Below are 57,671 nucleotides of genomic sequence, written 5' to 3' on the forward strand. Positions count from 1 at the left end.
TACAACTCAGAACGATACCAGTGGACATTAAAAAAGATGACCCCCGATGAATTCAGAGGTCATCTGCTTGCTAGCTAAGCTCTAGGCGGTTTATTTCAAACTGTCCACAAACTGGGTCACAGTTCACCCCTCAGGGGCTCTTTTTATTTAATCTTTTTTCTTGACCTTTACATTAATGTGAAGCTTTATAATAAAGCTAACGTTCCTAATCGATGAGGTGATCGTTTTGAAGATCGGAAAGGTAAGAAAAATAACTGGCGTTAGTGCCCGTTCGATTCGTTATTATGAGGAGAAAGGATTGATCAAAACATCTCGTCAAGAAAATAATTATAGAGAATATGACGAAAAGGCGATCGAATCCATTAACGCAATTCAACTTTATTTAGGTTTAGGGCTGACAACTGACCGGCTAAACCCCCTTATAGTGGACACAGCACCTCTTATTCACTGTTATTCTTAGAATTTCTTCCAATTCCTTCGTTTTTCGCCTGAATGAGCATCTTTTATCCCAGCAAATTTATACTCCAGAACTCCTCGTCAAAATTCAGGCTCGGTGAGCTTTCGATATCGTTCCAAATTTCCTTTCTCAAGGGCGTCACGCTGCTTGATCAGACGTTGAATCTCTTCCCGCAATCGTTCGATGGTAGCTTCCATCTCGGCAATCCCTTCTTGCAGTTGCACACGATGCTCATTCATGGATGTTCGCCTCCTTTTCTCATCCCGTGATACTTAGACCTTAATCTGCTTTGCTTTCACCGTTCCTTGCTTCACCGCTTCCATATATTCATAGGGAGACAAGTCATAGATGCTGCCATGGATACGGATACGATTGTAATCTTGGATAAACTGACTGACCCCTTCGTAAGCCTGTGGATAAGACTCAAACTCGTTTTGCTGGTAGCATTCCTGCTCTATGATCGAATGGTAAGATTCGATGTGAGCGTTTTTATTCGGTGTTTTGGGCGGAATTCGCTCGTGAACCATGGCAAACTCGGTACAGGCCTCCTCAAATAGATGGCTAATAAACTGCGGACCATTATCTGTACGTATCGTCGGCTTTTCTGCCTTGTCAAAGAGCTGGCGCCTCATCAGCGCTTCCTGCGTGATCTGGACGAGATGCTTGGCCTCACACGTTAGACCGATGTGATACGTGACGACCGCACGGTCAAACACATCCAAGATGCTCATCAGGAAGAAGAAACGTTGCTCGCCGTGAATCCAACCGTACTTAATATCCGTTTCCCACAGTTGGTTCGATCCCGTTATGATACGGTTATTGGCAAGGCGCCTCGGGTGCTTGATCTTGAGTTTCCGCTGTGGACGAAGCACGTCCATTTCCTTGCATAGGCGGTAAACTTTCTTTTTTTTAATCTTCAGTTTATGGCGGCGACGTAGCAGGATGGTTAGCTTGCGGTAGCCGTAATTCGAGCCTTCCCCTGCCAAGAACTCCATGATCCATTCGCATATCTGCTCATCACTGATGGGCTTACCACCCTGTGTATAAGATAAACCAGGGGCGGGGCGACCGGCCCTGTGGATGTTTTCCTTTCCTTGTTGCGATCTATTCACATGTGCATAATACGTGGAGCGCTCTACGTTCAACACACGCAGTACGGAGCTGATGGCATGCCCTTGGCCCATATACTTCTGGGCAATCTCTATTTTATCCGCAAGTGTGGGTTCGTTTTTTTTAGTAGGTCTTTGAGAATATCCCTCTCCAGGGCTTGTTCTGCAAAGAGCTTCTTGAGCTTCTCATTTTCTTTCACAAGCTCTGCATAATCCGCTGCGGTAGGCACAAATTTCGCTTGCTTGATACTCGCCCCATTCAGTTGATCGAGATCCTTACGGTTCAGCTCTTTTGCCCATCGAAGCACCATCTTCGGATCGAGTTCATGTTGTCTGGCCACAGCCGTCATATTGCCAATTTCCTTTCCCTTGGCAACCACCATTTTCTTGAAGTTCAGATCATACTGCTTCCTCTTCATTTCGCGTTCCCCTCCGCCTTAATATGATTATATCGGAGTAAGGGGTGTACTGTCCAAGTTCATTTAGGGGCTAAATAGATAGAACGGTAAATTAAAGGAGGGCTACCCCATGACTATATTTTCGATTGTACTTCAAAGTTTATTGTTCCTGTTGCTGGCTGATATCCCTCGATCGAAGGCCGCACAAGTTGAAGCTGGTGGACGGTTCGTCGTTCAAGTACAACGCCCTGGTGCTCGCCTCGGCAGCGAGACCAGGCCGGCCTTGCCGGTGCCGAAAATACGCACTCGTAGTGGCTTTTTGTGGTGTTGCCGCTTGCTTGCATCCGTTTTTTCCATAATCGAGTCTAGAAATCCATTGAGCTTTGATTGCGATTACCCTAGCATTACAGGCAAAAGAGAAACAAGGGGGGAGGAGTGTGGTACAGCCCGCGCTATTTTCATTTTTAAAGCGTTGGAATCTGAAGTGTAAGCTGATCATTTTCTATCTGATGTTCCTGATCCCCATGCTGCTGCTGAATTTATTCGCTTACGTGTCTTCGACGCGCATGATCCAGAATCAAGTGACGGATTCCCTTGCCGTACTGACCGGTCAGATAAACACCATGATCGAACAGAAGCTGACTGACATCGAGAAAATCTCGTCTACTGTCTATTCGCCTGCGTTGCTCGACGTGGTCAGGAGGGGACGATATATCGGCGACGATTCGGTCTATGTCAAGGATAACCGGGAGATGAACCGTTTCTTCTCCTATATCGTGAATGACATCGACGAGCTGGACGGCGTCTATGTGTTTACTGAGAACGGCAATATGTTCTACAAATCGGTGATCGATCAAATGAAAGCGGTTTACGATCTCGAACGGGACGACTGGTACGGGGAAACAGTGGCCCGCGTGGGCCGACCTGTTATTTTCGGCGCGCACATGCCCTGGACGCTGCAGCTGTCCTCCAATAGATACGTGTATTCTGTGGCCAAGTCGATACGAGGCATCGACGGTAGCCGAATCTGTACGCTTCTGCTAGACCTGAAGCTCAACTCCATCGGCGAGCTCGTCGCGTCCTACAAGAAGCAGTACGACAGCCGGATACTGGTGCTGGACAAAACGAATCATGTGCTCTTCGGAGACGACCTGTACGATGTTGGGACAGAGCTTCAGGAGCCCGCCATTTTGACGCCCGTTCGCGGAGGAATGACGCAGGCGGGCATCCGTGTGGGTGGCAAACGCCAGTTTCTCGTGTACGATACGTCCGTCATCAGTGGCTGGAAAGTCATCGGGCTTACCGAGCAAAGTACCATCGACAGGGAAATTTCCGGCCTGCGATCGTTGAATGTCGCGGTGACGGCCATCTCGAGCATTGTATCGCTCGGATTTCTGCTCGCCATCTATCTCACGAACTACAAACCGATTCTCCGGCTCCGGCGGTCGATGAAAAAGGTCGAAATCGGCGACTTCTCCGCACGGGCGGAAATCACGACGATGGACGAAATCGGCAGCCTGGGCAAGAGCTTCAACAATATGCTGGAGAAAATCAATGAGTTAATTGAAAGCGAATACAAGGCAAGGCTGCGGAAGCGGGAGGCCGAATTCAGGGCACTGCAGGCGCAGATCAATCCGCATTTTCTGTACAACACGCTCCAAATGGTCAGCAGCATGTCGGTCGTTCACGGGCTTCCGGAGGTCGATCAGGTTGCAAAGTCGCTGGCAGGTATGTTCCGCTATTCGATCGACAACGCCACGGAAATGGTGCCGATCGAGAAGGAGGTCGAACATATCCGAAATTACCTGTTCATCCAGCGTCTGAGGCTCAACGAAAGCTTCGACGCCGAGCTCGACATCGACGCTGAGGCCGCACGGTGCTCGATCCTGAAGCTGACTCTTCAGCCACTGGTCGAGAACATCTTCGTTCACGGCTTCCGGGACATGCACAAGAAGGGGATAGTCCGAATTTCCGTGAAACGCCGCAGGTCGAGAATCATTGTAAAGATCATCGACAATGGAAGCGGAATGAGGATGGGCGCGTTACGAAAGCTGAAGCAGAAGCTTTATGAGGAACGCAACGACGAAGCAGACGTCCGAAACGCCAATATAGGTATCATCAACGTGCACGGCAGACTGAGGCATCATTTCGGCCACGGTTATCAGATGTACTTCAAAAGCATGGACGGGATCGGTACGAAAATCATGCTGGTCTTCCCGGCGATTCCCTATGAAGGAGCGTGAAGCTCGATGTACAAGGTGCTGCTTGTCGACGACGAGGTGTGGATCAAAAGGAGCCTGAGGAAGGAGATCGATTGGCCATCGTTTGAAATCAGTGATGTCGCGGAGGCGTCCGACGGCGAAGAGGCTTTCCGGCTCGCGACGGAGTATGAACCGGATGTCATCATCACCGACGTGAAGATGCCTCGGATGGACGGCATCGAGCTAACCCGTATAGTGTCCCGGTCCATGCCGGAAGTAAAGATTATCATTCTGAGCGGTTACGCGGATTTCGAGCTGGTTCGGCAAGCGCTAAACGAGCGCGTGATCGACTATATTCTGAAGCCGATCAACCGGCAGGATCTTGTGACCGCAATTCGCCGCAGCGTTGATGAGATCGGCAACGACCGGAAACGCAGGGAACAGGATTTCCGGCTCAAGGCGCTGCTAGACCGCAGTCTGCCCTTATGGACGGAGAAATGCATCTACGACCTTCTGCACAAGGAGCTGGACGAAGACAAAGGCGCGGAGCTAGCCCGGATGACCGGGCTGTTCCTGACAGAGGAGCCGCATGTGGTTCTGCTAATTAAGGGGAGCGAGACCCTGTCGGTGGAGGCGATCCGCACCGCCTACGCTCGCGCCCGCGGCGAGAGCCGGATGCCCTACCTGATTCTTCCACATTTTCAGACCGAGCGCGAATACCTGCTGATCGCTCCGTGCCAGGCCGGCAGCGCGGCTGCGCACGCGGAGTTCGCCTGCCACATTACCGCCATAAGGCAATTCCTCGCCGACGCGGGTGAACAGGTGCATATCGGGGTTGGCTCCATCCGGGGTGGCTGGCGTGAACTCGGCGCGTCGTACCGCGAGGCGGTCTATGCATGCCGTCAGGCGGCGCTAGAGCCGAACGGTGGGGTCGTGCTTTATCCCAAACGCTACGGCCGCAAAGAAACAAATGAAGTGATCGAACAGATTAAATCTTACCTCGAGGCCGCCTACCGCGAGCCGCTGACGCTGGAAGGAGTCGCCCAGCGGTTCTATCTCAATCCCAGTTACTTGAGCCGCTTGTTCAAGCAAGTCACCGGCGAAAATTTCATCGGCTATATCACCCGCATCCGGATGGAAGAGGCCTATCAGCTGCTTATGCATACCGATATGCCCGTCCATCAGGTTGGCGAATACGTTGGATATGAAAATACGAATTATTTCAGCAAATCGTTCAAAAAGTTGAAAGGGTTCGCCCCTGCGGAGTGTAAAAAGCTCTTCAGGTAGAATGATCAAACCGGTAAATATAGTACCTCCCCAAAGTAAAAATTGTTCATTCCTTCATCCGCTTACGTGCGGCATGATGGGAGTACCGAACGGAAGGCGCCCCGATTCGGATCAAAATGAAAGCGTTCTATCTTATAAGAGAACTTCTAAGTTGACGATTGCTAATGCCAATCATGCGGGGGGAATCGGAGATGACAAAGCTTTTGAGAGGAATCAGTCAGTCGCTGGTGCTGGCCGTGCTGGTTGTATTGCTGGCGGCATGCGGCGGGAACGGCGGAAACGACGAAGGCTACGCCAATGGTGGAACCGATACGACTGCGAATGTCGGAAGCGAGAAGGCCGGCGATGAGAAGTTCACGCTGACGCTGTGGACCATTTCGGACAACGCCGATCCGATGACGAACCGGGCGCTGGCAAAGGCCATCGAAATGTTCAAGCAGCAGTATCCGAAGGGTGAAATCAAGGTGGAGGGCAAGGGCCGTCCCGAGCAGCTCTACGACCAGCTCAACATCGCCGTAAGTGCTGGCAACGCGCCGGACTTGTTCTGGTCGAATGTAGGACAGAACGTCTCGTTTTACATCAAGAACGGGAAAGTGGAAAGTCTCGACAGCTATGCAAAACAGTTCGGCTGGTATGACGCTTACCCGCGATCGGCTATCAATTACCAGAAGAAATTCCTCGGTGATTTCTACGCGTTGCCCGGCAACTACAACGCGATGGGTATCTGGTACAAAAAGGATCTGTTCGAGAAATACAACATCGCGATTCCGCAGACATACGAAGACCTAATCAAGGCGGCCGACACGCTGAAGCAAAACAACGTGATCCCTATGGTTATGGCGGGCAAGTGGCCGGCGATCGTGACCAGGCTGTTCGACGGCATTCTCGAAATGGAGACGGGCGCGGAGCTGCACGACAACCTGTTGCTGGGCACCGCACGGTTCAACGATCCTGCTGTAGTGGAGGCGTTCCGCAAGCTGAAGGAAGATTGGGTTGACAAAAAATACTTTCAGCCGGGTTATCTGTCCAACGAAGAGGCGCAAACAAACAATCTCTGGTATTCCTCAAAAGCGGCCATGTTGTACTCGGGCTCCTGGGAGTTCGGCAACCTGCGGAACAACAAACAGGATCCCGAAAATTATGGGTTTTTCCCGTTCCCGACAGGCGTATCGCCCTACCGGATCGTAGCGTACGGCGACGGCTACTATATGTCGTCCGATTCGAAACATAAGGATGAGGCGGCCGCGTTCCTGAACGCGATGAGCTCGCTCGACGCGCAGCAGGCGACTCTGGAGACGAATCCCGAAAGCTCCTCCGCACGTATCGGCGCGATAGATCTTAATAAAGTGAACGAGACGAAGAAGCAATTCGTGGATCTGCTGCAAAACTCGGGCTCGTACGTGCCGACGAACGAAATGGGAACCGAGCCCCGGCTGACGGACGTGCTGTTCGACGTGCAGACTCGTGTGCTGACCGGAGAACTGCAACCGGAAGAAGCCGCCGACATTCTCGACAAGAAGGCGGAGGAATTCGGCTGGTACAAGTAAGACCGCACAAGTACCCGAATAAAGGAAAGCTTCGGCGCAGGCCGCCGGATGGGAGGGCAGGCATGAAAAACATGGTTTCCGATGTGCGCGCACCAGGGCGCACCGTGCTGACGGTTCGCTCGACACGACGACTGGACGGTTTTACGCCTTATCTGTTTCTGTTACCGGCGCTGATTGTCTACAGCGTGATCGTCGTCTATCCAATCCTGAACTCGTTGTGGCTCACTATGTTCCAGTGGGATGGGGTAAGTCCAGACAAGAAGTTCGTCGGGTTCAGCAACTTCATTTACATCTTTACGGAAGATCCCGTGTTCTACATTGCTCTCAAAAACAACCTGAAGTGGAGCGTAGCTTCGCTTCTGCTTCCGGTATCGCTCGGACTCGGCTTTGCACTTCTGTTCAGCAAGGCGATCAAAGGCTTCTCGTTCTTCCGGGGGGCTGTCTATTTCCCGGCCACGCTGTCGCTGGTCATCATCGGAACCATCTGGACGTGGATGTACGACCCGAACTTCGGCCTTATCAACAACGCGCTGCAGCTGGTGTCAGGCGGGCACGCCTCATTTGACTGGTTCGCGAAGCCGAACAACACCATCTTCTTTGTCGTACTGGCCGCGTCCTGGTCATACAGCGGCATTTGCATGCTGATGTTCATGTCCGGTCTGCAGGCCATCTCGCGGGAAATTTACGAATCGGCCCTGATCGATGGCGCGACTCGGTTCCGCAAGCTGGTCCATATCACGCTGCCGCTGCTCAAAAATACGCTGAACGTCGTCCTCGTCACGACGCTGGTCAACTCGTTTCAGGTGTTCGATATTATCTTCACCATGACGAACGGCGGTCCCGGACGGGCTACAAATGTACTTGCCAGCTGGTCGTACGCCCAAGTATTCACGTATCACGACATGGGCCGCGGCACCGCGATCGCATGGGTGCTGTCGATTATCGTGCTGAGCATTTCGATCCTGTCCAATCGGATTTCATCAAAGAACGATTATTAGAAGGAGGAGGGGGACCATGAAACTGACTAAAGCCAGGAACGGCATGCTCGCCTTCTTCGTCGCGCTGTTTGTCTTGCTGTGGCTGACGCCGTTCGTCTATGTGCTGTTCACGGCGCTCAAGTCGCCGGACGAGTATTTCAGCACGAATCCGTTGGCCTTCCCGAAAGTGATCGCCTGGGAGAACTTCCACAAAGCCTACGTGGTGCTGGATTCGTATTTCGTCAACAATGTGAAGCTGGTCGTGATCTGTCTGCCGCTCATTCTGCTGTTCGCCTCGATGGCAGCCTATTCACTTGCGAGACTGGCATTCCGGGGAAGGGAATTTTGGGCGATTTTTTTTCTGGTCGGCATGATGGTGCCGATCAGTATCACGATCGTGCCGATCTACATCATGTTCAAGAGCTTGGGGCTGATTAACACGCACACGGCTCTCGTCCTGGCGCTTGTGGCGTTCGGGCTGCCGTTTACGATTTTCCTGATGCGGGGCTTTTTCCTCGGCATTCCGAAGGAAATCGAGGAGTCCGCCCGCATTGACGGCTGCCGGCACTGGGGAATCTACGCCCGCATCATCATTCCCATATCCAGGCCAATTCTGATCACGGCGGCGATTTTCAACTTCATGGGCGTATGGAACGACTTTTTCTTCTCGTACACATTCATTCAGGACAACGACAAGCTGACCCTGAACGTCGGGCTTCTCGCATTCACCAAGCAATTCGTTACGGAGTATAACTCGCTTACCGCCGGTATGATCCTGATCATTCTACCTTCATTCGTGCTGTTCGTCATCTTCCAGCGCTATATCATGGCTCGGACGAACGACGGGGCGGTCAAGGGCTAAGCGATGCTGTAAAACAGACAGGCAGGAGGGAGGAGTCACGAATGCGGTTTACGCCTTCGCAGATCGGAGTGCAGCTCTATACGCTGAGGGACCATTTTCGTACGAGGGAAGACGTCATGCATACGCTGAAAGCGGTTCGCGACATCGGCTACGAGGCGGTGCAGTTCTTCGAAATGCCGATTGCAGTCGAGGAGATGAGGGACATTCTGAAGGGGCTGGGCCTCCGCGTGTGCGGGGTCGACGTCAACGTCAAGCGGCTCAAAAGCGAACTTGGGCGGGTACTCGAGGAGATGAAGCTGCTGGAATGCCCGTACATCACCTACTCGTACGGAGGTGATTGGAGAAGGCCTTACGCACACGGCTTGGAAGGCTACATTGCAGATATATCCGCCGTGGGGGAGCAGCTGAAGGAAACGGACTGCCGGTTCGTCTACCATAATCACAGCTTCGAATTCATTTCGTATAAAGGCCGGAACGCGCTGGAATATTTCTATGAGCAAACGGAGCAGGCCGGCATTCTGGCGGAAATCGACACGTTCTGGGTACAGCACGGCGGAGGCGACCCGGCGGCCTGGATTCGAAAATACAAGGGGCGCGTGCCAATCATCCATCTGAAGGACCTGGCCATCGAGCAGTCGGAAGGCAAGGTCAACCAACTGTTTGCGGAAGTGGGGAATGGCAACATGAACTGGGAAGCGATTCTTAGCGCTGCGGACGAGTCGGATGTGGAGTGGCTCGTGGTTGAGCAGGATACGTGTAAACAAGATCCCTTCCTGAGCGTCAAGGAAAGTTACAACCATATCAAAGCCGTTATCACTCGGTAACAGATCAAAGGAGGAACAAACATGAACATGGTCAACATCGGCTTTCTCGGACTGGGACGGGTATTGGAGTATCATCTGCCCGCTATCGAAAGGGTGTCGGACCGATTCCGGATCGCATCTGTGTTCGACATGAGTGAGAGGCGCCGGGCGGAAATTGCCGAGCAGCTTGGCGCCAAGGCAGCAGGCAGCTATGAGGAAATGCTGAATGATCCGGACCTTCATTTGCTCGTCGTGGCCACGCCGCCCCGCTTCCATGCAGAGCACGCGATACAGGCGCTGGAAAGTGGTAAGCACGTGATTGTGGAAAAGCCGATGGCGCTTTCCGCGGCCGATGCCGCCCGAATGGTGGAAGCGGCGGAGCGGAAGGGCCGCAAGCTTGTCGTAAACCACAATCACCGGTTCAGCGGACACCAACAATACCCGTTCATCAAGCGCACGCTGGATGAAGGCACGCTTGGACGGCCGTATCAGTACCACATCCAGCTGATGTCGCCGTGGGGCGGCTACGAAGGCTCGCCGGACTACATCCCCAATTGGGAGTGCAAGAAGGAACACGGCGGCGGTACGCTGTTCTCCTGGGGACCTCATCTGGTCGACATGCTGCTGCAAGCCCATCCGGCAAAGCCGGTCAGCGTATATGCAAGACTGAACAGCGGAGGCTGGGAGTTCGACGGCGACAGCAACGCGGCGCTCGCTATCACGTTCGAGGACGGAGCGTCGGCCCAGATCGACATTTCGTATGTGTCGCCGCACCCATTTAATCTGTTTTATGTGCAGTGTGAAGGCGGATCGATTAAATACGAGCAGGATACAAACCGTGTCACCGTACGCAGAGGCGCCATCCGGAAAGGCTTCGAGGAAGAGATCGTTGCACCGGAGCAGTTGCCGCCGGATCTCGTGTACGAGAACCTGTATCGGGCGATCCATCAGAGTGAGGTCCTGCTGATCGAGCCGCGCGACATCGAGCTCGTCATTGCAATTCTGGAAGGGGCCGTCCTATCGTCCGAAACCGGAAAAGCGGTTGCGGTGGCGGACGTGCTGCAGGCGAGCCGAACGGGGATTGCTTGAGTATGCGAGCCTACATCCTGATGATCGGCACGTTTGATACGAAGGAAGCGGAATTTTCCTATCTTCGGGACCGGCTTCTCGATCGCGGCTATGGCGTCATCTCGATGAATGTCGGCGTGATGGGATCTCCAGACACCTGGGCGCCGGACATTGAAGCCGAGCAGGTTGCGGAAGCGGGCGGCGTCTTGCTTCAGGAGCTGCGGCACAACGGTGATCGCGGCCAGGCGATGGAGACGATGGCCAAGGGAGCGGCGGTGCTGGCGCGCGAGCTGTTTGAAGAGGGAAGGTTCGGGGCGGCGATCGGACTGGGAGGCGGGGGAGGCACGTCTATCGTGACGGCTGCGATGAGGGGGCTTCCGCTGGGGGTGCCGAAGGTATGCGTTTCGACGGTGGCCTCTGGCAACGTATCGTCGTATGTCGGCACTAGCGATATCGTAATGGTTCCTTCGATCGTTGACATCGCCGGTCTCAACCGGGTGTCCCGCGCCGTTCTTGCCAGAGCTGCCGGGGCGGTCGGCGGCATGCTGGAAGCGGTGGCGAAGTCGGTCGAGGGAGGCGAACAGCCCGTCGTCGCTGCCACGATGTTCGGCAATACGACGCCCTGTGTCCAGGCATGCGCAGCTTTGCTTGAGGCACGCGGCTATGAAACCATCGTCTTTCACGCGACGGGGACGGGCGGCCGAACGATGGAGGCGCTGATTGCCCAGGGCTACTTCGACGGCGTCCTGGATCTGACGACAACGGAGCTCGCCGACGAGCTCTGCGGAGGCATCATGAGCGCCGGACCCGAACGGCTGACGGCGGCGGCGCGTAACGGCGTTCCTCAGGTGGTGTCGCCCGGCTGCATCGACATGGCGAACTTTGGACCAGAGGCGACTGTTCCGGAACGCTGTCGGACCCGAACCTTGTACCGGTGGAACCGGGACAATACGCTCATGCGCACCAATGCCGAAGAGAACCGCGTAATCGGCAAGCAGATCGCGGAGCACTTGAACGGTGCCACCGGGCCAGCGGCCGTGCTGCTCCCCCTGCGAGGGCTGTCCCTTCTGGGCAGAGAAGACGGGCCCTTCCGGGATGCCGGCGTCGATGCCGAGCTATTCGAAACGATCAAGGCGCACCTGAAGACAGGGATCGAGCTGAAGGAACTAGATACCGATATTAACGATCCGGCCTTCGCGGCGGAGGCGGTCGAAACGCTGCTGATGCTGATGAAAGAGCGGGAACATACTTTACACGACGAAGGAGAGATCATGAATGCCGGCAATTCCCCGCAGTGAGATTATGGAAAGATTACGGTCACATATCCGTAATGGCCGTCCCATCGTAGGTACTGGAGCCGGAACGGGCATCAGCGCCAAGTTCGAGGAAGAGGGCGGCAGCGACCTCATCATTATTTACAACTCCGGCCGGTTCCGCATGGCGGGACGTGGCTCGATGTGCGGTTTGATGCCTTACGGCGACGCGAACGCGATCGTGATGGAGATGGCAGGCGAGATTTTGCCTATCGTCAAACACACGCCCGTGCTGGCTGGCGTATGTGGTACCGATCCGTTCCGTTCGATGCCTCTATTCCTGAAGCAAGTAAAAGATGCTGGTTTTTCGGGTGTCCAAAATTTCCCGACTGTCGGACTCTATGACGGCAAGTTCCGGGCGAACCTGGAGGAGACCGGCATCTCGTATGAACTGGAAGTCGAGATGATTCGGCTTGCGCGGGAGATGGAACTTCTGACGACGCCGTACTGCTTCAACCGGGACGAAGCACGTAGAATGACGCAGGCCGGCGCGGACGTTATCGTGGCGCATGTCGGTACAACGACGAGCGGATCAATCGGGGCCAAGACGACGATGTCACTCGAGGAAGCGGCCGCAATCGTCCAGGATATTTGCGACGGCGCGCGCGAGGTGAATCCGGAGGTCATCGTGATCTGCCATGGCGGCCCGATCGCGGAGCCCGCGGATGCGGCGTTCATCTTGCAGCACACCGACGGCGTGCATGGCTTCTACGGCGCTTCGAGTGCCGAGCGGCTGCCGGTCGAGCGAGCCATCATGGAGCATATCCGCAAGTTCACGACGATTTCGATAAAAACTCATGTTTAGGAGGAGATGATCGTGACCGGTAAGGCAATGGAGCAAACGGCGAGAAGCCAGGCGTTTGTCCTTCTGGGACAGGCTCATATTCAACTTTCGGAATCGGAGAAAGCGTCGCTTGACGTCATCGACTTCGGGCTCGGAGATATCGGACGGTACGGCGTCCAATTGATCGAATATGTCAATAATGACCGGTATTGCGCCCGGCAGCTCGTCTTTCTGCCTTATCAGACGATACCCGAACACATGCATCCTCCCGTGGGAGAAGATCCTGGCAAAGTGGAGACGTTCCGGGTCGTTTGGGGATCGGTCCTGGCATATACGGAGCAAGGCGAGCAGTCCGGGCAGCGATCTGCCCGTCTGGCGGAGGAGGATGAGGCTTACTTCCACGCGCGGCATGAAATTCCGCTGGAGGCGGGCGAGCAGTGTACGATCGAAGGCAATCAGTTTCACTGGTTCCAAGCCGGCGAACGGGGCGCGGTCGTAATCGAGTTCTCCAGCCCGGCGCGGGACCGCTTCGACCGGTTCCGGGATCCTCGCGTCGTTCGGGAAATCGGGGCAGCCGGCTCCGGGATGGAGCAGCCCTAGCGAAAATAGCTTTTCTTCAACTCCTTTGGGGTGACGCCCTTCAGCTTCTTAAAGCACTTCAGAAAATAGAAATAATCCTGGAAGCCGGATTTCTCCGCGGCGCTTGCAATGCTTTCCCCGAGCATGAGGAGATTGAAAGCGTGATCCACCCGCATCTCGACTGTTTTCTGCTTGATCGTGGTCTGAAACTGGTTTTTGAAAATCAGGTTGAGTTGCCGGTAGCTTAAGCCGAACTGGCGTTCGAACGCTGTGGCGTTAAGATCGCCGGCCAGACGGGCGAGGATGAATTTCAGCATGTCGTCGCATAGCCGGCTGTTGCGGCTGTTCATGAGAAGACGCTTTTGCATATGGAAGCTGAGTTGGTAGAGCAGTGCCTCCAGCTGGACGTGCAGGAACCGCTCGCCGGCCAGCTCCGATTGGTAAATCTCGTGCAGGTAATGAAAGCTGCGGTGCACATTCGCGTCAACCGGCGATTCGCCGAAGATCGGCAGCACGAGATCGTCGGCGTTGAACCGGCCGGGCGGCTCCGTCGGTGCTCCGTCCATGCCGAAGTGGATGAAAGTGACGTCGTGCATGTCCTCGTTGATCCCTTCGTGGTAGATGTGGGGAGGGAGAAGAAAATAGCCGCCCGTAGCCAGGCGGCCAGCGTCGGCGCCGACCTGAATCGTGCGTTCGCCGCTGTGGACGATGCCGAGCACCCAGTAGGGCAGCAACCGGTTCGGATGCTTGTAGTGGGCCGTGATCCGGCCGATCGTATCGATTGACGTACTGCCCCAAAGCCTGTACCACGGTCCTGTGGAAACGGTCATGCGTGGATCACCCCTATCCCCAATAACAGAATGTTTTCTGCCTTTACTATAATCTTTTTCGTCAATGACGAAAACCTCTACAAAAACTACAATGAATTCGATTTGGAGGTAAACCATGAGTAAGAAAATCAAGGTGGCAGTCGTCGGCATGAGGTTCGGTGCGGAGTTCGTTCCGATCTATCTTCATCATCCCTGGGTCGAGAGGGTGGCGATCTGCGACAGCAACCCGGATACGCTAAACGAGGTCGGGAACAAATTCGGGGTAGACCGCCGATTTACGAGCATGGACGATCTGCTGGCGTCCGGTGACTATGACGCCGTGCATCTCGTGACGCCCGTCACTTATCATGCGGAGCATTCGATAGCTGTTCTGAACGCAGGGATGCACTGCGCCTGCACGATTCCGATGGGCCTTTCAATGGAAGAATTATACAGGGTGCTAGAAGCGAAGTGGCGGTCGGGGAAAAATTACATGATGATGGAAACGGCTTGCTACACTCGGGAGTTTCTATACGCGAAGGAGATGTATGAGAGCGGCGAGATGGGGAAAATCCAGTTTATGCGCTGCGCCCATTATCAGGACATGGACGGCTGGCCGGAGTACTGGAAGGGGTTCCCACCGCTGATGCATCCGACACATGCGCTCGGACCCGTGCTCGACCTTATCAGCAAGCGGCCGCTCAAGGTGTACGCGCTTGGCTCAGGTTCCATGCGGGAAGAGCTTGTCCGGAAATATAACAATCCTTTCCCGATCGAAACGGCGATTTACCAGCTAGAGGATTCCGACGTGGCAGTCGAGCTGACAAGGACAATGTTCCATACCGCGAAGGCTTATTCCGAGTCGTTCAACGTCTACGGAGAAAAAGCGTCGTTCGAATGGCAGCAGATCGAGGAGGAGCTCCCGATCGTCATGCGGATTGGCGAGCTGACAGAGCACCGCGGACGCCCGATCAGCATCGAGCGCGTCGAAGTACCGGACCGAGCCGAACTTCTTCCGAAAGAGATTCAGCGGTTTACGAAACGAGGCGTGTACGACGAGAACAATCCGCACCTATCTTTCCTTCAAGGCGGGGGGCATGGCGGTTCACACCCGCATCTGGTTCACGAGTTCGTCTCGAGTATTGTGGAAGGACGCGCGCCGCATATCGATGAAGTTAAAGCCGCAACCTGGACCGCAGCAGGCATCTGTGCGCATGAATCGGCATTGCAAGGCGGCCGGGAAATTGCGATACCCAATTTCAAAGAATAACAGTCTTAATGAGACTGCATTAACCCAATCGGAGGGATGATCGATGCGTCCAAAAAGAACGCTTGCATGGCTGTTGACCGCAATGCTTATCGCGGGCCTGATTGCGTGCAGCAATGGGGGAACCATAGACGGCGGCGGTAACACGGGTGCGTCGGACAAGACGGCGCAGACCAACACCGAAAAGGGACCGGTCAAGCTGCGCTACATGGTGTGGGGAAGTCCGAACGAGAAGAAGGCGGTGGAGAATTACTCCAAAAAGTATATGGAGCAGAATCCGAACGTCTCTATCGAAGTCATACACGTTCCGAACGACAACTATGCCACGAAGGTGGCGACGATGGTGGCCGGTAACGATGCGCCTGACCTGGCCTACATGTCGGAAGCGCAGGCGTATGAATTGGCTGCGCAGGGCAAGCTCGTGGATATCTTCGAGCGGCTGGATGTCGATCCGGATTTCAAGCTGGAGAACTATGCACCGAACGTATTCTATCAATACGAACCCGGCAGATCGCTGGGACGGCGGATCGGCATCGGCACGATGGGCATGTATTACAATACCGAGATTTTCGAGAAAGCGGGCATCGATCCATTGCCGCGGGACCCGGCCAAAACGATGACATGGGATCAGTTCGTGAACCTGGCGAAGAGGCTCACGATCGACGAGAGCGGCAAGAATGCACTCGATCCGGCCTTCAATCCGAACAAAATCAAACAGTACGGTTTCATGATGGAAACCGGGTGGGCGAATTATTTGCCTATGGTCATGTCGAACGGCGGCAGCTTCGTGAACGAAGACGGCACAAAGTTCGGACTGTCCGATCCCGCCGCCTATGAAGCGATCCAACAGCTGGCCGACCTGATCAACGTTCATCATGTGGCCCCGAGCCCGGTGCAATTGAAGAGTCTGCCGAACCTGGCGACGTCGCTCCAGACAGGCAAGGCAGCCATGATCTTCGGCGGCAACTGGCTGACGCTGGACCTGAGCGCAGCCAAGGCGAAGTTCGGGTACGGGCTGTTTCCGAAGATGAAAGAGAACGCGTCGATCATCCTCGCGTCGCCGGTCGTCATCTTCAAATCGACCAAAAATCTCGACGAAGCCTGGAAGTTTTATAAATATGCAGCCGACCCCAGCGCGGCGATCGGCATTTACGCGGACGGCCTTTCGATCCCGGTGCTGAAGGACTGGCTGACCGACGAAGAGAAGCTGAAGCAATGGGCTGTCAACGACAAGCACCCGGACGGCTATGTTGACGTCATGATCAAACCGCTGTTTGCCGAAACGACGAAGCCTGGACCGCCGGATTTGCTCAAAAATTACGGAAAAATCGACACGATCGTGACGCCAGCGCTCGATAATGTATGGCTCGGGAAAACATCCGCAAAAGAGGCTATGGAATCGATCAAGCCGCAGGTGGAAGCCGAGCTGCAAGGCGTGTACGAATGGATGCATTAATCCGTTAAATACCAAAAGCGGCCCTGGGAAACGTGCCTGTGCCTGTTGCCCGGGGCGTTCAACTTGCAAAGGATGGTGAAGGCCATGGCGCAAGCGGAGCTTCGCTCGTCGCTCGTCAAAAGCTCGCTACGGAGGAAAAGGAGCGAGAAATACTGGGGAATCTTGTTTGCCATGCCGGCGATACTGGGCTTTCTACTGTTCACGTTCGCCCCGATGGCCGGCAGCCTCGTGCTTACGTTTACCGACCTCAAGCTGATCAATCCGCCAAAATTCATCGGCTTAGACAACTATGTGAAGGTGTTCGGGGGCAGCGACCAGTTGTTTTACAAATCGCTCGGCACGACCTTCAAGTATGTGCTGATGAGCGTGCCGCTCAACATCGCGTTCTCGTTCAGCGTCGCACTGCTCATGAACAAGGAGATCAAGGGCCGTGCTGTTTTTCGCACGATATTCTACCTGCCCACCATCGTACCGGTGTTCGCCTCGTCCATGATTTGGATCTGGATTCTCGACCCGGACCTCGGGCTGCTCAATAGTATACTGCGGTCCGTCGGTCTGCCTACGGGAATGTGGATCTACTCGCCGGACACGGTTATTCCGTCGCTCGTACTCATGGGCTTGTGGACGACCGGCAATACCATGGTCATTTTTCTTGCGGGCTTGCAGGGCATTCCGCGCCACCTCTACGAGGCGCTGGAAGTTGACGGCGGCAACAGCCTACACAAACTGTTGTACGTGACGATTCCGATGATGACGCCCACGATATTTTTCAACCTGATTATGGCGTTCATCGGCGGGTTTCAGGTATTCGCCGAAGCGTTCATCATGACCCAGGGCGGACCGAACAACGCCAGCATGTTCATCGTATATTACCTATACCGTGAAGCGTTCCAGCTGTCCAATATGGCTTATGCGAACACGGTTGCCTGGGTGCTGTTCGTGATTATCGTGGCGATCACGTTTGTCGTGTTCCGCACGTCGCGGAGTTGGGTTTACTATGAGGGGGAGGGTGCCAAATGAGCAGGAGGACCGGAATTGCTGCCAAAATATTGATCTATCTGTTTCTGGCCTTCGGCTGTGTCGTTTGTCTCTTGCCATTCTATTGGATGCTGAGAAGCTCGCTCATGTCGCTGGATCAGATTTTCGTTTCGCCACCGATCTGGATTCCGCCTACGCTGCATTTCGCTAACTATGTAGACGCGCTAACGATGTTTCCGTTCGATGTATATTTCGTCAATACGCTGACGGTCGTCCTGCTCAGCGTCCTAGGCGTCGTGCTGACCAGTAGCCTGTGCGCCTACAGCTTCGCACGCCTGTCATGGCCGGGCCGCGACCGCTGGTTTGCGCTGATTCTAACAAGTCTGATGCTACCGGGCGCGGCGACGCTCATCCCGACTTTCCTGGGCTGGAGGGAAGTGGGGGCTATCAATACGTTGGTCCCGCTGATCATCCCGTCCTGGTTCGGAGGAGGTGCGTTCAATATTTTTCTGCTGCGGCAGTTCATGAAGACGATTCCGCAGGAGCTGGACGAGGCGGCGCTGATCGACGGTGCGGGCGTTTTCCGGATCTACACTACGATTCTGATACCGCTGATCAAGCCGGCGCTGATCGTGGTCGCGCTGTTCGCCTTCCTGTATCAATGGAATGATTTTCTTAATCCGATCATTTACTTGAACTCGGAGAAGCTGTACACACTTGCAATCGGACTGCAGCAGTTCAAGGGACAGTTCAACGCTCAGTGGAATTATATGATGGCCGCTTCGACTGTCGTCATCCTGCCTACGATCGCGGTTTTCCTCGTCGGTCAGAAATACTTTATCGAAGGCATCGCACTCACGGGGCTCAAGGGGTAACGGGCGGATGAAGGTGCTGGTGGCGATGGATTCTTTTAAAGGCAGCGTCTCTTCATGCGAAGCGGGAGAAGCGGTCGCGGCGGGCATTCGGAGCGTCTATCCGGACGCACAACTCGACGTGCTTTTGCTGGCAGACGGCGGCGAAGGCACGATGGACGCAATGCTGGCGGCATGCGGCGGGCAGCGAAGGACGGTAAGCGTGACAGGACCGCTTCGGGAGAAGCTTATAGTGTCGTATATTGTCCTCCCGGACGGACGCACCGCGATCATCGAAACGGCGGCGGTCTGTGGACTGCCGCTCGTGCCCGAGGATCGGCGCAGCCCGATGGAGACGACGACTTTCGGAATCGGCGAATTAGTGGCGGACGCGATCCGTGCGGGATGCCGGGAGGTTATCGTCGGGCTGGGAGGCAGCGCGACGAACGATGCCGGAATTGGAATGCTCAGCGCGCTTGGTTGGTCGTTCCGCAGTTCGGACGGCCGACGACTTTTGCATGGAGGCGCCGGGCTGCTGGAGGTGAGTTCGATCGAGCCCCCTGCTCCCGGTACCCTTGCAGCGCTTCGGGAGTGCACGTTCTATGGGGCTTGCGACGTGAGAAACCCGTTGTATGGCCCTGAAGGAGCCGCGTTTGTCTATTCCCCGCAAAAAGGAGCGCAACCTGCGGAGGTGAAAATGCTGGATTCGGGACTGAGACGGTTTGCGAAGCTTGTGGAGACGACGCTTGGCGCGGATATCGCTTCGTTTCCCGGAGCCGGGGCGGCGGGTGGACTGGGCGGGGCGATCGCCGGTTTCCTCGGCGGACGGATGCACTCCGGCGTTGGGCTGCTTCTGGAAAAATCCGGCGTGGAGCGCCGCCTTAAAGGAGCCGATATCGTCGTTACCGGCGAAGGGCGACTCGACAGGCAGACCTCGATGGGCAAAGCCCCGCTCGGCCTGGCGGAGTTGGCCGGAAAGTGGGGCATACCCGTCATCGCGCTGGCCGGTTCGGTCGATCGTGAAGCCACAGTCCTTAACGAGCTCGGCGTGTCTGCTTTTTTCTCCATCGCGAACGGACCCTTATCGCTGGCGGAGGCGATGGAGCCGGAGCGCGCTCTGCAGAACATGTCTCTTACAGTGGAGCAGCTGTTCCGGCTGCTACGAGCGAGCGGAATTTTAGAGCGAGTAAAACCTACATCCTTATAGAGAGTATTGAAAGCGTCAAGCTGGGCTTTCAGAGTTAACGTGTGGGGCGGGGGCGGCCATCCGTCGGGTGTGAAGTCGGTGAAGGAGCAGTATCCCGTCGGTATTGATCGCGTTGACATTCCAGAAATACATCGTTGATGGCCTGACGATCGGCAATCTTTTCGTCCAATCAGCTTGGATAATACTTAGTAGTGTGATCCGTAATTTATGAAGGAGAGATCATAAGTACACCCGAACCCCATTGGTTTCTGGGAAATCAGGCATCCGCTCATCGAGGCGCGGTATGGAATATACGTTCAATTGCAGCCTCGGTGAGCTTTGCGACCGTGAGGCTGGTTTCCATGCTGCAGGGATACCTTGGGCACGGAACGACCGACGCTAAAAATATCCGTGCTTCCGGCTAATTTATTCCGCTTATGCCGGTTCGAAATGCCTTTTATACTTGGCTTAGCAGCCGAGCCTATCACGTTGCACTTGAAGGCGCTGTCATAAATAAGGGGAGGAGGAATAAACATGAAAATCGGCTATCAGACGAATACATGGGGAGGCGTTGTCGGCCATCCGGCCGGGGTGACATCGGTCAAAGACCTCTATTATATGGCCAATGGCTCCACGGAGCAGGCTATCCGCGACATTGCGGCCGCCGGCTATCAGGGGATCGAGCTGTTCGACGGCAATCTTATTCAGTATGAGAACCGGATGGACGAATTCCGCTGGCTGCTAAGTGACAGCGGCTTGGCCTTTATCGGTGTGTACACGGGTGCCAACTTCATCTATGAGGACATCCTGCCGGACGAAATGGCCAAGATCGAGAAAACGGCCGAGCTTGCCGCCGCAGCTGGCGCGGAGCATCTGGTGCTCGGCGGGGGAGCCGTCCGTGCAGCCGGTATACGGGACGAGGACTTTTCCGCGCTGGCCAAAGGGCTCGACATGGCTGCTGCGATTGCACGGAGACACGGCCTGCGGGCCAGCTATCACCCGCACCTGGGCACCATGGTTGAGCGAACCGACCAGCTGGATCGGCTCATGTCGCTTACGGACATCCTGTTATGCCCGGATACGGCGCATATCGAGGCGGGAGGCGGCGATCCGCTGGAGGTAATCCGGAAATACGGCAGCCGGATAACATATATTCACTTCAAGGATTATCATTCGGGCGCATTCGTTCCGCTCGGTGAAGGCGGACAGCAGTTCGGCGACATGCTGAGGCTTCTGCGGGAGCAGGGCTACGACGGCTGGATTACAGTCGAGCTGGACAGCCACGACGATCCGGCAAAGGCGGCAGGCATAAGCAGGGCATACCTGAGAGGCACGCTGCGTTTGCGATAAAAAGTTATTACAAACAAATTTGGGGGCTATAAGCCATGAAAAGATCGGCCCTGCTTTCCATAATGCTAGTCTGCGTGCTACTGCTCACAGCCTGCAGCAACGGAGGATCGAACAAGAATACGAATAAGGCCGGCGACGCGACGGACGCGGCATGATCAAGGGGCTCGGCCCCAGCTACCATACGACCAGGGCGTAGCGGAGGCCATCCTGGCCGCCTATGCACTGCTCGGCAAGGAGACATCTCCATATGTTGCGGTTCCGGCGCTGCCCGTCAATCAGGAATACATCCTGGGTTCGTGGAAGACCGTGTGCCATGCGGATGCGCCCAAAAACGATTCAGGATTCGGCTAGGAAATAAGGCGTATAAGCAAACGCGGAAGTTTCGCCCCGAACGAGCAGGTACAGACAGAAAAGGAGAGAATGCAAATGCGTACATTAAATGTTGGAATGATCGGCGGCGGTTTTATGGGCAAGGCCCACTCGCTCGCCTATGCGGGGATGCCGATGTTCTTCTGGCCGGCGCCAGCGATTCCAATCCGCAAGATGGTCGTCGATATCCGGGACGACCTGGCGCAGGAAGCGGCAGCCCGTTATGGCTTCGAGTCTTACGCCTCCGACTGGAGAAAGGTTGTCGAGGATCCATCCATCGACATTATCGACATTGTGACGCCGAACAATACGCATGCCGAAATCGCGATCGCGGCGGCTAAGGCTGGAAAGCACATTATTTCCGAAAAGCCGCTTGCCCGCACGACAGAGGAAGCCAAGCAGATGCTGGATGCCGTAACCGCAGCCGGCGTAAAGCACATGGTCGCTTTCAACTACCGCCGGACGCCCGCCGTCGCGCTGGCGAAGAAATATATCGAGGAAGGCGCCATCGGCCGCGTACTGAACTTCCGCGGGACCTACCTGCAGGACTGGTCAGCTGATCCGAATTCACCGCTGTCCTGGCGGTTCCGGAAGGACATCGCGGGATCGGGCACGCTGGGCGACATCGGCACCCACGTCATCGATTTTGCTCGCTATCTGGTGGGCGAAATTACGGAGGTCATGGGCACGGCCCAGACTTGGATCAAGGAGCGTCCGGCATCTTCCGGGCCGGTCGATAAGCTGGGTACGGTGAAAGCTTCGGGCGAGGTCAAGAAGGACGCAGTCGACGTCGACGACGAGATCAGCACGCTGCTCCGGTTCGAGGACGGGGCGGTCGGTAGCATTGAGGCGACGCGTAACGCGTGGGGACGCAACAACTTTCTGACGTTCGAAATTCACGGCGAAAAAGGCTCCATCACGTTCAACTATGAGCGCCGCGACGAGCTGCAGGTCTGCTTCGCCGACGATTCGGACGACCACCGCGGATTCCGGACGATCTATACGGGTCCGGCGCATCCGAACGGCCCGGCGCTTTGGCCGATTCCGGCGCTCGGCATCGGATACGGCGAGACGAAAATCATCGAAGCGCACGACTTCATCTCCGCCATTGTCAATGATACCGACGTATCGCCGAGCTTCCATGACGGCTACCGCATTCATGTGATTTCCGACGCCATCATGGCTTCGGCGGAGAGCGGCACGTGGGTCAAGACCGTCAAATAACCTCCCGGAACACCGGAAAACTTATGACAGAGACAGTCCCGAACGGATCTACGTTCGGGACTGCCTATTTGTCGTTTCATCGCGCAGTGGGACTTAGCCATCCGGCCGTCCGGATGGAATCCGGAACCGGAACCGCGTTCCCTCGCCGGGCTCGCTCTCGACGACCTTCGCTTCGCTGCCGTAGACGAGGAACAGCCGGAGGAAGGTGTTGCGTACGCCGGTATGCGACCGGAATAGGGATCCTTCGACTCGCCTTGTTCCGCGATCAGCTGCCGGATGCGGCGAAGCACGTCCGGCGGCATGCCGGTGCCCGTATCCTGGATGTCGACCTCCAGGTGATTCTCCTGCAGGGACACCTTTACGGTGAGCTTGATTTGGTCCACCGTCATGTTGGGGCTCCGGACGTATTTGGTCGCGTTCTCGATATACGGTTGAATACTGAGCTTCATGACAGGCACGTCCATGGCTGCCGGATCGATATCCAACCGGGCGCTCACGTCCCGACCGTTCCGGTAGTAATGGATGGTCAGGAATTTCCGGATGTAATCCAGATCCTCGCGGAGCGGGGCCCAGCCGTCATCGTTACGGATAGTAAAGCGCAACATGCGCGAGACCGACCGCACCATGTCGCCGACCGCTTCGCCGATGTACGGGAAGCGTAGGAGTCGATCGTTTCGAACGTATTGAACAGGAACTACGGGTTGATCTGGGCCTGCAGTTGCAACAGCTCGCGCTCCTTTTCACGCAGGTTAGCCTAGTACACCTCGCGATCCATCCGCTATCGCTTCTCCAGCGTTTGGTTAAAGCTGCGGATCGGTTCGGCGCGGGCAATTTTTTCTGAAATCTACTTTGGTTATAAAATAAGATCTATTCCCGTACTTTCCTCAAGTATCTATTGTGAGCTTTTATTATTTGAGTTTATAATGAGTCGAGTGACAAGGATCGAGCTATTTTGCTTCCCAAAGGTCGTAAGCGCTTACTAGAATGGGATCTTTTCTTTTTTTGTGCATCGGTGCAAACGTTTTCTCATATGGTGCCATCAACTAGCGTCATTCTGTACAGAACGATTAAAGTTATGATTTTATCGTGCTTCAAGATTCGATGGGGAAAAATGATATGAGGATGATGAATCAAGTGAAAATTGCATCAAAGTTCTTTGCGTTCAAAACCTTAAAACAGCGACTGGTTTTCATAATAGTGATCGAGAGTATTGTCGTTTTACTGATATTAGTGCTGATCTCTTATCAGACAATCCACTCCATACAGAAGAATAAATTAAAGACGTCAATGGTAGTCGACCTGCAGCAGATTACTGAAAAAACGACGGAAAAGTATATGAATATGACCCAGATCTCCCAGCAGATGGCGCCTGAGGGTAACGTTGGCTCTTTATTGGATAATTATTTTCAGGCCAATTCAAATTTTGATAAATATCAGACTGGAGAACAGATTCTAGATAGTTTGGTTAAGATCACTTTCGCGAATACTGATCTCATTTGCAGAGCATATTTTGATCCGGTAATAGGCAAATATTATTTTTATAATTTTTTGCCGACGAACGCACCCCAACGATTTCATGTGCTAAAACAAAACGGGAACTTTTACTTTCACTCCTTGCATCTATCGAATGTCAAAGGCTTGGGGGATTATCAGGTTTTATCGATGCTTCGTAAAATCAATATCGGGGACGGAAGGGAGCTTGTCATTTACATCGAGTCCAGATTCGAGGCCAAAGAGCAAATCGAAAACCTTTCCAAATCTCAAGGTATGAATTATGTTCTGCTGCAACTGGATGCCGACAATAGAATCCAGTACTCAAGTGATGACACGTTTGGTAGCGGGGAACAGTTTCAGATGACTGATGAGGAAACGGTGGGCAGCGGCCTATTTGGAAAATCCGGAGAGTATGTAGGCGTTCGACTCCCGTCGGATATGGGATATGCCAACGTGTTGTTATTGCCCAGTGCCGACTATAATCGTGAACTGTTCGCGTGGATACGAGACGTCACAAGTATTTTGTTGTTAGCGTTATTATTGTTTGGCGCATCTTACTTCGTCTTGTCCCGCTTAATTTATACACCGCTTACCGTATTTATGAGCGAGATGAGAAAAATGGGCAGAGGTGACTTGAATACGGTTTCGGTTCACAGCGGTGTCATCGAATTTGATCGGCTGTTTCGACAATTTAATACGATGAAACAACAAATTCACAATCTTATGCTGGATGCCGAGCAAGTGTCTCAAGAAAAACATAAGCTCGAAATCGAGAAAATATATCATGAAATCAATCCGCATTTTTTGATGAATGCTCTTCATTCCATACACTGGCTTGCCAAAATGGATGGACAAACTAAAATCCAAACCTTTATAACGGAGCTTAATTATATTCTGGCTTATAGTCTCGGCAAAATCGATAAGCAAGCAACGGTAAGGACAGAATTGAAAATGCTGCACTCTTATCTTCATTTACAAAAAATGCGCTATGATTTTCAGACGGATCTGAAGGTGGAAGAAGGAGACTATCTGGAAACACCCACAGCACGGATGATTCTACAGCCGATTGCGGAAAACGCGATTCATCATGGTCTCGGGGATAAGGGATGCCTTAGCATTAGCGTGTCTCACTCGGATGAGCGCAATGCTGTAATCATTGTGTTGGAAGATAACGGAAAGGGGCTCACTACTGAAGAACTGGACAGCATTAAACAAACGATGCTAAAAACCTCGGATGGTGACAGAAAAATGTCGGGCATTGGTCTGCGGTATGTGCATTACATGCTGGAATCATTCTATGGAAAAGAAGCCATCATTAATATTGAAAGCGAGCTCACCCAGGGAACGAAGGTCACCTTGCTGTTACCGATAGATCGTGAGAAATCGATAGCGCCGCCCCGGCAAGAATGAGACAGCGAAGGAGGAGAAAAAGCTGGTATGTATCGTGTGTTGATTGTAGATGATGACCGCCTGGCTCGGCAGGGTATCATTTCAATGATGGAGTGGGAAAAGTATGGGATGCATGTTGTTGGTGAGGCACAGAATGGTGAAAAAGCGCTGGAATTTTTAGAAAAGTCTTTTTTAGAAAAATCACCGGTTGACGTATTATTTGTAGATCTAGAAATGCCCGTCATGAACGGTATTGCTTTGATGGAGAAAAGCAGAGCGCTTTATCCCGAGGTACTTTTTGTCGTGCTTACCTTTCACGAAGACTTTCATTATGTACAGAGTGCGTTGCGAATGGGAGCCATCGATTATATTTCAAAATTGCAGATGGAAAGCGCTGACTGTAATGAACTGCTTAGAGATATCAGTAAAAAAGTCGAAGGAACTGTGAAGAGAAAAATTAAGATGCCTGAAGCTGACAGTAATCCTCAGGATTTTAATGAACATGAATGGGAGCATCTCGTTGATAAATGGAAGCAGATGTATTGGTTGTATGATGACATGACTTTTGAACATCTATGTAATCGTACGAAAGCCCTTCATATCCCTATGTGGAGAGCTGCGCAGGTGCTGCTTCCTTTAACGAGTGTGGCTGAAGAAAATATCGGTGTTGTCGAAAAAGTATTACAGGAATATAAAGATCTCGATGACTTCTTTGAATGGATCACTTCTTTCAGGGAGGGGCTGTACAAAACAGCTTCACAAGAGGCCAAATACGGTAACATACAGGTTTGTGTTATGAAAGCGGTCATTTATGCAAAGGAACATTTGGGGACGAAGATGCATGTAGAGGACGTTGCCCAAACCGTTAACCTAAGCAGGAGTTATTTTTCCGTCAATTTTAAAAAATACACCGGAATGGCATTTAATGAGTTTGTCCGCCAGGAGCGGGTTCGGACTGCTCAAATGTTATTAGTCGAGACCGAAAGTCTGGTTTCGGATATTGCACAGAAAATTGGCTATGAGGATGTTAACTATTTTATCCGGGTATTCAGCGATTTTACGGGAATGACACCCGGTGAATACAGAAAACGAAACGGAATAAAATAGGCCGCGGGAGGTTGTTGCGAGACTAACTCAAAAGTTAGCACCGTAGCAGCCTTTTTTGTGTCTAGAGACGAAAATTAAACATGATGTGTATTGTTCTGTAAATGTAAAATGATAGTGCTATAAGCAAAAAAGTACTCGGGTGCATGTGATAAAACACCGCTTTTTCGTGGATATCTCTCTATACTTGCAAAATTTTATCGATGCTATAGTTAGTTGGTAAGCGAAATCAAAGGATTTATGAATGCGCTTTATCACCAACTTCTTTCAAAATGACATTTGAAGTACGGGAAGGGGAAAATCGGTAGCATGTACAGCAAAAAGAATTTGAAGCATTACTGGATCATGATGGCGCCCGGTTATATTTGGCTGATTTTATTCAGTATCGTCCCGATGTTTGGCATCGTGATGGCTTTCCAGGATTATAACCCGACGTTAGGGATAATGAAATCTCCATGGATCGGAATGGAAAATTTCAGCTACATGTTCAGCATGGATGATATCCACCAGGTATTTATCAATACGATTATCATTGCGGTAGGCAAATTAATCGGAAACATTATTTTTCCTTTGATATTTGCGTTGTTACTTCATGAACTTACGATAAAAAAACTGGTTAGACCGATTCAGACTATCGTATATCTTCCTTACTTTTTATCCTGGGTTATTCTCGGGAGTATCGTGCTCAACATTTTTGGCACAACGGGTCCTGTAAACAATTTTCTTGGGATATTCGGCATTGACCCGATTGTATTCTTCGGGCGTCCGGATTTGTTCAGACCGTTGGTCATTGGATCGGATATATGGAAAGGCTTCGGATATAATGCGGTCATTTATCTTGCAGCCCTCACGGCCATTGATCCGTCTCTGCATGAAGCAGCAGCCATTGATGGCGCAGGCCGGTTTAAAAGGCTAATACATATTACGCTTCCCGGCATTAGAACCACAATTATACTGTTGATCATCCTTTCTCTAGGAAATGTGCTGAATGCCGGATTTGACCAAATATATAACTTGTACAATCCATTGGTTTATTCCACCGGGGATATTATTGATACATGGGTATACAGGGCAGGTCTGATCGACTTGCAATTCAGCCTTGCTACTGCGGTTGGACTCCTGAAATCGGTTGTCAGTTTTGTTCTAATCGTATTCAGTTACGTATTAGCGAATAAATTTACGGGATATAAGATCTTTTAACAATTTATAACGGATTGGACGTGGCATTTTGATTGAACACAAATCTTTAGGGGCCAGAATGTTCAATGGTCTAAATGCAGGCTTTCTGACTTTAATTACATTATTGTGTCTGACGCCTCTGTGGTACATCCTGATGATTTCGCTTAGTGAAAAGTCGGCAGTTAATGCGGGTGCGGTTACGTTCTGGCCGGTGGGATTTAATTTGCTGTCTTATCAAAAAATTGTTTCTGAAGCGGCTTTTTTCATGTCCTTTTGGGTATCTGTGAAAAGAGTTGTGCTTGGCACAATCGTGACTCTCGGGGCAGTCTTGATGATGGCATTTCCTTTGTCAAGAACATCGAGGCAATTACCTCACCGGAATGTTTATATGTGGGTGCTCATATTTTGTATGCTTTTCAACGGCGGAACCATACCTTGGTACCTTACCATCCGCAGTTATGGTTTAATCGATTCAATTTGGGGATTAGTGCTCGCTGGCGGCTTACCGATATTCAGTGTCATTCTGGTCATCAACTTTTTCAGAAATGTACCATCCGCATTGGAGGAAGCTGCTTATGTGGACGGGGCTGGCCCCTGGCGTACATTTCTGCAAATTTATGTTCCGGTTTCGGCGCCAGTCATTGCAACCATTACGTTGTTCACAGTCGTAGGATACTGGAACGAATTCTTTCAAGGCTTGGTTTTGAGCACGAAGCAGTCGAATTATCCGTTACAGACTTACATTCAGCAGTTGGTGGTGAGTCTCAATTTATCTAATATGGATACGGAACAGATTAAACTGTCCTCACAACTGAATAACAAATCCTTAAACGCAGCGAAAATATTTATCGCGATGGTTCCAGTTCTGATCATTTATCCATTCTTGCAAAAGTTTTTTATCACCGGCATTACGCTCGGTTCGGTGAAAGAATGACATGCACTGATTTTAATTGTACCTCTGTGCAATTGAATTATAGTGATTGGACTATTACACAATAAGGGGGAACTGCAATGAAAGTGACAAGAATGCTAGTTTTGGGTTTGCTATTGACAATCGTTATGACAAGTATGGCAGCATGTAGCGGCACATCCACAGAAGACCAAGGAAACGATGTAACAGTAACATCACCTTCTTCCTCATCTCCGGACCCGTTTGGAAAGTATAGTGAACCGGTGACCATTCACCTAGTTCGTACGCTTGATCCGAATTCAAAGTTTGATGACGGTAAGTCGATCGAAAATAATGAATTTATTGATGAAATCAAAAAGAAGTTCAATATTGATGTGAAGTACGATTGGGTCAGCTCACCGTCCGATTGGGACCAGAAAATCAGTTTGGCCATTTCTTCGAATAATCTTCCGGATGCTGCGATCGTAAATTTGACACAGTTCAAAACGATGCAGAAATACGATCAGCTTGCGGATTTGACAGATGTATTTAATACCTCAGGCAGTGATATGCTGAAAAATTTCTACAATAGCGGTGGGGATACGTTGAAACAATTAGTTGAATCTGACGGGAAAATGATGGCTATTCCGGCTCCTTCACCTAAAGCATCAGGTATGAATGAAATGTGGATACGTCAGGACTGGCTGGACAAGCTGGGGCTTCAAGCGCCTAAAAATCTTGATGAGTTGAAAGCGGTTGCTAAAGCCTTTATCGAACAAGATCCTGACGGTAATGGAAAGAAGGATACTATTGGCATCGTCGGTCCGTCCAAGTCCGGTGTCCTCAGCGGCACAGACGGAAACCTGTATGGACTGGATCCGATTTTTGCTGCCCACAAATCGTTCCCGTCGTATTGGCTGAAGGATGGCAGCGGAAACGTAGTTTACGGTTCGACACAACCGGAGACCAAGCAAGCTCTGCAAACGCTGGCCGAAATGTATAAGGAAGGTTTGATCGATAAGGAACTCCTGGTACGGGATGACAGCCTGCCACTGATTCTTGACGGAAAAGCCGGTATTTTCTTTGGACCTTGGTGGACAGGATACACGATCGCCGATGCGTATAAAAAGAACCCTCCCCAGGATTGGCAGGCTTATGCTTATCCACAGGCGGATGACGGTAATTTCTATGCCCATATGTCGGCTCCAGCCAGTCAATTTTTGGTTGTAAATAAAAATTTCAAATACCCGGAAGCAGCTCTAAAAATTATTAATCTCCTGATTCGGGATGAACCGAAATGGGTGGAAAACGGTCTGGGTAAAAATCCAGGCACAGGAGGCGCATATCCGCTGTTTACCGTATTTGACAATCTGAATGAAATTGAAGTATCCCATGATATGCTCAGCAAGTATGTAAAAGGCGAAATAGACATGAATGCTGTCGATTTCAGTTCGCATAAGCTTTTGAAGGATGACATGAACGCAATCAAGAAGCTGAAAAAAGAGCCGTTGGATGATTACTCGATTAACAACTGGGATCTGGATGGCGGAGGCGATCTTATCGCATCCAATCTTCCGCGACTCGTCTCTATTATGGTTGGCGGTCGACCACTGGCTACAGATACAAATATTAAGGAAGTGTACAGCCTTTACTATGGTCAGACAAACACCATGACTTCGAGATGGGCGAATCTGCAGAAACTCGAGAAAGAAACCTTTGCCAAAATCGTAATGGGTAGTGCTCCAATCGACTCTTTTGATGAGTTTGTAGACAAGTGGAATAAACAGGGTGGGGAAAAGATTTTAAGTGAAGTGGCAGAGTTGAGCCAATAGAGTCTCGAATCGCTTAGACACGGGAGATGTGTTTCCGTGTCTTTTTCATTTCTGAGCAGGATTATATGGGTCAATAGCCAGGATGAAATTGTGAAATAACGTATATGTCATTTTGTAGGGGGATGGGGATATCTGTGTGGTGACCCACTGCAACAACATTGACAAAACAAAAATGCACTTTTATCGCTGGTAGCGATGAGGTCAGGGGTTCGATCCCCCTAGGCTCCATATTAGAAAAACCCTTTGAGCGTATTGTGAACAATATGGCCAATATCAACGATGCCATTTTACCTCAGCATGATTGGGGATATTGAAGGAGCTAAAGAAGTAATGCTCAGATGGCTCAATTTCAAGGGTAGACGCATATATCAACGAAAATCGATTTATCGTAAAGTGGTTACTTTATCTTTCTTCGCTGCTGTCCTTCCGATTATGGCTGTCTGTCGGGGGACACACAGCTCAATAAAAAAACATTGAAATCCAAATGTCGGGTGACAAAAACATAGTATCATTAGAAACCGCTGATTATGCGGCTTTATATATTTATGTTATCAAGATCTTGTCAAAACACAATGACAAGAACTTGATAACATTCCCGACAGATGACAAGAACATTGTTACATTCCGATATGATCTAATCGATGACTGCAAATAAAAGAAGCTAACAGGCAGGATAGTTTGATAACTGTATGGGCAAAATGGGCAAAAAAGCCAAAAATAAAAGAGGATATTTCTCATTTGGTGGAGATGTATTATTTTGATGTGGGCCAAAGGGGGTAATCAACTTTTCAATATTGGATGGTGTTAATGCACCCAGCGATGAGTCACAAACTAACTGACAGTGAAGTTTCGTCAATACAAGTAATTCGTTTAAAGGGCACAGATAATTCAAGGATTGTCAGAATGACAGATGGATATGACGATAGGATTATTCGAAGGCTTATTAATTGGATTAATACTTCAAGTTCAAGCGAACAGGTAACCGAGTTAGAAGCTGATGTCGGGGGACAAGAACTAGTCCCATTGAAAGTCGCTAACTTAGCGGCTTTTTTGATTTATCGGTACAAGTTCTTGTCCCGAGTGGTCGACAATCAACAACCACAGCCAGATGTGGAAGAAGTAACTGAATGTAATTTTTTCAATTTAGAGGATTTGCCTAGGCCGATTAGTGATTTTACTATTTCACGTATAAAGGATGCTTTTAATACAAGTAGTTTTGGCAGTTGGCTTTTCGATTCAGGATATCAAATCCATGATCTCTAGAAACGGAATGTCGAAGGAGGAGCATGTGAGCCTGGTACAAAATAAAATTGCGCAAATTGAAGCGGCTCAGCAAAAATTAAATGAATCCAAGCAGAGCCTGCATGACATCCTTAACTCAGGCATTTCTTGTGAAAGAGGATTTGGAAAATATTAATGAATATTAGCAATGTCTTGCTAAATGGGAAATGTTATTTAAATAATTCAACTAACAGCGGGTCAAATGATCGACTGCTTTTTTCTTTCTTTAAGATTCAGACCGGGGCATCATTTTCTGTGGCGAAGTTGATTACTTATTTTGCCCTGCAGCAAGGAATCCATCTCATCCTCCTTGTACGCTCCAAGCATTCTGGTGAACATTTGGAAAGGGAACTGCCTGGTGAAAATGCGATCGCAAATGACGTTGATAGTTGGCCCCAGCGCTAAAATGATTGTCTGAAAATAGGGTTTGTAATCTGGATTACAGAAGAGGAAATTGTGGTGGTTTATGATGAATGTAACACTCCACTATAGGTTATGTTACACGAGGAACGAGTATCGTGGAGAGTGGAGCGGTTGTCGTTCGCAACATTGAAAGGAGGGGCAAAATGTTACATTATGAGGCGATGGAAAACATAATATCATTTTTGCCACAAATAAAGATATTTGAATCGCTTCCGGCAGAAATTATCCGTGAAATCGAACAATTGGTAACAAGATCCAATACGTATAAGCTTTCAAAAAACTCTATTCTTCAGACGCCCGATAATGAAAGGAATGGCTTGTTTTTCGTAATCGCCGGTAAACTTCGCGTATACAAAACCAATTCGGCCGGCAAACAACATACGGTCTGCATTCTAAGCGAAGGCGGCATGTTTGGGGAAGTTGAAACGTTTTCATTGGGCACAAGAGGGACTTATGTGGAGACGATGGAAGACTCGATTGTTTTTTCGATCCCGACCGAACAATTCGAACCGCTTTTAAGCAAGTATTCTGAATTGTCTTTACGATTTTTATCGGAACTAAGCAAACGCCTGCGAGATACGGATGAATTGGTGGAAAAATTGGTTTTTAGGGATCTGCGTGGTAAAGTGCTTTACTTTCTCAACCGACTATCTAAAAAGTTCGGTATAGAAGAAAATGGATACCAAAAAATCGATATTCCCCTAACTCATCAAGAATTGGCCAATATGATCGGTGCCACAAGAGAAGCAGTATCGCTTACCTTACAGGAACTATCCAATGAAGGTATTCTCGTGACCAGCCGTAGAACGGTCATGATTCATATCGAAAAAGCGATGAAAGAACTAGCTTGATTTCATGACCTGTATGAATTTTCCTTCGACTGTATACTTTTCAGCGTAATCTATATTACTGTCTAATTATACATCTAGCGCTATGATAAATGTCGTAACGGAATCGCTGCAAAATATGAAACTTACAGGAGGAGTCAACATGTCCAATCAACAAGTTCAACTGAATATACGATTCAAAGCTAAACCAGGGAAAAAAGAAGATTTCCGCAAGGAGCTATATTCCCTTATTGAGGAGATGTCATCCGAGAAGGCATTCATTAGCGCCATTGTTTCGGACGATCTGGATCAGCCGGATGACTTGATCATTTATGAAACATGGCAAGGCACGAGAGATAGCTGGCTTGCAGAAGAATTTACTAAACCATACCGCAAGAATTACGAAGGAACACTGGGCGATTTAATTGTGGATAGAAGCGTCAGCTGGTTGCAACCGAAGGGCGAATGGGGAAGTCATATAACGAATGCGCGATGACGTTAAATCTTTAACGCTTTAAGGTCCAGGTGGATACATTAATTTCAATAGGAGGCATATAGAAATGGGGAAATTTGAAGGAAAAGTAGCACTTGTCACTGGAGGAACAAGCGGGATCGGGCTTACCACGGCGCAACGATTCGTTTCGGAAGGGGCCTACGTATTCATTACCGGCCGCAGACAAAGCGAGCTGGACGCGGCAGTAAAATTGATCGGTGACCGGGTTACCGGCGTTCAAGGTGACATTTCTAATTTGAAGGACTTGGACAGACTGTTTGATACGGTAAAACAGGAGAAAGGACATCTGGATATTCTATTCGCAAACGCTGGACTTGGCAGCATCCTGCCCTTGGGTCAAATTACGGAAGAGCAGTACGACAAGACCTTCAACGTGAACGTCAAGGGTACTTTGTTCACCATCCAAAAGGCTTTGCCGCTGTTTCCAAATATGACGGGAACCATCATCATAACCGGTTCGACGGCGGGTACGATTGGCGACCCAGGGTTTAGTGTCTACGGAGGTAGCAAGGCGGCTCTCCGTCAGATGGCGAGGAGCTGGATAATGGATTTGAAAGGCACTGGGATACGACTTAATGTACTGAGCCCAGGCGGGGTCCACACGCCAGCTTATGATGATCTGTTTGGCGAGTCGCTAAATCAAGTCCTTGAATCGGCGAAGAATGTCGTTCCGCTAAGCCGCTTGGGCAAGACGGAGGAGATTGCCGACGCGGTGATGTTTCTGGCCTCGGAGGAAAGCAGCTATGTGAACGGCATTGAATTGTTCGTAGATGGCGGTATTGCTCAAGTCTGACTGTACATTAGAAGGGGATGAGTTGTCATCTGAGCAATTGATAAGCCCATGTATTAACTCAGGCAGAGCTATTAATCTCTGGTTGTCGGGGGACAAGAACATATTCCCAATGAAAGTCGCTAAAATAGCGGCTTTTTTGTTTTATCGCGGTACAAGTTCTTGTCCCGAGTCGAGGACAAGAACTTGTACCGATTGCCGTACTACTTGACACAAACCTCCCCTTATTAACAGCGTTACAGAATATGATATCATTTATTTGATCCAATTTACATTCACTGGGTTAAGTTTGTATCATTCCGCCGATTATAATGGGAGTTTTGTGTCACAGTCTCTCAGTACCGCCATTTACAGGGGGAGATTTGTGTCACTAACGCTTAATACGAGGGGGAATACATAGATAGTCGTAAACGGAAGTTATCGCACACAACCCTTTTGAATTATTGCCATGACTACATCATTTTTTTTGATTGGTTAGTATCGGAAAATTATGCTGCTGATAGCCGTAAAAGTATAGGTTTAGAAACTCTGGAGAAATTGACGGTCAGGGAGATTGAGAATTTTCTATCTTTTCTCGAATATCAGTTGAACAACTCCAGTCATACGATAAACCGCAAATTATCGGCTCTCAAATCATTGTTTGATTATCTACAAAACAAAGCAGAAACTCCTGACTTGAAGCCATATATATTGCGCAATGTTATGGCAAAAATGGAATTCAACACTGTTAAAGAGACTCAAGAAACCATTGCGAATCGGATTGAAGGTAAAATACTCAGAGAAGATGACTTTGAGACTTTTCGTCAATTTGTTGCCCATGACTATGGTGTAATTAACAAAGATAACAAACGACTTAAACACTTTCATGAATTTAATCGTGAACGTGACACAGCCATCGTTTCTTTAATACTGGGATCAGGATTACGATTGTCAGAAGTCGCTGGCATAAATATAGAAGACCTAGACATCGTTAAAGGTCAAGTTCGAGTATTGCGAAAAGGTAACAAAGAACAGTATGTATATTTTAGCAAGCAAGCTTTGTGGGATTTAGAAAATTTCCTTGAAATCCGGGAAGAACGATATAAAGCAGAGAAAAACGACAATTATTTGTTTATGGCAGCACCAGTTGGTCGTAAAGGAAAAAACCGACGATTAACAGCTAGGTCTATAGAGAAGTTGATTGAAAAGTACGCCACAGCCTTTGGGAAACCGTCTTTATCAGTTCATTCATTGAGACATTCGTTTGCAACAAGATATCACATGGAGAATAATGATGTACCAAGATTAAAGAATCAATTAGGGCATTCATCAATACAAACCACAATGATTTATACACACTTAACTGATGAAGAAATGCGTATTGCAGTAAATAATATGGATAAATAAGACACAAAGCATAAAGAGAATGTGTACTATCAGACTAGAAATGGAAGAGCTTTTGACACAAATTTCCCCTCGTATTAAGCGTTAGTGACACAAATCTCCCCCTGTAAATGGCGGTACTGTGAGACTGTGACACAAAACTCCCCTTATAATCGGCGGAATGATACAAACCTAACCCAGTGAATGTAATTTGGATCAAATAGGGGTACAGTCAGGAAAATGCGGATTTACAACGCTAAGCCCATTTCCCCGACTATTCCCCCAGTTTTAACAACGTTAAGAAAGTTTCAAGGGTCTTAAAGAATCTAACGAGACCATTTTCTCCGAATTAAAATGGTATTCTCCAAGTAAATTAATATGTTCCCAACCTAGAGGTGACATATGGTGCAATAATTCTTCATTAAAACTACCTGACCGTTTTTGATATTCAACTGCCTTTGTTAGATGTAAAGTATTCCAGATACTGATGGCATTAATGATTATATTTAAGGCACTGGCCCTTTGCAATTGATGCTGTATGGTTCGTTCCCTAAGCTCTCCTTGTTTTCCGAAGAAAATAGCTCTTGCCAGTCCATTCATCGCTTCTCCTTTATTCAATCCTTTTTGTATTTTTCTTCTTAATGATTCATCCGAAATATAATTCAAAATAAAGATCGTTTTTTCTATTCGGCCCATCTCACGTAAAGCGGTAGCCAAGCTGTTTTGTCTTGAATAAGAACCTAGTTTCCCCATAATAAGGGATGCTGAAACTGTTCCTTCATTTATAGAATGAGCTAATCGCAAAACATCCTCATAATTTTCTTTAATGACCTTTGTATTTATTTGTCCACGTAAAATGGCTTCTAATTTTGGAGATTCACTTGCTTTATCTATTGTAAATAATTTCGAGTCTGATAAATCCCTTATTCTTGGAGCAAATTTAAATCCTAATAAATGAGTCAATCCGAATATTTGGTCTGTGTAACCAGCATTAATTGTACTAGTATTAGAAGTAGTAATTAACGTATCTCATGTTATCAACTACTTCTTTTTTATTTCCTTATAGATTCATTATATGTACTATGAATTTTATGGATATATAGTATCTAACGAAATGATTTTAGACATGGGGGGAAATTTTGAAAGTACAAGAAGTTCTCATTCATGAGAAGAAAAGATATCTGTTAATTGACAATGGAGGGCATCCAGTTACTTCAGTTGCAAAGTATATAAAGTATTTAGATAACATTGGAAAAGCTGAAAACACACTAAAGTCATACTGTTACCATCTAAAGCTTTACTTTCAATTCCTAGAGGAGTGTAGATTAGAATATCAAGAAGTAAACCTTGATATTTTAGCTCAATTCATCGGTTGGCTGAGAATCCCTGATCAATCTACAAAAGTCATTTATTTTGAAGCAACCTTAGCGAAACGATCAGAAAAAACGGTCAATACCATCATAACGTGTGTCATAGGGTTCTATGACTATTTGACTCGTAATGAGGATTACGGGGGGAATTTAAATGATCAATTAATAAAGCAAGCCCCAGGGCGTTTTAAGACTTTCAAACCTTTCCTTCATCACATTACAAAAGGGAATTCTTATGATAAAAACATTTTAAAGATTAAGGAACCAAAGCGTTTAATCAAAACTTTGAGTAAAAATCAAATCCAAGTGATCCATGATGCGTGCAGCAATATACGGGATGAATTATTATTCCGTATATTATATGAAGGAGGATTACGGATTGGAGAGGCCCTTTCTTTGTGGGTAGAGGATTTTGATATAGGTAAAAACGCTGTTACGGTGAGGAAATCCAAAACATCAGATGGAGAAAAACGAAAAGTTTATGTGTCTATTGAGACTATGAATCTCTTTCAAGATTATCTAATAGACTATCATTCTTACGAAATTGATAGCAATTATGTTTTTATCACCTTAACTGGACCAAATCGTGGTAAACCAATGACTGATGGTTCTGTACGTTCTTTAATTAAACGGATGAAGAAAAAAACAGGAATAGATTTTACCCCTCATATGCTCCGGCATACATATGCCACAGAGTTACACGCAGCAGGAGTTGATATTGCCATCATACAGAGGTTATTAGGGCATGCACACGTTCAAACAACCATACAGACTTATATCCATGCATCCGATGAAACCATACGTGAAAGCTGGGAACAAGCTCATTCAAATAAAAAAATGGGAAGAAGAGATAAATAATGATACAGAACACATTCAAAATAAAACCCCTTCCCCATCATTTGGAACAGATAAATGAACCATTACTTGGATATTGGGCAAATGATGTGTGGGATGTACAAGAATGTCCCTTTTTGGATAAACATTATGATTGGAATAGAAAATTGATTTTTGATAAGGTACACAATCTTAGATTAAAAAATGAATTAAAATATTATTTTTATAAGGGGTTACAGGAGACAAGGATCTCGATTATCTATGCTTTTATGCATTATTATCCATGTCTTAAAGTTTTTACAGAATTCATCTCTCGATATTATGCTGATTTAGATTCTATTATTGATATTCCGAAAGAAAAGTTTCTAATAGAGTATCGAACATTTCTTGTAGAGAAAGGAAAATCAGTTGAGATTGTACACCGGAAAAAGTCATCACCGTGGATGTCACCAACAGTTCAACCATCATTGTATATTAGACTATTTCTTCAAGTTTATGATTTTTATTATTACTTTTATGACGAACGAGAAGAAACAGATAAGGATTGTTGGGATGTACGAAATTTGAAGATTAATTATAACAATACAATCAGTAGATATTCATTAGACTTTTCGAAAATTCCGCAACCTTATAGACAATTATTTAAAAAATATATAAAGACTTGCCTAGTTGTTCAGCAATCCATTAGCTTTTCTACAGCAATATGTTATTTAAATAGACTTTTGTTTTTCTTCACCTTTTTGAAGGAGAAATATCCTGAGTGGAAAGAATTAAATCAGCTATCTAGAATGGATATTGAGGAGTATATTGAATACTTGCGACATTCTACTATTAAAAAAGGAAAATATTTAATTAATCCAGATCACAATTATGTAAATCGTTTTTTAATAGACCTTAAAACGTTTATCTCATACATACAAAAATTCGAATGGGAAGAAGCTCCGATAAAGTCAGTTATTTCACTATTGTCAATTGAGGATATTCCTAAAAAGAAAAGAGCAAAGGCTGATGAAATTAAATATATTCCGGATGAAGTATGGGAACAGTTAGTTTGCCATATTAACCAACTTTCCTCAGATCATATACCTATAATTCTTCTAATGGAAGCTACAGGTTTTCGAATTAGTGACGTTTTATCACTTATAATTGACTGCTTAGTAAAACAAGAAGATGGCTGGTGGATTATCGGAGATCAAAGAAAAGTAAGTTATAAAAATCATAAAGTTCCTATTTCAGAAGAAATTGCTAATGTTGTCTTGGTGCAGCAAGAAATTACAAAAAAGAGATCCTCTTTAGACACGAACCCTAAGAAATATTTGTTTCCAGTACTTAAAGGGAAAAGGATGGGTAATCCCATATCGCAGGATTCCATAAAGCTGAACCTTAATAAACTAGCTAACAGATGTAATATTAAGGACAAGGATGGAGAAATTTATTGGTTTAAAAATCATGCATTTCGACACCGTTACGGTGTTAATTTGATTAATAACGGAATGAATATCCTTCATGTTCAAAAATTGATGGCACATGCCAGTCCTGAAATGACATTAGTCTATGCCCAAATTCATGACCAGACACTCCGTGATGAATGGGAAAAGGCTCGAGATAATGGCGCAGTAAGATTAGATACACGTGGAGAAGTTATTGTCGCTGATTTAGCTCAACAGGCTAAAGAAAATGGAGTTGAACTGGAGTGGATACGTCACAACATGGACTCCATTCGTTTAGATCATGGGTTTTGTGTAAAAAGCCCAAAACTTCATTGTGATTTTCTTGAACAGACATTGGAACCACCATGTATTAAAAACAACTGCCGAAGTTTTCACGTTGACAAGACTTTTCTCGACTATTATCAAGAACAGATATCTAAAATGGAAGCTGATATTGAAGTATACAAAAAATCCGGAAGGTTACGTTCCATTGAGTTAATTGAACCCAAATTAAAAAGATATAAAGAATTAGCAAATGGTTTACTACATACTGGTGGAATCTTTGGTTTAGATAAAACTAGACGTGAGTATGTTGGAGATGAACGTGAGAAGGTGATGCAAAATGTCTAATGAAACCCCAAATACTGAAGGTATTATAAAATATGCGAAGTTGAAAACGGAAAAGTCCATTCAAAAAGTTGAAGAAGCGATCAAAAAGATGATAAAAAAACAAATGAAAATCAATTTTAACTCTATATCTGCAGAATCAGGGGTTTCAAAGGCATTTCTATACAGAAATACAAAACTCCGAGATCGAATCGAAACACTTCGCAAACAACAAGAGGGTCTCCCCTCAATAAAGCAAGTTAAAAGGAATATGAGTGACGCATCAAAAGATGTAATTATCGCTTCCTTACGGAAGCGAGTCAAGCATTTAGAAAAGGAAAATAAAGAAATTAAAGAACAATTGAAAATTCAATATGGGAAAATGTATGAGGATATTTAAGTTCCCACTCTTTTTCCTTTCCCTGTTGATTTTTTTCTTGTAATATGACGAAGCCATAAAAATGTTGAATGTCTTTTTTGTACAATGACATCGGATTCATGAATATTTATGTTAAAATATCGAAGAGATTTTGAAAGATTGTACTTAAAATATAGGGTCATTTAGTGGAAAAAGAAATTTCAATAGAAATAAAAAATTGCAAGGTAAAATAGTTAAAAAAGGCTGAGTATATATGAAGATTTCTTTAATTGTTGCGATGGATAAGAATAGAGTAATTGGTAAAGAGAATGACATTCCTTGGAGAATTCCGAATGATTGGAAGTATGTTAAAGATACTACAAATGGACATTCAATTATATTAGGTAGAAAGAACATTGAGTCTATCGGAATAGCTTTACCTGGCAGAAGGAATATTATTCTGACACGAGATAAAGGTTTTAATTTTGATGGATGTGAAATTGCCCATTCAATTATAGATGTTTTTGAGTTATGTAAAGATGAAGAAGAGATTTTTATTTTCGGTGGAGAACAGATTTATAGTTTGTTCTTACCTTATGTTGAAAAAATGTATATAACAAGAATTCATCATGAATTCGAGGGAGACACATTTTTTCCTGAAGTTAATTTTGATGAATGGAAAGAAGAATCTGTTGAAAAAGGAATTATGAATGAAAAAAACCCATATAACTACTATTTTCATGTTTATAAAAGAATAAATTTATTAAGCTAACAGTTTCAGAGATTTTAAGTAAAACTTTTAAAAAATGATTAAAATATTAAGCAACAATAATTTTTGGTTAGAGAGAGGTTTGGAAAATGAAAAAAATTGACATTTTAAATGGTGGATATGTGATCTTACAAGACTACATGGGTTCCGACTTATCTGTTACAAATTCAGCTCGTGTTTCTTATAACAAGAAAAAGGACGTTCTTGACGATAAAGATAAGGGACTCATTGACTTTCTCGCTCGTGAAGGTCACACAAGTCCATTCAGACACACTTCACTTCAATTTGAAGTTTACGTCCCTCTTTACGTCGCAAGACAACATTGGAAGCATATCATTGGTTCTGGATTTCAGGACCCATTCGTTGCTTGGAATGAATCTTCTCGTCGTTATATTACTGAAGAACCAGAGTTTTACATACCTAATGCTAATGAGTGGAGATCGAAACCAGCAAATTCAAAACAAGGCTCTGGCGAGAATTTAAGTGAATTATCTGGAGGAGTTTTTACAAAGAAGCTTGAAGAGCATATTGCTGAAGGTGAACGCCTTTATGAAGAAGCCATGGAAGCTGGTGTGGCTCCAGAACAAGCTCGATTATTTCTTCCTGCTTACTCTATGTTTGTGAGATATTATTGGACTGGTTCTCTTCAAGGTGTAGCCCATTTCTTGAATTTAAGACTCCCAGAGGATGCCCAATACGAAATTAGAGTTCTTGCTGAAGCTGTGCAGGAATTAGCACATGAGAAGTTTCCATTGTCCCTTGACGCTCTCCTCAAATATAACTAAATAGTAAGGATGGTTCTTGTTAATTCCATTTATTTAAGTGCTTTAATGGAAGATGATGGCTAACGACTTTGAGTCGTTAGTCATTTTTAATCATTCTTTAAATACATGTCTATAATGAAAGAACACAATTAAATTCTAACTTTTTTATAAAAAGGTATTGATAACCAGCAGTGTCTGTATAATGCTCTTCTATGTTTAGATCCGTCTCATGGTGCAACAAACCATCCAAAACATGAATCGCATCCCTTGAATTAGTATGAATAATCTTTGTGTAGTAAGAAGAGAATTGATCACTAGTAAAACGGTAGATGGTGGCTCCTTTTCCGGTTCCATAATGTGGATTTGCATCTGCATGTAGTGATGAAACACCTAGCTGCATTCTCATACCGTCTGACGAGGATGTTGTACCGTCTCCCCAATAAGAAGACAATTGTAGCTTGTGATGAAAATTTACTAATACAGCTTGGGCTTTATTCATTGCGTCTTCATACATGCGCCATTGAGACACATTGGCTAGTTGCTTATATGTAAGCCCGGGTGTTGCTTCAGCCATTTTGCTCAAGCCAATATTCATTCCCATTCCTAAAAGAGCAGCCATAATAATGATTGTTTCTTCTTTATCTGGTTTTCGTTTGTTAGAAGCATGTGTAAATTGCTCATGAAATCCTGTTATATGGGCAACATCCATCAGTAAATCGGTTAATTTTATTCTTGGTAGCATCTGATACAGGCTTGCACTAAATTTCTTTGCTTCTTCTGGAACATCTTTTTCTAATCGTGCAAGTGACAGCTTTCCTTTTTCAAGAGAAACTCCATCTAACTTGTTGGAATTAGCAGCTAACCACTGTAACCTCCCATTAAGGCTGCTAGTTCTCTCTGTAATATAATCCTTGAATGATAAACTAACCGATAATCTTGTATTCTCCTTCGTTTGATTCCATGTATCTTCGGAAAACAAATATTCCTCAAAATCTCTATATTGTCTACTGCCCACAATAGAAACATCACCAGCCCGAATATGCTCCCGAAGTTCTGTTAAAACAGCCATTTCATAGTAATGCCGATTGATTGTTGTACCATCATCCTCGTATAAATGCTTTTTCCACCGTTTTGAAATAAAATCCAAAGGTGAGTTATCAGGTACTTTTCGCTTCCCAGATTCGTTCATTCCTCGTATAATCTCTACAGCTTGTAAAAGTGGCTCATTCGCCTTTGTGGAATGAAATTCCAATACCCTTAATAGGGTTGGCGTATATTTTCTAAGAGAATAAAATCGTTTTTGCAGTAAGTCTAAATAGTCATAGTCGGCAGGACGTGCAAGCTCCTGAGCTTCTTCCACTGAAGAAACAAAAGAATTCCATTCAATAACCGATTCTAAAACCTCAAAAACGTCTAGTTTTTCCCGTTTTGCTTTGATTAAAGCTTGTCCGATGTTCGTATAGTGTATAACCTTCTCATTCAGCTTTTTCCCGTTTTGTTTCTGAATTTCTTCTTGAGCCTTACGGCCTTTTGATAACAGACTGAGTATTTGTCTGTCGTGAATTTCAAAGGCTTTATCCGTTAAATCCTGAGTAAGGTGTAATAAATAGACGGTTAAAATCGAGTATCGTTTATTTTCTTGAAAGTCACGGAACGCATAAGGCTCATATCTTGAACCTAAGCGAGATAGCTGTAACAAGCGATTGCGATGCAAATGATTAATTTGTACCGTTTCTAATTCTATACCTCGTATGTATTCGAGTCGTTCTATTACTTTTAGAAATGTTTCGGATGAAGGATGACCCGGTGGTTCCTTTAACCAACCCAATATCGTTTTATTGGATTCGGATGGATGCTGCGAAGTAATGATCTCTTCAAGCTTTTCTTTTTGGTTATTTGTTAGAGTTTGACTAACCGTATTAAATAGCTTCTTTTCAGCCATTGCCCTTGCCTCCCACACCAATCTCTCAAGTGTAGTGATAGCAGGCAGAATGATTTTCTTTTTTCTTAGAAAATCTATACATTCATGTAGTAGATGCATGGCATCGCCATTTTCCAAAGCTAATTGATGAAGATGCTTAAATGCTATTCGATATTCTTTTAGTGTAAAAGTTACAAAGTCGTATTCACTTCGAATTTCTTTCAAATGATCCCAAAGTGTATTTTCTCTTTGAGGATAAAGACTAATCGAAGATGAAGTGGCACCGATTTGTTTCGATATATAATGTATGACTGAATCCGGGATGTTTTTGATATGAGTGTATGGCCAACTGGGATACCGAAGAACAGCTAATTGGGGTAGTACCAGCGAAGCTGATACCACCCGCAAAGTAGGTGGATATATATGTAAAAAATCAATTCAGAGCTTAAAAATATCATTCAATTCGTTCCAGTTGTCCCCGATCCAGATCATCTCATCAATAAAGCGTCCCATTGTCTTTTCACTGCTATACATCGCATGTACCCACTTGAACTCCTTATACCAAGTAAGTTTAATGGATCGAACGAGTTGCTCATTAGATAAGCTCATATGTACCCTGTAGCCTTCTACATAAGCCTCTACAGCATCCAATCGCATTTGGGCATCTTTAAGAGCACACGATAGCAACGCTCGTGAGATATCAAAATCAGGATAAACAAACTGTACTCGATCAAAGTCGACAATATCAGCAACTCCATCCTTGTAAAACAAAAGATTGTCAACATGCATATCCCAATGGGCCCATCCCTTAGCGCATTCATTGAATATATCCATGTCTAGTCCGCTAAGTATTTCCATCTGCTTTTGAATGGCTAGTACGTATTTTTCGTGATTTGCTTCCTCTGTCTCATGCAAATTCAGCTCTAGTCTGGCAATCATTTTATGTTTGCTCGGCAACTCCCAATGCAGAGCTATGCGTCGAGGCATATGGATACTCATCCATTTGTGCATTCTTCCAGTAGCTTCCCCAAGACTGTACATTTGTTGGAGATTAGCAGTCCCTGCCTGGATAAGCTCCCCCTTACTAACACCAGTAATCATATAGTCTTCTTCGGATTGTAAACGATGAATATACCGATTATTGTACGAATATACAGGCTGACAAGGTATGCCATCGCGATACATCAAATCTTGATACCGCAATGCTTCGTGAACGTCTTCAAGTCCTCTTCGGTACCTAACTTTACAATATTTCTTCACAAAATAGGATTCGCTGTCGGTCTTCATGATCCACTTCATATTTCCGTATCCCAAGTTGTTTGCTTCTACAGATTGAATATGCCATCCAAACTTGCCTCTGAGGTCATTAATGATCTCTTCCTCAATAAGATTTATTGCTCTAGCTGCTTCCATAATGATCACCTCTCAATAGTGGAGTATACGAACCAAATTGGTTAAGCGCCTTAATAAGATGCAGAACTAACGTTCCTATAAATTGTAGTATCTTATCGATCGACTGTAAAGCACTTCCAATAACTGAAGGAGCACAAAAAACATGCTGTAGCGAAAGGTTCAAATAATTCACAAACATTAAAGTTCCGTATTTTCTTTTGTAAGTGGAACATAGAGCTTTTTGAGATTCATATTGTTTAAAATATATAGCTCAGATATACTGATTTCAACTACATTGTTCCGATACTGACCAAATTAGGAACTTTTATTTATTAATGGGGACTACACCTGCTCAACAAAAAAATAAATAGCAGTTTTTTTCTTTTGCATATTTTGTACAACAACTGCAAAGCGGCAGTTTATTTTTCTGCTAGACTTATATATGGAAGGAGGACCATTAGTGGATTGGCTTGATCGAATGAATGCAGCAATTGACTATATTGAGGACAACCTGATTGGGGAAATTGATTATAAGCAAGCTGCAAAAGCAGCTTGTTGCCCGAATTATCATTTCCAACGAATGTTTGCGTTCATATCAGAGGTGACGCTTTCTGATTATATCAGAAGAAGACGGCTGACACTTGCTGCTTTTGAGCTACAGCAAAGCAACAAAAGTGTGATCGAAATCGCACAAACATATGGTTATAAATCTCATGCTTCATTTACGCGAGCATTTCGTGAACTGCACGGGACTTCACCAACATCAACTCGTAAATCAGGGGTAAAGATGAAGGCTTATCCACGTATTTCTTTCCACATTTCGATTGCGGGGAGGACAGAAATGAACTACAGAATTGAAAAAAATCCTGGGTTTTCAGCTGCAGGCTTCAAAAATTGCGTGAATACTGATCATGCGTTCAATTCCATACCTAAAATCTGGCAAGAAGCAGGAATGAATGGCATTGGAGACAAATTACTTGGTTTAATGGGTGAAAACCCTGAAAAAGTACCTAATGGCATATTGGGCATTTTATCAGGAGGTGACTGGGGTAAAAATGAAACTCTCTTCTATTACTTGGCTGTACCATATGAAAAAGAAACTCCTGCGGATATGGAAAAGCTAACATTCCCTGAAAGCCAATGGGTTGTATTCGAAGCCCAAAATCCTGCCGACCTCGTAAACGCATGGAAGTGTTTGTATACGGATTGGGTTCCTACATCAGATTATGTACTGGCAGACTTGCCAGCAGTTGAATGCTTTTATCCTCCAGGACACTATCCCCAAAATGAATTATGGGTTCCTATTACTGCGAAAGGAAGATGACTATGGCTAATTTGAAAAAAATTGAATTTGTTGATTTTGGTCCATACAAGATGGTTGGAAAAGAAATTAGAACCAAGATTGAAAACTTTAATCCTATTTTTCCATCAAAATATCCAACGATTCCATCGTTGTGGAAACAATGCTTTTCCGACGGCACATTTGATACCCTTGCAAACATGACTGAATATTGTCCTGCCGAAACGCCGAATGGTTATGAAGGGTACGTAAGAGATTTCAACAAAGAGGATGAAACATTTACATACGTTGCAGGCTTTTTAATGAAAGTTAATACACCTGTGCCCGATGGGTATGCAGCATATGACATACCAGCTTGTACCATTGCAAAAACTTGGATTGAGGGCGAAGAGCATGATATCTATCCGAATGCACATCGACTGACAATGGAAGCCATTCATCAAAATGGATATGAAGTGGATTGGCAAAATTACTTTAAATGTGAAGTTTATACGGATCAAAGATTTGGAATGCCCCAGAAACGCGGACAGAAAGTACTGATACTTGATTATTATATACCGATTAAGCAAGTCTAGCTAAACGTTAGTTTAACAAACAGGCTGTAATTGGTACATTTATCACTCATAAAAAGAACTCTCCGCGTCTGGAGAGTTCTTACATTTTTATCCATGCGTTTGCGGGTGGTATCAGCTACGCTGGTATTACCCCAGTATGGTTTATGAAACGAAAAAAGTAGGCGTTCGCACGAAAACAACCGTTGCGATTCTATACATGCGTGACATTGTTGATCCTAAGATTGTTCAAGATGTAAAGAATAAATTAGATGATCTTCACATTGACGGAGCGTTTAGCGCCACTCAGCTAGAAGAATTAATGGAACCGACAAAAGCATTATTTCCTTTGATGGGGTATACAGGCAGACCAGACTTTACCGCTAACTGTATGCTAAATGGCCGTGTAGCGTTGATTGTGGATGGTACACCAGCTGCGTTGATTGCGCCTGCCAATTTATTTTTGCTTGTGAAAGCACCCGAAGATATCCACTTTACTGCTTTGGCAGCTACATTTGGTCAAACGCTTCGTTTACTTGGCTTGTCCATATCGCTACTGCTTCCTGCATTTTTTGTTGCCATTCTTACCTATCATCAAGATCAGCTGCCCTATTATCTACTTGCCACTTTGGGGATTAACCGGTTGGGAATCCCTTTTGATGTGGCAGTTGAAATGTTTATTGTACTTCTCTTCTTAGAAATCCTGCGGGAAGCTGGTATCCGATTGCCTTCTGCGGTCGGCTCCACGGCAACGGTTGTAGGAGGACTTATCCTGGGGGATGCGGCCATTCGTGCTGGATTCTTATCCCCTGGTATTGTTGTCATCGGAGCAATTACACAAATCTTTGGTTCAACTTTATCGAGCCTATCATTGGCTGGAACAATTAGTATCTTACGCTTTTTTCTTTTCATTCTGTCTGCCATGCTTGGCATTTATGGCTTCTTTCTTGGATTATTTATTGTGCTCAGCCATTTAGCCTCATTGCGTTCATGCGGCTTGCCTTACTTGGCCCCAATATCACCTCCATTTAAAGACTTGGCCAACGCTTTGTTTCGATTACCTTGGCCATGGCGAAAAACTCGACCGGACATGTTGAAGACACGAGATTCTACAAGGCAAGGGGACAGGCATAAATGAGGAGATATAAAAGTATGGTTGCACTTTTCCTTCTTCTCACCCTTACCGGTTGCTGGAGCAGATATGAAGTGCAAAACATGAACTATGCTACGGCTGTTGGAATAGACTATGTCGATGGTCAATACACCTTATATGTGCAATTGCTTGATTTCTCGACAGTGGCCAAGCTGGAGGGACAGCAAAAAGCGGAGCAGCCCCCGGTTTGGGTGGGCAAAGGCGAAGGTTCCTCGTTTACGGAGGCGGCAAATGATTTGTACAGTACATCACAACAACGCTTAAACTTGGGACAAATCTCTGCCATTTTGTTCAGCGAGAGATTGATGAAGGAAAACAAAGTCGGAGAAGTGCTGGAATTGATCAATCGTTATCGTGAAATAAGGTACTTGGCCTGGCTGTTTAGCACAAGAGAGCCTCCTGAAGAAATCTTGCTGGCAACCCCATTTTTTAGATTATCGCCAAATGCATCCATTCTTCACAAGCCCGAGCAAAATTTCAGACAGCGTTCTATCCTTTCTCCGGTCCGCCTGCAACAATTTGTACTGGACTCAAACGAAAAGGCCAGAACCAGTTATATACCGGAATTATCGCTTCGCAAAGGTCAATGGCAGGAAAGTAATAAACCAAAAGAGCTGCTTAGATATTCTGGCATACATGTATATGATCTACACAATTATTATGGACGAATGGATCTTAAGGATTTGCCGGGAATGCCCTGGCTAAGTACTCACACGATCCGAGTACCTCTTGATTTGTTTGCCGAAGAGAAGCTTGCGGCTGTTCTTGTCGCAGAAAAACCCAAATATGAAGTGACTCCTATTGTGAAATTGAACAAGGCGTATTTCGATATTTCAGTAAAAGTGAAGGCAGGGATCAATGAATTGCATACGGACCTTACCGAAAAGGAACTCACACAAATGGCTCAGGAAAAAATAGAGGAGCAAATCCGCAAAACGTATCAAACTGCTTTTAAAGAGGGTATAGATATTTACAATTTGGGCGAATCTTTGTATCGCAAACATCCACATCAATGGAAGAGCATTGCCACAGGAAAACAGCAACTCGTTTTAAACCAAGATTCCCTGCGCCATGTAAAGGTTGAGGTGAATATTGTTTACCCTGGAAGATATAAATTACATGAACATGGTGAATCCACCTCGTGATTCTGGCAAGTGAAATTATTAACTCACCTTGCTTCTTCTGCTTAGCGTTGGGGAAGCAAGGTTTTTGTTTCCAAAAAAATAGTTTAACGTTGTAAATCCGCATTTTCCTGACGGAACCCCTAAATAGTTTGTATCTTTCGAATAAAACATCATTCCATCTTTATCCTTAGCTATCAGCGCATCAAAATATTCTTCTGCAGCCTCCATCGGTGTCTGGGCAATAGCTCTTTCAGCCGTTGTAGTAGACGATACTAAAATAGCACCTGCAACAACTCCACCAAGCAGAACTGATAATAGTTTTCTAGTTTTCATGGTCTTATTGGCTCCTTTCAATTTTAGTTTTCCTAGTTACTAACCCTTGCCAGGCTCCTAAATTGGTATGACAATAGGAATAACGTAATTTGTTACAAGATAGTTATGATTTTCTTTGAACCTCTTATTAAGTACCTATGCATTCACCTAAAAGTGGTTAACAGTTGAGGAAGAAATTTCAACCGGCCTGAATATAAGCTCCTGAAGCGTGTTTTGCGTGAAGGCGATATATTATTCGTTAAGTCTATCAATAGGTTTGGCCGTAACAAGCAAGAGATCCTAAAAGAGGGGCAATGGTTGATTGATGCCAAGAAAATATACAACAAGGAGAAATCAAAATGAAAAAAATCATTATGAGTGTATTGGCAGTGTCTTTTTTTACGGCAACAGTAGCTTTTGCTGCAGCCTCGCCTGAATTTGTTCCTGATGAAAAATTTACAGAAGTTAAGACTTCTGGTGTTGAGAAAGCCTGGGTTGGGCCAGATCAAGGTGATGATACAATCATCATCGATAGCGAGGGAAATCAAACTACAGCAGGTGAACTGAGGGCACAATTTAATATTAATTTCCAAGAAATTAAGCCGGACGCAATAGATCAGTTACAAACACTTCCTGGTAACGAGAAAAATGAGATTAAGCCACCTGACATATGCGATATCCTTCCTCTCGGCTTTTTTCATCTAAATAGTTTGTATCTGTTATATAAAGCATCATTCCCTTAACTCAGCCTCCATCGGTGTCTGGGGAATAGCTCTTTCCGGTGTTGTAGTAGACGATACTAAAAATAGTTTTCTACTCTTCATGTCCTAATAGCTCCTTTCAGTTTTTAGTTTTCCAAGTTACTAACCCTTATCAGGTTCAACAAAATGAATTTGGTTAATCAGAAGGTCCCCAAAAAAAAAGCGAACGATGATTTTCCTAAGGAAGATCGATCGTTCGCTTTTCTTTTGGGCTAGTATTTATTCGTAGGTATTTCCTGCGAATTTAACGTTCCCAGTACCTTTGTTTTCAACTAAAAGAGCTCTATTCTTACCGTTGGTAATGCTTGTACAAATTTTGGTGAACCTGTCTGTGTCCTTTTTATATTCACCAGGGACTTGTACGGCATTCCCTAACTTAATAATCTGGCCGCTGGTACCAGTTGTTGCAATGGTATACCTCAGGGCAACAACATATTCAGTAGGAACGCCGAGGTTACTTTGTTGCCATCCTATAATGGTGACACTTCCCTTAGTTGTATCGAACAATGAAGTATTAAAAAATTTAAGCTCATTTTCATAAATGAAATCACCAGCATAATAACTTAAAGTTGCGTAGGGACTAATTTCTGATCCGTTATCATTTTGCTCATCTGAGGCATATGTGACTTTATCTTCTACAACAACACTTCTATACTCACTGGATTCAGGATCCATATCAACAATTACATTCTCAACTGGTTCAATTTTGTAACTTCCATTTACTAACTCAGCTTCATAGGGAACGGGAGGAAGTGTACCAAGATCATCATAGGTTAATTCTACAGAGAACGAAATGTTTTGAGGGTTTGAATCATCAATTTGGCTGATTTTGTAATTCTTCAGGGGATTATCTTTGTTAAGCTCAAATTGGCGTTCCAATTTTTCATAGTCTTCACCGCTAACTTTTGCAGTTTCACTAATGTTTTGCTGTACATACCCTGTGAAGTATGAATTCGCCGCACTTTCAAAGGAATAAGTGCTTAAAGAATCACTTGAAGAATGTGTGTTTGTAACCTCGCTTGCCGAAACAATACTACCAAAACTAAATGTTACTGCCATCACTAAAGCCACCAATAAAGATCGTTTTTTCAATTTATTCCCTCCTTTTTCCATATCATACCTTTTACACAAAAATAAGGGAATAATACTTTAGTCCTCATATTTCACATTCTTATTATATTCAACTTTCTTATATGTTGGAGATGAGGGGTTCATATCAATAATCACTGTTTTTATTTGCAATTTATATTTACCGTTCTTGAAATCAACATCATACGTTACAGGTGGAAGTTCACCATTAGCCGTTTCTTCTACTTTCACAGAGACTTTAATACTCCTAGGGTCGGAGTCATCTACTGAAGTAATTTCGAAGTCTTTTACGTGATTGTGAGTGTTATTTAAGATTGTTCTTTCCAGTGCAGTTTTTTCATCTTTATAAATGTGATTATCAGAGATTTTTATTGCATCTTCAAAATTACCAGTTTGTAAATCACTAAAATATCTTTCTACGACAGCAATTGCCTCGGTCCTTGGATTCTCGGGCATTTTTAATGCATTATTTGCACTTGCATAACTTAAAGCAGATGCTATAATGCCGACTGCAATAAAACTAACTATAAATTTTGATCTCATGCTTTTCCCATCTCCTTAGCCTTATTCTAGGTTCTCATATATATAAACACCCATATGTACTAAAAGTTGGTTTTTTTTAGTGGGTTGGATATCTGCAAAGGTGACGCAGTTGCTCTTTCCACTGTTTACAATTAATCATTATAGGGGTCATGTCGACAAAACGCATATATTATACGCTAAGCAAATTGCAACCTAAAAAGTCGAATTCCTATACGCTAAGGAACCGACTTTTTTAAATTTGGCTTGTTTAGTTAAATCTTTCGTACATATTGATCCTTACCCTGATCTTTCACAACTACCCCTAGCTCATTTAAATCCATTTTTAAATTTTTTGCCTTTTTCTTATCTCCTTCTCTAATTGCATTTCTACGTTCATATAAGATTGAATTGGTGTTCTCCCCAAGTAAATGATCTTCTAGGGCCCAAAGTTTGAATTCATCTACATAAGGGTCCTGTTCACACCAAAGGTAATGATGATACAGAAAGATTTCTCGTATTTTTTCCTTCTTAATATCCGTCTTTTCACTCAAAAGTTCTTGACCTTTATTTCCAGTAATTACGACATTATTATCTTCCATAAAGATTTCTTTTACCTCAGATTTTCTAATTATCTTTTCTTTATCATCTTTATTGATCAATATTTCTTGATCGCTTATGCTCATTTTTAGTGCTTCACTATAAACTGTTAGTGATAAAAGAACACCTATAACTACACCTACGAACATCAAGATAATAGACACCCAAAAAGGGTTGAATGCATCCAAAAGTTCAATGACTTTTGAATCAGAAAAGAAAGATATTCTTTTTACGAATTCCAACAACTTTGGAAGAAACCAACCTATCGTTCCTAAAACAATAGGAAATAATACTGCAATCAATTTTTCCAAGAAACCCATACCAATTGTGGATGTATTTTTCATTGGGATTGTTACCTCCGAGACTTTATAGTTAAAAATAGTTGAATTAAGATGTTTAGAGTATCTTGAAATTCTGACAAAAATATTCAATACAAATGAAAATAATAATTATCAAACAACAAATACGCATAAATATATATCCTTATTCAACCATCAATTATTCTAATTAAAGGGAAATAGACCTTTTGATGTTACATAACTATTTTTGTTATTACTCTAGTTAAATCATCCCTATACTTCTCAAGACTAAAGGAAGCCCTATTTTTAAGCATACTTTCTTCTATTGCACCTTGAATCAGAACACAGATCATTTCTACATCAAATTCATTAGAAAACTCTTGTTTCTTTTGTCCCTCTAATAAAATCTCTTTGAGCAATACATTTAACAGATCTTCCTCGTCATCATCAGCTTTATAGTAAGGCACTCCTTCTTCGTCTTTAGCGTTAAAGACAATTTCAATCAATGCGATATTATTTTTATAATTAGCCACTTGGTAAGCCAAACTAGCTTCAATATATGCTTTTAATTGTGAAATAGCCGTTTCTTCTCGAACAACCTTCCCACTAATAAAATCCAATTTTTTGTTAAATAAATGCACTAAGGTTTGATTGATTAAATCCATTTTGCCAGAAAAATGATACGAAATTAATCCTGTACTCACTTTTGCCTTTTTAGCGACTTTAGTTAAACTGACATTTGTATAGCCAAGTTCATCGAGTGTATCAATACAAGCTTGAATAATCTGTTCTCTTCGTGCTTCAGCAATAAAAGATTGTTTGTTTTCCATCAGGGTCTTCCTCTCGTTTATATTGGTTATTCAATTTTTAAATTGGTCTTTCAATCAATTTTTATTTTAATACAAACTTCTTATTCCTGTCAACACTAAGAATTCGACTATCCTGCCTAGTTAGTTTAAATACACCTTATATGGAGGATTACATACGCTATTCATTGCTTATTACTGAGATTTTTGAGGAGTATAGCGACCAAGTGGAGCCGTACAGCATTGATGAGCAATGGATCGAATTAAATCATTATAAGATGTTTGGAGAAACCATAGAAGAGGTTGCCAAGCAAATTCAAGATCGGGTAATGATTCAGACGGGAGTCAGAATTCGGTTCGGCATTGCTGCTAATAAAATAGGTAGTAAGATGGCCTGCGATATGATCGCTAAAAAGAATGAATCCGGTATTTTTCATCTGCGGAAGGAAGAACTGCAGGAGACCATATGGAAATACAAAGTTGAGGAGATGTGGGGCGTAGGCAGCCGAATGAAACGGCATCTGAATAAGATGGGAATCTGGACAATCGGGGATCTGGCTAAAACGCCTCTGCCGCGATTAACCAGACGGTGGGGGGTTAATGGGCAGGTGCTATGGCAATGCGCTAACATGATCGATGACGCACCTGTCTCCCCAATATCGGATGAGCAGAAGGCTTTTGGCAACACTATGACGCTTCCGAGAGATTATCACGATGCACATGATATTGAGACTGTGCTATTGGAGCTGACCATGTCCGTTTGCAGAAGAGCACGTAAAAAAAATCGGATGGGGTGGGTTGTCTCTGTCGGGTGCCAGGGGGCCGATTGGGATTTCCCGACCGGATTTCATCGTCAGGCAAAGATGGAAGAACCGAGCAACCTGACGATGGAGGTTTTTGCTTCCGTGAAGAAGCTGTTTCATCGATTTTGGGACGGTTTGCCTGTCAGACGAGTAGGTGTGAATTTATCTGAATTGGTGGATGATGGGGCGCTGCAGATGTCTTTATTCGTGGATCGTGACAAAATGCTACGCATCGAGAAGACTGTGGATTACATCAAGGATCGGTTTGGCGAAACGGCTATTTTGCCGGCAAGCTCGTTTTTAGATGCTGGTCAGGCTATGGAGAGAGCTAATCGGATCGGTGGACACTATAAGTAGAGGTATTATAGTTTTATTTATGGCTCAAAATAATATTCGGAATTATATGAATATATAATCATACTTTAGAAGGGAGTTGTCGAGATCAATGGTATTAGGTTTGCTTTTAATAGCGATTGTGTTCGCGATTTTTCCTGCTGCTTTTTTTAAATTGTTACGTATTGAGGAAAAAAAGGAGGGTTACGACAAAAGGCGTGACTAAGCTCTTTGAGTCAGAGGCCCACATTGCCTCAAAATGATGTGAGTTATCGATACCAGGAAATCGCACGAGCAGCTACCATTGGTCTATTCAGGCATTTAGATGCGAATCCAATTGGTGGGCGGAGTGATTATCCCTTTGGAATCCGGAACAACTCAGTAAAAGGATTGAAGTTCTACATCCGTCAGGATCGGCGGACACTAGAAGTATAGGTATTATAATAGTAGGTTTAGCGTATACTATTAGCAAAACCGTCAATAAAAACTGCTATAAACAGGCCATTTCCTTCGGGATGTGGCCTGTTTTATTTATATGGATACCATCATATACCTGTGTTATCGGATATCTGGCTATGATACCCTGATATTTAGGGGGAATGAAGGTTATGATACATCCCATGTTGTTGGCAGATGCCCCTGAGCCCTTTGAGTCAAAGGCCCATATTGCCGAATTAAAGATAGATGGAATTAGGGGGATATTGGAGGTAGAGGAGCAAGTTAGATTATATACACGCCATCAAAATGATGTGAGTTATCGATACCAGGAAATCACCCAAGCAGCTGCCCAAGCAACTGGCAAGGGGACGACATTAGATGGAGAATTTGTGGTGTGTGATATCACTACCGGTAAACCGGACTTTGAGGCGACGATGGCCAGATTTTCATCAAACCCTAAGCCTGGAATAGATCGAACACCAGGGCTTACCTACGTAGCTTTTGATATTCTGCAGTATAAGGGTAAGGACCTGACGAAGCTTAATCTGATGCAACGTAAGGAGATTTTAGAAGAGGCTGTTACCGAGAACGAAGTGATCAAGAAAATAAGGTATATGGAGCATGGCTTCATACCCTTGTTTGAACTCTGCAAACAGCAGCAGCTGGAAGGCATCGTGATTAAGCGCAGAGACAGCCGGTATTATCCAGGTAAACGGCCGGAGCATCTTTGGCAACGTGTAGTAGTTTACCAGCGCGAACAATGTGTCGTCCTCGGTTATTCAAAACGGGAAATTGCTTGGCTGATCGGGGTTGAAATAGATGGCGTAATCACGTCTGTAGGAATGCTGAAATACGGCATTACACCATCAGTCCGTAAAGAGGTATTTCCCATATTGAAAAAGACAACCATCAGGGAAACAAAAGATTTTGCCTATGTGGATCCAACGATTAAAATAGATGTTCGGTATCGACATTGGACCAAACAAAACAAAATGAGACTCGCAGTATTAGAGCGAGTGCATCAATAAGAGGACAAATTTATGTCTTCTTTTTTTGTGGCTTTTTTCTGATCTTTCGTCCATTATCTTGGGCTGTTTGTATAATAGCTTTTACCAATTCGTTAACTTCTTTATCACTAATCTTCATATTGGATCCCTCCCATAGTCTTAGTATGGACACATGAAAAAACATGCATACCTCTGCCCTCCTCGCTCATACACATAAATTAAGTCTGCAACACCGCAACAGTGTTACGGCGATACTTTATCAAAAGGTGGGGGTATTATGGCAGGGGAGAGGAAAGAACGTAGTGATAAAAAAAGGCCTGTTGCTCCTTACATAAGAGCATCTGCATATGAGCAAATCGCCAGGATAACTTACGTCTGTGATTTGCCATTGAAAACGGTCGGTGAAATGTTGGCCAGAGAAGGTTTGAAATCTAAAGAACTCCTGGATGTCATTAAAGTAAATTTCCGGAGGGATTTTATCGTGGATGATTATCAGTACTGCTTGGGACATGCAGATAATAAACCATTCCGGATGAACATCGAGGGTGAGAAGTGCCGGTTGGCGATGCGCTTCTTTAATTTTGAGCATGAAAGATTTGCAGCTCTAGCCTTTGCCCTGGATTGTTCAGTTCAGATGGCTGTAGGATATGTTATTGAAACGGCACTGGAGAGAAAAAGCATTATGCTCTCAGTTTTGAGCAAAGGGATTATTCGAGATCTGGATCCGAAAAGAAAAGAGCAACTACGCCGCGTTTGTCGATATATCGATAAAAATAGTCCGGAAGCATACATAACGGTTCCAATGGTCATGGAACACATAATCACGGGGAGTTTATCAAGTCAGAAAAAAATAAATAAAACGATTGATGCATGGAGCCAGTGGTGAGCAGGGTGTATATGAATACAAACCTCCATACAACATAGCACCTTCTCAGACGATTAAACGACCAGGGAGGTACTCAAATAAAAAGGAGAGGGTTATATGGGTAGGAGAGAGAAAAGAGCGAAGAGGTAAAAAGGCAGGTTGCTCCTTACTTAAGAGCAGCAGCTTATGAGCAGATCGCCAGGACGATTGGTTGGGTTTACAGCATTGAAACGTCTTTTGAGAAAAAAAGCATTATGTTCTCAATTTTGTGCAAAGGAATCATTCGGGATCTGGATCCGAAAAGAAAA

General features: G+C 45.7%; 55 protein-coding genes and 4 pseudogenes. 45 read left to right on the forward strand and 14 right to left on the reverse strand.

All coding sequences use genetic code 11. From position 1 onward, the window contains the following. Positions 1-226: 226 nt before the first annotated feature. Entirely contained in the window at positions 227-460 is a 234-nt protein-coding gene (locus tag AK95_RS14455) for a MerR family transcriptional regulator (RefSeq protein ID WP_082834230.1), read from the forward strand. A gap of 77 nt (positions 461-537) precedes the next feature. Here AK95_RS14455 and AK95_RS34125 read toward each other — a convergent pair whose 3' ends face one another. From AK95_RS34125 to AK95_RS14465, 3 genes are read right to left on the reverse strand one after another with little or no spacing between them, the layout of a single operon-like run. Next, positions 538-696 carry a hypothetical protein gene (locus AK95_RS34125; protein ID WP_156515018.1) on the reverse strand — a complete coding sequence of 53 codons (159 nt, stop codon included), beginning with the start codon at positions 694-696 and terminating at the stop codon, positions 538-540. 33 nt (positions 697-729) lie between these two features. Beyond that, positions 730-1,641 carry an IS3 family transposase gene (locus AK95_RS14460; RefSeq protein ID WP_082834229.1) on the reverse strand — a complete coding sequence of 304 codons (912 nt, stop codon included), beginning with the start codon at positions 1,639-1,641 and terminating at the stop codon, positions 730-732. 17 nt (positions 1,642-1,658) lie between these two features. Continuing rightward, complete coding sequence (locus AK95_RS14465; RefSeq protein ID WP_063477458.1) at positions 1,659-1,985, reverse strand: transposase; 327 nt, start codon at positions 1,983-1,985, stop codon at positions 1,659-1,661. Positions 1,986-2,094: 109 nt separating this feature from the next. Between AK95_RS14465 and AK95_RS34130 the strand changes: the two genes are divergently transcribed. From AK95_RS34130 to AK95_RS14515, 11 genes are all read left to right on the forward strand, one after another. Next, a complete protein-coding gene (locus AK95_RS34130) occupies positions 2,095-2,454 on the forward strand; it encodes a hypothetical protein (protein WP_162487579.1) in 360 nt (119 codons plus the stop codon). Further along, positions 2,402-4,207, forward strand: coding sequence for a cache domain-containing sensor histidine kinase (locus AK95_RS14470; protein WP_071220697.1), 1,806 nt, complete (start codon positions 2,402-2,404; stop codon positions 4,205-4,207). Before AK95_RS34130 ends, AK95_RS14470 begins: the two co-directional genes overlap by 53 nt. Positions 4,208-4,213: 6 nt before the next feature. Then, on the forward strand, positions 4,214-5,452 hold the full coding sequence (locus AK95_RS14475) for a response regulator (protein WP_071220698.1): 1,239 nt from the start codon (positions 4,214-4,216) through the stop codon (positions 5,450-5,452). Positions 5,453-5,643: 191 nt separating this feature from the next. Next, positions 5,644-6,999: an ABC transporter substrate-binding protein gene (locus AK95_RS14480; RefSeq protein ID WP_071220699.1), complete on the forward strand. Its 1,356-nt coding sequence runs from the start codon at positions 5,644-5,646 to the stop codon at positions 6,997-6,999. A 62-nt stretch (positions 7,000-7,061) separates the two neighbouring features. Beyond that, a complete protein-coding gene (locus AK95_RS14485) occupies positions 7,062-7,997 on the forward strand; it encodes a carbohydrate ABC transporter permease (protein ID WP_083397628.1) in 936 nt (311 codons plus the stop codon). A 16-nt stretch (positions 7,998-8,013) separates the two neighbouring features. Further along, complete coding sequence (locus tag AK95_RS14490; protein WP_071220700.1) at positions 8,014-8,838, forward strand: carbohydrate ABC transporter permease; 825 nt, start codon at positions 8,014-8,016, stop codon at positions 8,836-8,838. 41 nt (positions 8,839-8,879) lie between these two features. Beyond that, positions 8,880-9,662, forward strand: a complete 783-nt coding sequence (locus tag AK95_RS14495) for a sugar phosphate isomerase/epimerase family protein (protein WP_071220701.1) — start codon at positions 8,880-8,882, stop codon at positions 9,660-9,662. A 21-nt stretch (positions 9,663-9,683) separates the two neighbouring features. Then, on the forward strand, positions 9,684-10,730 hold the full coding sequence (locus AK95_RS14500) for a Gfo/Idh/MocA family protein (RefSeq protein WP_071220702.1): 1,047 nt from the start codon (positions 9,684-9,686) through the stop codon (positions 10,728-10,730). A gap of 2 nt (positions 10,731-10,732) precedes the next feature. Beyond that, the gene (locus AK95_RS14505) at positions 10,733-12,007 is read left to right on the forward strand and encodes a Tm-1-like ATP-binding domain-containing protein (protein ID WP_071220703.1); all 1,275 of its coding nucleotides are present in this window, start codon (positions 10,733-10,735) and stop codon (positions 12,005-12,007) included. Next, the gene (locus AK95_RS14510; protein WP_071220704.1) at positions 11,985-12,827 is read left to right on the forward strand and encodes a phosphoenolpyruvate hydrolase family protein; all 843 of its coding nucleotides are present in this window, start codon (positions 11,985-11,987) and stop codon (positions 12,825-12,827) included. Before AK95_RS14505 ends, AK95_RS14510 begins: the two co-directional genes overlap by 23 nt. Positions 12,828-12,839: 12 nt before the next feature. Then, complete coding sequence (locus tag AK95_RS14515) at positions 12,840-13,406, forward strand: D-lyxose/D-mannose family sugar isomerase (protein ID WP_235613115.1); 567 nt, start codon at positions 12,840-12,842, stop codon at positions 13,404-13,406. Here the strand turns inward: AK95_RS14515 and AK95_RS14520 are convergent. Further along, on the reverse strand, positions 13,403-14,215 hold the full coding sequence (locus tag AK95_RS14520; RefSeq protein ID WP_071220706.1) for a helix-turn-helix domain-containing protein: 813 nt from the start codon (positions 14,213-14,215) through the stop codon (positions 13,403-13,405). The genes AK95_RS14515 and AK95_RS14520 overlap by 4 nt on opposite strands. Positions 14,216-14,330: 115 nt before the next feature. On the opposite strand from AK95_RS14520, the gene AK95_RS14525 reads away from it, so the two are divergent. The 6 genes from AK95_RS14525 (at position 14,331) to AK95_RS14550 (ending at position 21,282) form a co-directional block, all read left to right on the forward strand. Next, positions 14,331-15,464 carry a Gfo/Idh/MocA family protein gene (locus tag AK95_RS14525; protein ID WP_071220707.1) on the forward strand — a complete coding sequence of 378 codons (1,134 nt, stop codon included), beginning with the start codon at positions 14,331-14,333 and terminating at the stop codon, positions 15,462-15,464. Between the two features lie 43 nt (positions 15,465-15,507). After that, complete coding sequence (locus AK95_RS14530; RefSeq protein ID WP_071220708.1) at positions 15,508-16,917, forward strand: ABC transporter substrate-binding protein; 1,410 nt, start codon at positions 15,508-15,510, stop codon at positions 16,915-16,917. Between the two features lie 72 nt (positions 16,918-16,989). Continuing rightward, complete coding sequence (locus AK95_RS14535) at positions 16,990-17,937, forward strand: carbohydrate ABC transporter permease (RefSeq protein WP_235613120.1); 948 nt, start codon at positions 16,990-16,992, stop codon at positions 17,935-17,937. Continuing rightward, complete coding sequence (locus AK95_RS14540) at positions 17,934-18,770, forward strand: carbohydrate ABC transporter permease (protein ID WP_071220710.1); 837 nt, start codon at positions 17,934-17,936, stop codon at positions 18,768-18,770. The genes AK95_RS14535 and AK95_RS14540 overlap by 4 nt, the downstream gene beginning before the upstream one ends. Positions 18,771-18,777: 7 nt before the next feature. Continuing rightward, entirely contained in the window at positions 18,778-19,953 is a 1,176-nt protein-coding gene (locus AK95_RS14545) for a glycerate kinase family protein (protein ID WP_071220711.1), read from the forward strand. Positions 19,954-20,466: 513 nt separating this feature from the next. Further along, positions 20,467-21,282: a sugar phosphate isomerase/epimerase family protein gene (locus AK95_RS14550; protein WP_071220712.1), complete on the forward strand. Its 816-nt coding sequence runs from the start codon at positions 20,467-20,469 to the stop codon at positions 21,280-21,282. Positions 21,283-21,456: 174 nt separating this feature from the next. On the opposite strand, the gene AK95_RS34135 is transcribed toward AK95_RS14550, so the two are convergent. Next, positions 21,457-21,597: a hypothetical protein gene (locus AK95_RS34135; RefSeq protein WP_162487580.1), complete on the reverse strand. Its 141-nt coding sequence runs from the start codon at positions 21,595-21,597 to the stop codon at positions 21,457-21,459. A 111-nt stretch (positions 21,598-21,708) separates the two neighbouring features. Between AK95_RS34135 and AK95_RS14555 the strand changes: the two genes are divergently transcribed. Continuing rightward, positions 21,709-22,875, forward strand: coding sequence for a levoglucosan dehydrogenase (locus AK95_RS14555; RefSeq protein ID WP_071220713.1), 1,167 nt, complete (start codon positions 21,709-21,711; stop codon positions 22,873-22,875). Here AK95_RS14555 and AK95_RS14560 read toward each other — a convergent pair. Then, on the reverse strand, positions 22,809-23,480 hold the full coding sequence (locus tag AK95_RS14560) for a sensor histidine kinase (protein WP_162487581.1): 672 nt from the start codon (positions 23,478-23,480) through the stop codon (positions 22,809-22,811). The two genes, AK95_RS14555 and AK95_RS14560, sit on opposite strands and share 67 nt — an antisense overlap. A gap of 511 nt (positions 23,481-23,991) precedes the next feature. On the opposite strand from AK95_RS14560, the gene AK95_RS14565 reads away from it, so the two are divergent. The 12 genes and pseudogenes from AK95_RS14565 to xerS all read left to right on the forward strand — a co-directional run. Further along, complete coding sequence (locus AK95_RS14565; protein ID WP_071220715.1) at positions 23,992-25,779, forward strand: sensor histidine kinase; 1,788 nt, start codon at positions 23,992-23,994, stop codon at positions 25,777-25,779. A 27-nt stretch (positions 25,780-25,806) separates the two neighbouring features. Continuing rightward, positions 25,807-26,865: a response regulator transcription factor gene (locus tag AK95_RS14570; protein ID WP_071220716.1), complete on the forward strand. Its 1,059-nt coding sequence runs from the start codon at positions 25,807-25,809 to the stop codon at positions 26,863-26,865. A gap of 306 nt (positions 26,866-27,171) precedes the next feature. Beyond that, positions 27,172-28,062: an ABC transporter permease gene (locus tag AK95_RS14575; protein ID WP_071220717.1), complete on the forward strand. Its 891-nt coding sequence runs from the start codon at positions 27,172-27,174 to the stop codon at positions 28,060-28,062. A gap of 28 nt (positions 28,063-28,090) precedes the next feature. After that, positions 28,091-28,975 (forward strand): carbohydrate ABC transporter permease, encoded by an 885-nt coding sequence (locus AK95_RS14580; RefSeq protein ID WP_071220718.1) that lies wholly within the window; start codon positions 28,091-28,093, stop codon positions 28,973-28,975. A gap of 77 nt (positions 28,976-29,052) precedes the next feature. Continuing rightward, complete coding sequence (locus AK95_RS14585; RefSeq protein WP_071220719.1) at positions 29,053-30,762, forward strand: extracellular solute-binding protein; 1,710 nt, start codon at positions 29,053-29,055, stop codon at positions 30,760-30,762. 903 nt (positions 30,763-31,665) lie between these two features. After that, on the forward strand, positions 31,666-32,025 hold the full coding sequence (locus AK95_RS34140) for a hypothetical protein (RefSeq protein WP_162487578.1): 360 nt from the start codon (positions 31,666-31,668) through the stop codon (positions 32,023-32,025). Continuing rightward, positions 32,015-32,179: a hypothetical protein gene (locus AK95_RS33445; protein ID WP_235613116.1), complete on the forward strand. Its 165-nt coding sequence runs from the start codon at positions 32,015-32,017 to the stop codon at positions 32,177-32,179. The genes AK95_RS34140 and AK95_RS33445 overlap by 11 nt, the downstream gene beginning before the upstream one ends. Then, the gene (locus tag AK95_RS14595; RefSeq protein WP_071220721.1) at positions 32,179-32,448 is read left to right on the forward strand and encodes a hypothetical protein; all 270 of its coding nucleotides are present in this window, start codon (positions 32,179-32,181) and stop codon (positions 32,446-32,448) included. The genes AK95_RS33445 and AK95_RS14595 overlap by 1 nt, the downstream gene beginning before the upstream one ends. A gap of 113 nt (positions 32,449-32,561) precedes the next feature. Further along, a complete protein-coding gene (locus AK95_RS14600) occupies positions 32,562-33,317 on the forward strand; it encodes a Crp/Fnr family transcriptional regulator (RefSeq protein WP_235613117.1) in 756 nt (251 codons plus the stop codon). Positions 33,318-33,456: 139 nt separating this feature from the next. Next, positions 33,457-33,789: a putative quinol monooxygenase gene (locus tag AK95_RS14605; RefSeq protein WP_071220723.1), complete on the forward strand. Its 333-nt coding sequence runs from the start codon at positions 33,457-33,459 to the stop codon at positions 33,787-33,789. A gap of 64 nt (positions 33,790-33,853) precedes the next feature. After that, positions 33,854-34,600, forward strand: coding sequence for an SDR family NAD(P)-dependent oxidoreductase (locus AK95_RS14610; RefSeq protein ID WP_071220724.1), 747 nt, complete (start codon positions 33,854-33,856; stop codon positions 34,598-34,600). A 378-nt stretch (positions 34,601-34,978) separates the two neighbouring features. Beyond that, positions 34,979-35,983 (forward strand): annotated as a pseudogene (gene xerS / locus AK95_RS14615) (tyrosine recombinase XerS); the annotation flags it as partial. Positions 35,984-36,256: 273 nt separating this feature from the next. Here the strand turns inward: xerS and AK95_RS14620 are convergent. Continuing rightward, a pseudogene (locus tag AK95_RS14620) lies at positions 36,257-36,958 on the reverse strand (Tn3 family transposase); the annotation flags it as partial. Positions 36,959-37,098: 140 nt separating this feature from the next. Here AK95_RS14620 and AK95_RS14625 point away from each other — a divergent pair. From AK95_RS14625 to thyX, 5 genes are all read left to right on the forward strand, one after another. Then, positions 37,099-38,187 (forward strand): tyrosine-type recombinase/integrase, encoded by a 1,089-nt coding sequence (locus AK95_RS14625; RefSeq protein WP_071220727.1) that lies wholly within the window; start codon positions 37,099-37,101, stop codon positions 38,185-38,187. Next, positions 38,187-40,223, forward strand: coding sequence for a tyrosine-type recombinase/integrase (locus tag AK95_RS14630; protein WP_071220728.1), 2,037 nt, complete (start codon positions 38,187-38,189; stop codon positions 40,221-40,223). The genes AK95_RS14625 and AK95_RS14630 overlap by 1 nt, the downstream gene beginning before the upstream one ends. Beyond that, positions 40,216-40,599, forward strand: coding sequence for a DUF6262 family protein (locus AK95_RS14635; RefSeq protein ID WP_059040596.1), 384 nt, complete (start codon positions 40,216-40,218; stop codon positions 40,597-40,599). Before AK95_RS14630 ends, AK95_RS14635 begins: the two co-directional genes overlap by 8 nt. A 232-nt stretch (positions 40,600-40,831) precedes the next feature. Continuing rightward, positions 40,832-41,329 (forward strand): DfrD/DfrG/DfrK family trimethoprim-resistant dihydrofolate reductase, encoded by a 498-nt coding sequence (gene dfr / locus AK95_RS14640; protein ID WP_059040595.1) that lies wholly within the window; start codon positions 40,832-40,834, stop codon positions 41,327-41,329. A gap of 86 nt (positions 41,330-41,415) precedes the next feature. After that, the gene (gene thyX / locus AK95_RS14645) at positions 41,416-42,111 is read left to right on the forward strand and encodes an FAD-dependent thymidylate synthase (protein WP_059040594.1); all 696 of its coding nucleotides are present in this window, start codon (positions 41,416-41,418) and stop codon (positions 42,109-42,111) included. A gap of 160 nt (positions 42,112-42,271) precedes the next feature. Here the strand turns inward: thyX and AK95_RS14650 are convergent. Together AK95_RS14650 and AK95_RS14655 are read right to left on the reverse strand one after the other, a co-directional pair. After that, a pseudogene (locus tag AK95_RS14650) lies at positions 42,272-44,386 on the reverse strand (Tn3 family transposase); the annotation flags it as partial. A 63-nt stretch (positions 44,387-44,449) separates the two neighbouring features. Continuing rightward, the gene (locus AK95_RS14655; RefSeq protein WP_071220729.1) at positions 44,450-45,424 is read right to left on the reverse strand and encodes a phosphotransferase; all 975 of its coding nucleotides are present in this window, start codon (positions 45,422-45,424) and stop codon (positions 44,450-44,452) included. A 439-nt stretch (positions 45,425-45,863) separates the two neighbouring features. On the opposite strand from AK95_RS14655, the gene AK95_RS14660 reads away from it, so the two are divergent. From AK95_RS14660 to AK95_RS14675, 4 genes are all read left to right on the forward strand, one after another. Beyond that, positions 45,864-46,727: an AraC family transcriptional regulator gene (locus AK95_RS14660; RefSeq protein ID WP_071220730.1), complete on the forward strand. Its 864-nt coding sequence runs from the start codon at positions 45,864-45,866 to the stop codon at positions 46,725-46,727. Positions 46,728-46,729: 2 nt separating this feature from the next. After that, positions 46,730-47,278, forward strand: coding sequence for a GyrI-like domain-containing protein (locus AK95_RS14665; RefSeq protein WP_071220731.1), 549 nt, complete (start codon positions 46,730-46,732; stop codon positions 47,276-47,278). A gap of 136 nt (positions 47,279-47,414) precedes the next feature. Next, positions 47,415-48,392, forward strand: a complete 978-nt coding sequence (locus AK95_RS14670) for a spore germination protein (RefSeq protein WP_071220732.1) — start codon at positions 47,415-47,417, stop codon at positions 48,390-48,392. A gap of 14 nt (positions 48,393-48,406) precedes the next feature. Further along, positions 48,407-49,552: a Ger(x)C family spore germination protein gene (locus AK95_RS14675; RefSeq protein ID WP_071220733.1), complete on the forward strand. Its 1,146-nt coding sequence runs from the start codon at positions 48,407-48,409 to the stop codon at positions 49,550-49,552. Positions 49,553-49,570: 18 nt separating this feature from the next. Here the strand turns inward: AK95_RS14675 and AK95_RS14680 are convergent, their stop codons facing one another. After that, complete coding sequence (locus AK95_RS14680; RefSeq protein ID WP_071220734.1) at positions 49,571-49,864, reverse strand: hypothetical protein; 294 nt, start codon at positions 49,862-49,864, stop codon at positions 49,571-49,573. A 168-nt stretch (positions 49,865-50,032) separates the two neighbouring features. Here AK95_RS14680 and AK95_RS35315 point away from each other — a divergent pair. Together AK95_RS35315 and AK95_RS14685 are read left to right on the forward strand one after the other, a co-directional pair. Next, positions 50,033-50,182, forward strand: a pseudogene (locus tag AK95_RS35315) (recombinase family protein); the annotation flags it as partial. Positions 50,183-50,202: 20 nt separating this feature from the next. Then, complete coding sequence (locus AK95_RS14685; RefSeq protein WP_071220735.1) at positions 50,203-50,586, forward strand: hypothetical protein; 384 nt, start codon at positions 50,203-50,205, stop codon at positions 50,584-50,586. Positions 50,587-50,823: 237 nt separating this feature from the next. On the opposite strand, the gene AK95_RS14690 is transcribed toward AK95_RS14685, so the two are convergent. From AK95_RS14690 to AK95_RS14705, 4 genes are all read right to left on the reverse strand, one after another. Then, entirely contained in the window at positions 50,824-51,696 is an 873-nt protein-coding gene (locus tag AK95_RS14690) for a hypothetical protein (RefSeq protein WP_071220736.1), read from the reverse strand. 57 nt (positions 51,697-51,753) lie between these two features. After that, positions 51,754-52,236, reverse strand: coding sequence for a hypothetical protein (locus tag AK95_RS14695; protein WP_071220737.1), 483 nt, complete (start codon positions 52,234-52,236; stop codon positions 51,754-51,756). Between the two features lie 251 nt (positions 52,237-52,487). Then, positions 52,488-53,156, reverse strand: a complete 669-nt coding sequence (locus AK95_RS14700; protein ID WP_071220738.1) for a YqeB family protein — start codon at positions 53,154-53,156, stop codon at positions 52,488-52,490. A 188-nt stretch (positions 53,157-53,344) separates the two neighbouring features. Next, positions 53,345-53,941, reverse strand: coding sequence for a TetR/AcrR family transcriptional regulator (locus tag AK95_RS14705; protein ID WP_071220739.1), 597 nt, complete (start codon positions 53,939-53,941; stop codon positions 53,345-53,347). A gap of 101 nt (positions 53,942-54,042) precedes the next feature. Here AK95_RS14705 and AK95_RS14710 point away from each other — a divergent pair, with 101 nt between their 5' ends. From AK95_RS14710 to AK95_RS14720, 3 genes are all read left to right on the forward strand, one after another. After that, positions 54,043-55,077, forward strand: a complete 1,035-nt coding sequence (locus tag AK95_RS14710) for a DNA polymerase IV (RefSeq protein WP_481855851.1) — start codon at positions 54,043-54,045, stop codon at positions 55,075-55,077. Between the two features lie 584 nt (positions 55,078-55,661). After that, positions 55,662-56,519 carry an ATP-dependent DNA ligase gene (locus AK95_RS14715; protein WP_162487582.1) on the forward strand — a complete coding sequence of 286 codons (858 nt, stop codon included), beginning with the start codon at positions 55,662-55,664 and terminating at the stop codon, positions 56,517-56,519. Positions 56,520-56,775: 256 nt separating this feature from the next. Then, on the forward strand, positions 56,776-57,384 hold the full coding sequence (locus AK95_RS14720; protein ID WP_071220741.1) for a hypothetical protein: 609 nt from the start codon (positions 56,776-56,778) through the stop codon (positions 57,382-57,384). Positions 57,385-57,671 lie beyond the last annotated feature (287 nt).

The sequence above is a fragment of the Paenibacillus sp. LC231 genome, from assembly GCF_001860525.1.
In the GTDB taxonomy this organism is placed as follows: domain Bacteria; phylum Bacillota; class Bacilli; order Paenibacillales; family Paenibacillaceae; genus Paenibacillus_AQ.

What these genes read in the sequence shown, in the direction of transcription:
- AK95_RS14550 (WP_071220712.1), top strand. Translation starts at nt 20,467, where the DNA reads ATGAAAATCGGCTATCAGACGAATACATGGGGAGGCGTTGTCGGCCAT.
- AK95_RS14500 (WP_071220702.1), top strand. Translation starts at nt 9,684, where the DNA reads ATGAACATGGTCAACATCGGCTTTCTCGGACTGGGACGGGTATTGGAG.
- AK95_RS14665 (WP_071220731.1), top strand. Translation starts at nt 46,730, where the DNA reads ATGGCTAATTTGAAAAAAATTGAATTTGTTGATTTTGGTCCATACAAG.
- AK95_RS14560 (WP_162487581.1), bottom strand. Translation starts at nt 23,480, where the DNA reads ATGTTGCGCTTTACTATCCGTAACGATGACGGCTGGGCCCCGCTCCGC.
- AK95_RS14570 (WP_071220716.1), top strand. Translation starts at nt 25,807, where the DNA reads ATGTATCGTGTGTTGATTGTAGATGATGACCGCCTGGCTCGGCAGGGT.
- AK95_RS34135 (WP_162487580.1), bottom strand. Translation starts at nt 21,597, where the DNA reads ATGGCACACGGTCTTCCACGAACCCAGGATGTATTCCTGATTGACGGG.
- AK95_RS14675 (WP_071220733.1), top strand. Translation starts at nt 48,407, where the DNA reads ATGGTTGCACTTTTCCTTCTTCTCACCCTTACCGGTTGCTGGAGCAGA.
- AK95_RS14475 (WP_071220698.1), top strand. Translation starts at nt 4,214, where the DNA reads ATGTACAAGGTGCTGCTTGTCGACGACGAGGTGTGGATCAAAAGGAGC.
- AK95_RS14575 (WP_071220717.1), top strand. Translation starts at nt 27,172, where the DNA reads ATGTACAGCAAAAAGAATTTGAAGCATTACTGGATCATGATGGCGCCC.
- AK95_RS14505 (WP_071220703.1), top strand. Translation starts at nt 10,733, where the DNA reads ATGCGAGCCTACATCCTGATGATCGGCACGTTTGATACGAAGGAAGCG.
- AK95_RS14705 (WP_071220739.1), bottom strand. Translation starts at nt 53,941, where the DNA reads ATGGAAAACAAACAATCTTTTATTGCTGAAGCACGAAGAGAACAGATT.
- AK95_RS14495 (WP_071220701.1), top strand. Translation starts at nt 8,880, where the DNA reads ATGCGGTTTACGCCTTCGCAGATCGGAGTGCAGCTCTATACGCTGAGG.
- AK95_RS14680 (WP_071220734.1), bottom strand. Translation starts at nt 49,864, where the DNA reads ATGAAAACTAGAAAACTATTATCAGTTCTGCTTGGTGGAGTTGTTGCA.
- AK95_RS14480 (WP_071220699.1), top strand. Translation starts at nt 5,644, where the DNA reads ATGACAAAGCTTTTGAGAGGAATCAGTCAGTCGCTGGTGCTGGCCGTG.
- AK95_RS14655 (WP_071220729.1), bottom strand. Translation starts at nt 45,424, where the DNA reads ATGGAAGCAGCTAGAGCAATAAATCTTATTGAGGAAGAGATCATTAAT.
- AK95_RS14685 (WP_071220735.1), top strand. Translation starts at nt 50,203, where the DNA reads ATGAAAAAAATCATTATGAGTGTATTGGCAGTGTCTTTTTTTACGGCA.
- AK95_RS14630 (WP_071220728.1), top strand. Translation starts at nt 38,187, where the DNA reads ATGATACAGAACACATTCAAAATAAAACCCCTTCCCCATCATTTGGAA.
- AK95_RS14635 (WP_059040596.1), top strand. Translation starts at nt 40,216, where the DNA reads ATGTCTAATGAAACCCCAAATACTGAAGGTATTATAAAATATGCGAAG.
- AK95_RS14465 (WP_063477458.1), bottom strand. Translation starts at nt 1,985, where the DNA reads ATGAAGAGGAAGCAGTATGATCTGAACTTCAAGAAAATGGTGGTTGCC.
- AK95_RS14605 (WP_071220723.1), top strand. Translation starts at nt 33,457, where the DNA reads ATGTCCAATCAACAAGTTCAACTGAATATACGATTCAAAGCTAAACCA.
- AK95_RS34125 (WP_156515018.1), bottom strand. Translation starts at nt 696, where the DNA reads ATGAATGAGCATCGTGTGCAACTGCAAGAAGGGATTGCCGAGATGGAA.
- AK95_RS14670 (WP_071220732.1), top strand. Translation starts at nt 47,415, where the DNA reads ATGGTTTATGAAACGAAAAAAGTAGGCGTTCGCACGAAAACAACCGTT.
- AK95_RS14485 (WP_083397628.1), top strand. Translation starts at nt 7,062, where the DNA reads ATGAAAAACATGGTTTCCGATGTGCGCGCACCAGGGCGCACCGTGCTG.
- AK95_RS14520 (WP_071220706.1), bottom strand. Translation starts at nt 14,215, where the DNA reads ATGACCGTTTCCACAGGACCGTGGTACAGGCTTTGGGGCAGTACGTCA.
- AK95_RS14510 (WP_071220704.1), top strand. Translation starts at nt 11,985, where the DNA reads ATGCCGGCAATTCCCCGCAGTGAGATTATGGAAAGATTACGGTCACAT.
- dfr (WP_059040595.1), top strand. Translation starts at nt 40,832, where the DNA reads ATGAAGATTTCTTTAATTGTTGCGATGGATAAGAATAGAGTAATTGGT.
- AK95_RS14700 (WP_071220738.1), bottom strand. Translation starts at nt 53,156, where the DNA reads ATGAAAAATACATCCACAATTGGTATGGGTTTCTTGGAAAAATTGATT.
- AK95_RS14525 (WP_071220707.1), top strand. Translation starts at nt 14,331, where the DNA reads ATGAGTAAGAAAATCAAGGTGGCAGTCGTCGGCATGAGGTTCGGTGCG.
- AK95_RS14610 (WP_071220724.1), top strand. Translation starts at nt 33,854, where the DNA reads ATGGGGAAATTTGAAGGAAAAGTAGCACTTGTCACTGGAGGAACAAGC.
- AK95_RS14720 (WP_071220741.1), top strand. Translation starts at nt 56,776, where the DNA reads ATGGCAGGGGAGAGGAAAGAACGTAGTGATAAAAAAAGGCCTGTTGCT.
- AK95_RS14595 (WP_071220721.1), top strand. Translation starts at nt 32,179, where the DNA reads ATGAATATTAGCAATGTCTTGCTAAATGGGAAATGTTATTTAAATAAT.
- AK95_RS14555 (WP_071220713.1), top strand. Translation starts at nt 21,709, where the DNA reads ATGCGTACATTAAATGTTGGAATGATCGGCGGCGGTTTTATGGGCAAG.
- AK95_RS14535 (WP_235613120.1), top strand. Translation starts at nt 16,990, where the DNA reads ATGGTGAAGGCCATGGCGCAAGCGGAGCTTCGCTCGTCGCTCGTCAAA.
- AK95_RS34130 (WP_162487579.1), top strand. Translation starts at nt 2,095, where the DNA reads ATGACTATATTTTCGATTGTACTTCAAAGTTTATTGTTCCTGTTGCTG.
- AK95_RS14490 (WP_071220700.1), top strand. Translation starts at nt 8,014, where the DNA reads ATGAAACTGACTAAAGCCAGGAACGGCATGCTCGCCTTCTTCGTCGCG.
- AK95_RS14460 (WP_082834229.1), bottom strand. Translation starts at nt 1,641, where the DNA reads ATGGGCCAAGGGCATGCCATCAGCTCCGTACTGCGTGTGTTGAACGTA.
- AK95_RS14565 (WP_071220715.1), top strand. Translation starts at nt 23,992, where the DNA reads ATGAGGATGATGAATCAAGTGAAAATTGCATCAAAGTTCTTTGCGTTC.
- thyX (WP_059040594.1), top strand. Translation starts at nt 41,416, where the DNA reads ATGAAAAAAATTGACATTTTAAATGGTGGATATGTGATCTTACAAGAC.
- AK95_RS33445 (WP_235613116.1), top strand. Translation starts at nt 32,015, where the DNA reads ATGATCTCTAGAAACGGAATGTCGAAGGAGGAGCATGTGAGCCTGGTA.
- AK95_RS14530 (WP_071220708.1), top strand. Translation starts at nt 15,508, where the DNA reads ATGCGTCCAAAAAGAACGCTTGCATGGCTGTTGACCGCAATGCTTATC.
- AK95_RS34140 (WP_162487578.1), top strand. Translation starts at nt 31,666, where the DNA reads ATGACAGATGGATATGACGATAGGATTATTCGAAGGCTTATTAATTGG.
- AK95_RS14540 (WP_071220710.1), top strand. Translation starts at nt 17,934, where the DNA reads ATGAGCAGGAGGACCGGAATTGCTGCCAAAATATTGATCTATCTGTTT.
- AK95_RS14695 (WP_071220737.1), bottom strand. Translation starts at nt 52,236, where the DNA reads ATGAGATCAAAATTTATAGTTAGTTTTATTGCAGTCGGCATTATAGCA.
- AK95_RS14585 (WP_071220719.1), top strand. Translation starts at nt 29,053, where the DNA reads ATGAAAGTGACAAGAATGCTAGTTTTGGGTTTGCTATTGACAATCGTT.
- AK95_RS14715 (WP_162487582.1), top strand. Translation starts at nt 55,662, where the DNA reads ATGATACATCCCATGTTGTTGGCAGATGCCCCTGAGCCCTTTGAGTCA.
- AK95_RS14545 (WP_071220711.1), top strand. Translation starts at nt 18,778, where the DNA reads ATGAAGGTGCTGGTGGCGATGGATTCTTTTAAAGGCAGCGTCTCTTCA.